The organism is Bradyrhizobium sp. USDA 3397, from assembly GCF_054060965.1.
The window spans coordinates 950,493-1,008,163 of sequence record NZ_JBSSDS010000001.1; the positions used below are offsets into that span (position 1 = coordinate 950,493).

At 63.6% G+C, this 57,671-nt stretch carries 36 protein-coding genes (1 of these 36 only partly in view); 12 read left to right on the forward strand and 24 right to left on the reverse strand.

The window, feature by feature from the left end:
- Positions 1–129: 129 nt before the first annotated feature.
- The 3 genes from fsrB (at position 130) to ACVWYQ_RS04570 (ending at position 5,731) form a co-directional block, all read left to right on the forward strand.
- Positions 130–1,422, forward strand: coding sequence for a siderophore utilization protein FsrB (gene fsrB, locus ACVWYQ_RS04560; RefSeq protein ID WP_271542206.1), 1,293 nt, complete (start codon positions 130–132; stop codon positions 1,420–1,422).
- Between the two features lie 88 nt (positions 1,423–1,510).
- A complete protein-coding gene (locus ACVWYQ_RS04565) occupies positions 1,511–2,338 on the forward strand; it encodes a hypothetical protein (protein ID WP_404541115.1) in 828 nt (275 codons plus the stop codon).
- A gap of 303 nt (positions 2,339–2,641) precedes the next feature.
- Positions 2,642–5,731, forward strand: a complete 3,090-nt coding sequence (locus ACVWYQ_RS04570; RefSeq protein ID WP_404546210.1) for an ATP-binding protein — start codon at positions 2,642–2,644, stop codon at positions 5,729–5,731.
- A gap of 23 nt (positions 5,732–5,754) precedes the next feature.
- Here the strand turns inward: ACVWYQ_RS04570 and ACVWYQ_RS04575 are convergent, their stop codons facing one another.
- Positions 5,755–9,573, reverse strand: coding sequence for a hypothetical protein (locus ACVWYQ_RS04575; RefSeq protein ID WP_456725467.1), 3,819 nt, complete (start codon positions 9,571–9,573; stop codon positions 5,755–5,757).
- Positions 9,574–10,169: 596 nt separating this feature from the next.
- On the opposite strand from ACVWYQ_RS04575, the gene ACVWYQ_RS04580 reads away from it, so the two are divergent.
- The 5 genes from ACVWYQ_RS04580 (at position 10,170) to ACVWYQ_RS04600 (ending at position 19,645) form a co-directional block, all read left to right on the forward strand.
- Positions 10,170–13,361, forward strand: coding sequence for an efflux RND transporter permease subunit (locus ACVWYQ_RS04580; protein ID WP_404541111.1), 3,192 nt, complete (start codon positions 10,170–10,172; stop codon positions 13,359–13,361).
- Positions 13,358–14,614 (forward strand): efflux RND transporter periplasmic adaptor subunit, encoded by a 1,257-nt coding sequence (locus tag ACVWYQ_RS04585; RefSeq protein WP_404541109.1) that lies wholly within the window; start codon positions 13,358–13,360, stop codon positions 14,612–14,614. The genes ACVWYQ_RS04580 and ACVWYQ_RS04585 overlap by 4 nt, the downstream gene beginning before the upstream one ends.
- Before the next feature lie 408 nt (positions 14,615–15,022).
- The gene (locus tag ACVWYQ_RS04590; protein ID WP_404541107.1) at positions 15,023–16,054 is read left to right on the forward strand and encodes a TRAP transporter substrate-binding protein; all 1,032 of its coding nucleotides are present in this window, start codon (positions 15,023–15,025) and stop codon (positions 16,052–16,054) included.
- 30 nt (positions 16,055–16,084) lie between these two features.
- Positions 16,085–17,974, forward strand: a complete 1,890-nt coding sequence (locus ACVWYQ_RS04595; protein ID WP_404541105.1) for a TRAP transporter large permease — start codon at positions 16,085–16,087, stop codon at positions 17,972–17,974.
- 21 nt (positions 17,975–17,995) lie between these two features.
- A complete protein-coding gene (locus ACVWYQ_RS04600; protein ID WP_404541103.1) occupies positions 17,996–19,645 on the forward strand; it encodes an acyl-CoA synthetase in 1,650 nt (549 codons plus the stop codon).
- A 54-nt stretch (positions 19,646–19,699) separates the two neighbouring features.
- Here ACVWYQ_RS04600 and ACVWYQ_RS04605 read toward each other — a convergent pair whose 3' ends face one another.
- From ACVWYQ_RS04605 to ACVWYQ_RS04645, 9 genes are all read right to left on the reverse strand, one after another.
- Positions 19,700–20,677 (reverse strand): TRAP transporter substrate-binding protein, encoded by a 978-nt coding sequence (locus ACVWYQ_RS04605; RefSeq protein WP_404541101.1) that lies wholly within the window; start codon positions 20,675–20,677, stop codon positions 19,700–19,702.
- 39 nt (positions 20,678–20,716) lie between these two features.
- The gene (locus ACVWYQ_RS04610; RefSeq protein WP_404541100.1) at positions 20,717–22,030 is read right to left on the reverse strand and encodes a TRAP transporter large permease; all 1,314 of its coding nucleotides are present in this window, start codon (positions 22,028–22,030) and stop codon (positions 20,717–20,719) included.
- A gap of 2 nt (positions 22,031–22,032) precedes the next feature.
- Positions 22,033–22,626, reverse strand: coding sequence for a TRAP transporter small permease (locus tag ACVWYQ_RS04615; RefSeq protein WP_035999231.1), 594 nt, complete (start codon positions 22,624–22,626; stop codon positions 22,033–22,035).
- Positions 22,627–22,786: 160 nt separating this feature from the next.
- Complete coding sequence (locus tag ACVWYQ_RS04620) at positions 22,787–23,584, reverse strand: MBL fold metallo-hydrolase (protein WP_404541098.1); 798 nt, start codon at positions 23,582–23,584, stop codon at positions 22,787–22,789.
- A 13-nt stretch (positions 23,585–23,597) separates the two neighbouring features.
- Positions 23,598–24,374, reverse strand: a complete 777-nt coding sequence (locus tag ACVWYQ_RS04625) for a TatD family hydrolase (protein ID WP_404541097.1) — start codon at positions 24,372–24,374, stop codon at positions 23,598–23,600.
- A gap of 13 nt (positions 24,375–24,387) precedes the next feature.
- Complete coding sequence (metG, locus tag ACVWYQ_RS04630; RefSeq protein ID WP_404541095.1) at positions 24,388–26,331, reverse strand: methionine--tRNA ligase; 1,944 nt, start codon at positions 26,329–26,331, stop codon at positions 24,388–24,390.
- Positions 26,332–26,440: 109 nt separating this feature from the next.
- Positions 26,441–27,487 (reverse strand): DNA polymerase III subunit delta', encoded by a 1,047-nt coding sequence (locus tag ACVWYQ_RS04635; RefSeq protein ID WP_404541093.1) that lies wholly within the window; start codon positions 27,485–27,487, stop codon positions 26,441–26,443.
- Entirely contained in the window at positions 27,484–28,170 is a 687-nt protein-coding gene (gene tmk / locus ACVWYQ_RS04640) for a dTMP kinase (RefSeq protein WP_057029203.1), read from the reverse strand. The genes ACVWYQ_RS04635 and tmk overlap by 4 nt, the downstream gene beginning before the upstream one ends.
- 2 nt (positions 28,171–28,172) lie before the next feature.
- Positions 28,173–29,435 carry a D-alanyl-D-alanine carboxypeptidase family protein gene (locus tag ACVWYQ_RS04645; RefSeq protein ID WP_271542219.1) on the reverse strand — a complete coding sequence of 421 codons (1,263 nt, stop codon included), beginning with the start codon at positions 29,433–29,435 and terminating at the stop codon, positions 28,173–28,175.
- 154 nt (positions 29,436–29,589) lie between these two features.
- On the opposite strand from ACVWYQ_RS04645, the gene ACVWYQ_RS04650 reads away from it, so the two are divergent.
- The gene (locus ACVWYQ_RS04650; protein WP_404541089.1) at positions 29,590–30,543 is read left to right on the forward strand and encodes an alpha/beta fold hydrolase; all 954 of its coding nucleotides are present in this window, start codon (positions 29,590–29,592) and stop codon (positions 30,541–30,543) included.
- On the opposite strand, the gene ACVWYQ_RS04655 is transcribed toward ACVWYQ_RS04650, so the two are convergent.
- Positions 30,540–31,475, reverse strand: a complete 936-nt coding sequence (locus ACVWYQ_RS04655; RefSeq protein WP_157284448.1) for a septal ring lytic transglycosylase RlpA family protein — start codon at positions 31,473–31,475, stop codon at positions 30,540–30,542. The genes ACVWYQ_RS04650 and ACVWYQ_RS04655 overlap by 4 nt on opposite strands.
- 796 nt (positions 31,476–32,271) lie before the next feature.
- Between ACVWYQ_RS04655 and ACVWYQ_RS04660 the strand changes: the two genes are divergently transcribed.
- The gene (locus ACVWYQ_RS04660) at positions 32,272–32,400 is read left to right on the forward strand and encodes a hypothetical protein (protein WP_260347296.1); all 129 of its coding nucleotides are present in this window, start codon (positions 32,272–32,274) and stop codon (positions 32,398–32,400) included.
- 33 nt (positions 32,401–32,433) lie between these two features.
- Here the strand turns inward: ACVWYQ_RS04660 and ACVWYQ_RS04665 are convergent, their stop codons facing one another.
- From ACVWYQ_RS04665 to ACVWYQ_RS04690, 6 genes are all read right to left on the reverse strand, one after another.
- On the reverse strand, positions 32,434–32,724 hold the full coding sequence (locus ACVWYQ_RS04665) for a hypothetical protein (RefSeq protein ID WP_404541087.1): 291 nt from the start codon (positions 32,722–32,724) through the stop codon (positions 32,434–32,436).
- A gap of 106 nt (positions 32,725–32,830) precedes the next feature.
- Positions 32,831–33,151: a DUF1476 domain-containing protein gene (locus ACVWYQ_RS04670; protein WP_198399782.1), complete on the reverse strand. Its 321-nt coding sequence runs from the start codon at positions 33,149–33,151 to the stop codon at positions 32,831–32,833.
- A gap of 224 nt (positions 33,152–33,375) precedes the next feature.
- The gene (locus tag ACVWYQ_RS04675) at positions 33,376–33,567 is read right to left on the reverse strand and encodes a hypothetical protein (protein ID WP_025036310.1); all 192 of its coding nucleotides are present in this window, start codon (positions 33,565–33,567) and stop codon (positions 33,376–33,378) included.
- Positions 33,568–33,799: 232 nt separating this feature from the next.
- Positions 33,800–34,486, reverse strand: a complete 687-nt coding sequence (locus tag ACVWYQ_RS04680; RefSeq protein WP_128261649.1) for an endonuclease/exonuclease/phosphatase family protein — start codon at positions 34,484–34,486, stop codon at positions 33,800–33,802.
- Positions 34,486–36,519, reverse strand: a complete 2,034-nt coding sequence (locus tag ACVWYQ_RS04685) for a VTT domain-containing protein (RefSeq protein WP_456725468.1) — start codon at positions 36,517–36,519, stop codon at positions 34,486–34,488. Before ACVWYQ_RS04685 ends, ACVWYQ_RS04680 begins: the two co-directional genes overlap by 1 nt.
- 192 nt (positions 36,520–36,711) lie before the next feature.
- On the reverse strand, positions 36,712–37,008 hold the full coding sequence (locus tag ACVWYQ_RS04690) for a hypothetical protein (RefSeq protein ID WP_157284451.1): 297 nt from the start codon (positions 37,006–37,008) through the stop codon (positions 36,712–36,714).
- A 396-nt stretch (positions 37,009–37,404) separates the two neighbouring features.
- Between ACVWYQ_RS04690 and ACVWYQ_RS04695 the strand changes: the two genes are divergently transcribed.
- On the forward strand, positions 37,405–38,013 hold the full coding sequence (locus tag ACVWYQ_RS04695) for a sll1863 family stress response protein (protein WP_456725469.1): 609 nt from the start codon (positions 37,405–37,407) through the stop codon (positions 38,011–38,013).
- Positions 38,014–38,647: 634 nt separating this feature from the next.
- A complete protein-coding gene (locus ACVWYQ_RS04700) occupies positions 38,648–38,935 on the forward strand; it encodes a hypothetical protein (protein ID WP_271542225.1) in 288 nt (95 codons plus the stop codon).
- A 1,815-nt stretch (positions 38,936–40,750) separates the two neighbouring features.
- Here ACVWYQ_RS04700 and ACVWYQ_RS04705 read toward each other — a convergent pair.
- The 7 genes from ACVWYQ_RS04705 to ACVWYQ_RS04735 all read right to left on the reverse strand — a co-directional run.
- Positions 40,751–42,103 (reverse strand): HlyD family type I secretion periplasmic adaptor subunit, encoded by a 1,353-nt coding sequence (locus tag ACVWYQ_RS04705; protein WP_456725470.1) that lies wholly within the window; start codon positions 42,101–42,103, stop codon positions 40,751–40,753.
- 10 nt (positions 42,104–42,113) lie between these two features.
- Positions 42,114–44,573: a calcium-binding protein gene (locus tag ACVWYQ_RS04710; protein ID WP_404651725.1), complete on the reverse strand. Its 2,460-nt coding sequence runs from the start codon at positions 44,571–44,573 to the stop codon at positions 42,114–42,116.
- On the reverse strand, positions 44,570–46,339 hold the full coding sequence (locus ACVWYQ_RS04715) for a type I secretion system permease/ATPase (RefSeq protein ID WP_456725471.1): 1,770 nt from the start codon (positions 46,337–46,339) through the stop codon (positions 44,570–44,572). Before ACVWYQ_RS04715 ends, ACVWYQ_RS04710 begins: the two co-directional genes overlap by 4 nt.
- 82 nt (positions 46,340–46,421) lie before the next feature.
- Positions 46,422–54,743: a peroxidase family protein gene (locus ACVWYQ_RS04720; RefSeq protein WP_456725472.1), complete on the reverse strand. Its 8,322-nt coding sequence runs from the start codon at positions 54,741–54,743 to the stop codon at positions 46,422–46,424.
- Between the two features lie 397 nt (positions 54,744–55,140).
- Complete coding sequence (locus ACVWYQ_RS04725) at positions 55,141–55,569, reverse strand: hypothetical protein (protein ID WP_271542230.1); 429 nt, start codon at positions 55,567–55,569, stop codon at positions 55,141–55,143.
- Between the two features lie 14 nt (positions 55,570–55,583).
- On the reverse strand, positions 55,584–56,249 hold the full coding sequence (locus tag ACVWYQ_RS04730; RefSeq protein ID WP_271542231.1) for a LuxR C-terminal-related transcriptional regulator: 666 nt from the start codon (positions 56,247–56,249) through the stop codon (positions 55,584–55,586).
- Between the two features lie 863 nt (positions 56,250–57,112).
- Positions 57,113–57,671 carry the 3' portion of a hypothetical protein gene (locus ACVWYQ_RS04735; RefSeq protein WP_456725473.1) on the reverse strand. Its footprint extends 473 nt past the window's final position, so the window shows 559 of its 1,032 coding nt (coding positions 474–1,032); its start codon lies off the right edge, out of view — the gene reads right to left on this strand; its stop codon occupies positions 57,113–57,115.

The window sequence follows — 57,671 nt, forward strand, 5'->3', positions numbered from 1 at the left end:
GGACCTCTCGCACTGCAACGGTCCCTGCGTTAGGCCGAAGGCCCACCGGCTGAACGGCCGGCGGCGAGTCCAATCGAAAAGCGGTCCGGCAAATGAGGGGCCGGGTCCAGTGGGAATGAGATCTGAGCGATGAGAGCGATATTCGGCAAACTGCATCGCTGGGCGGGACTGCTGACGGCCGCCTTCCTGTTCTTCTCCGGCATCACCGGCGCGATCATCTCCTGGGATCACGAGCTCGACGACGTCCTCAACAGCCACCTGTTCGACGTCTCGACGAAGGGCCCGGCCATTCCCTCGCTCGAGCTTGCCAAGATGATCGAGCAGCGCGATCCGCGTGCGCGCGTCGTCTATCTCTTCATGACGCCTGAGGAGGGGCACTCGCTGTGGTTCTTCGTCATGCCGCGGATCGACCCCGCGACCGGCAAGCGTTACCCGCTCGACTACAATCAGGTCTTCCTCGATCCCAACACCGGTGCGGAGCTCGGCCGGCGCTATTGGGGCGCGGTGTGGCCCGTCACGCGCGAAAACTTCGTCTCGTTTCTCTACAAGCTGCACTACACGATGCACATCCCGGAATTCTGGGGCAGCGACCGCTGGGGCATGCGCGTGCTCGGCATCATTGCTATCATCTGGACCATCGATTGCTTCGTCGGCTTCTACCTGACGCTGCCCTCGCGCCGGCGCGCCAAGGCCGCGCGGGCGCCCGAAGTCGCGCGCCAGCTCGAGCGCGGCTTCTGGGCGCGCTGGGCGCCGGCCTGGACTATCAAGACCTCGGGCAGCGCCTACCGGATCAATTTCGACATCCACCGCGCCTTCAGCCTGTGGACCTGGGGCGTGCTGTTCATCATCGCCTTCACCGCGTTTTCGCTGAACCTCTATTTCGAGGTGTTCTCGCCGCTGATGAAGATGGTGTCGAACTACACCCCGACACCCTATGAGCAGCGGCCCTATCGCGATCTCGATAATCCGATCGAGCCCAAGATGACGTTCGCCGAGATTGCTGCCCGCGCGGCCGCCGACGGCAAGGCGCGAGGCTGGACCACCCCAGTGGGCGCGCTCAGCTACGGCCCGGCCCATGGCGTCTATGCCGCCGCCTTCTTCCATCCCGGCGACGATCACGGCGCCGGCGGCGTGGGCCCGGCGCAGCTCTATTACGACAGCGAGGACGGCCGCCCCATCGGCGAGCGGCTGCCCTGGGTCGGCACCGCCGCCGACATCTTCGTGCAGGCGCAGTTTCCGCTGCATTCGGGCCGCATCGTCGGACTGTTCGGGCGCATCCTGATCTCGGTGATGGGCCTCGTGGTCGCCGCGCTCTCTGTCACCGGCGTCGTGATCTGGTGGCGCAAGCGCCGCGCCCGCGTTCGCGTGCGCGAGACGGCGGCCGTGCGGCTGAACCGGGAGCAACTGACGCCGGCAGAGTAGGGCACCCGCGTTCCGCCAAGGGATGAACCTTGGCACGCGGCGTCGGCACAAAGATGGGAGATCGCTCTCCAGTCTTCCCGGAATCGCAATGAGATTGCCTGCCTTGCTCTGCCTGCTCGTCCTGGCCGCGCCCGCCGGGGCGGCCGCGCCCGAGCAGCATTATCTCGACCTGCGCGACCGCTACATCGCAAAATTCTCGAACGCCAAGGAGAGCGACGAGATCTACAAGCAGCACGATGCGGCCCTGAAGGAGCTGGCCGGCGTGCTGCGCGGCCTGGTCGGTCCGGTCGCGATCAGGGGACTCCCGGCCGAGGGCAAGTCGAACGTCGATACGCTGTTCAAGGACGACATCGGCTTCGGCCATCTCGATGGGCTGAGCTTCGCATCCGAAGGCGACAAGATGCAGGCTGTTGTGACCACGACCGGGCTGCTCAAGCACTGGCTTGGCGAGCATCGCGCCGACGGCATGCCTCAGGACAGTGGCGCCGCGTTGAAATCCGACCGCTTCTATTATTACGCCATCCAGGACGCCGCCTTCGCGATCTACGCGGAGCTGCCGATCACCAAGCCGGCAAGGGCGAGCGTCGCAGCCGCTGTGCTCGGCGTGCGCGGCAATGGCGGCCTCAAGGGCCCGCCGGACGAAATCGACGTCGTCGCGATCCAGGGCGACAAGGTCTATTTCCTCGCGGCAAGGGAGGCCGTGAAGACCGCCCCGATCGCGACCTGCGAGAAGGTCTGGAAGCAGATGATGGCCAAGCCCGTCGACAAGAAAGACCCGCGCGGCGAGATGGCCCGCGAGGACAAGGCAATGACCGCCTTCACGGCGTGCTTCGCCAAGGAAGCCCCGAGCCAGAGCTGGTATGCGGCCGCCGTCAAGAAGGCGCAGAGCCAGCTGGAGCGGCTGCCGCTTCCCTAGGAACGGCAGCTCGATATCCTCCGCCGTGATCCTCCGGCTTTGAACCACCGGCTTTGAACCACGCCTTGGCCTGCGCAGGGCGAGGCGGGGCCGCGCCGTCGGCAAACGGAAGACACGAGGTTTTTGAATAGGTTAGGCCAATGCGGTCGTCCTGATCGTCATATTCGGCGGATGCAATCCCCGCGAGCTTCCACTTGCGGGTTGGGCGAGTTACTATGGCCTTTTGCGATACTTGCTGCATCCGGTCTGGCACCCGCTGGAGACCGTTCTTGCGGTTCGTCAACGAGTTGGCTGCGATTGACGATGATTACGCAGACCCGCGACCCCAGAGGCGAACGTCATCGATTGACGGTGCTGTTCTCCGACCTTGTCGGATCAACCGCCCTGGGCCGGGATGTCGAGTCCGAGCACCTTTCCGAACTCCTCAGCCAGTTGCGGCAGATCTGGCATCGCGCGGTGGCGAAGCACGGTGGTCGTATCATCCGCACGCAGGGAGACGGTGCCCTCGCCATTTTCGGCTATCCCCAATCCGGCGAAGACGACGGCCGTCGTGCTGCGGAAGCAGCGCTCGATATTCATAAATGGGTTGGAGAGCTGCGCCACGATGGCGTATCGCCGGCGCTGATGCCGCTTCGAATGCATTCGGGTATCCATGCCGGCACCGTGCTCCTGACCCAAGGCGACATCGAGTCCGGCCGGTATGACCTGATCGGCGATGTCGTGAACACGGCAGCGCACCTGTCGCGCCACGCCGGTCCGGATCAGATCCTGGCCAGCCTCGATGCCCTTGGGCCGCATGCCAACTTCTTCGAGCTCGCCGCCCACCTCCCGGCGGCTTCGGGAATGCCGCCGGCGAGGCTGGTGTTGGGTCGAAGCACGGCGACCCGGCGCTTCGAGGCAACCTCGCGCCGCGGCCTGACGCCCTTCATCGGCCGCAACGAGATATTCGGCTTCCTGACACGCTTTCTGAGCGAAGCACCTGCGCAGGCGCAACGCTGCGCGGTGGTCGTCGGCGGACCCGGACTCGGCAAGACGCGCCTTCTGGAAGAAGTGCTGGGGCACGTCGGCACCGAGCGCATCAGGCTGCTGCGAGGCAGTTGCGAGAGTTACGTCGGTGCAGAGGTCCTGCAACCATTCCTGCAGATGCTGCGCGCTGCACTGGGAATTCGAGCGGACGCCTCCCTCGTCGAGGCAAAGGAGACGGCGCGCGCGGCTCTGGAGCCCTGGGCGGCCCAACTCGGTCCGAACGCAGAATCGATTCTCGCACTGGCGTCGGCCGGCGCCGATGCGCGCGGCGGCCGCATCACCGTCGATGGCGTCGTCGGCGATCTGCTCGGGTTCTTCACCGGACTGTCGGCACATGGCCCGCTGGTGCTGGTGATCGACGACTGGCAATGGTCTGATGACGCGAGCCGCCAATTGCTGCAGGCTTTGCTGGAATTGCCCAACGGACCTCGCGTCATCCTCGCCAGCCGGCCGCGCGAGGACGGCACCGAATGGATTTCCGGCGCGCCGCACCTGTTTCTCGAACCGTTTCAGGGGCCGGAAACCGACTTTGCCGTACGACGCTGGGTCCCGCAGGCCGACCCCTTCCTGGTAGCCCGCATCCATGCCTATGCGGGCGGGGTGCCGTTGTTCATCGAAGAGCTCTGCCATTCCATCGCCGCCAACGATCCTGCCTCGTTCGAAGCGCGCAGCAAACAGGGCTGGATCGCAACCCTGGTCGCTTCGCGCCTGGCACGCCTGCCGCCCGACGAGGCGAACGTGGTTCGCGCCGCGGCCGTCATCGGCAACACCGTGCCGCACGGGCTGCTGGTTTCGGCCTGCGGCAGCGAACCCAACCCGGCCATCGTGCGGGCATTGGCGGATGCGGACTTTCTCTTTGCCGATCCAGCGGGCGGCGTCCTTCGCTTCAAGCACGGCATCACGCGCGATGCGGTCTACGACACCATTGGCCTGCACGAGCGTCAGGCATTGCACAAGCGGATCGAAGACACCCTGCTGGCGCGGTCCGAGCAGGCTGATCGCGAGGATGCGATGGAAGCTCTGGCCTACCATTCGCAAGGCGCGGGTCATTGGGAAAGCGCAGCCCATTATGCCGAACGTGCCGGCGACAAGGCCATGGCTGCATTTGCGCTCGATCGTGCCAGCGCGCAGTACCAGGTTGCGATGCAGGCGCTGGATCGCGTGCCCAATCGCTCGCGCGAGCAATCGCTGCGCTGGTGCTTGCTGGCCAACAAGCTGGGTATGGCCAACATCTTCGACCCGCTGTCGCTGACCGACGACACCTCTGTGTTCGAACGCGCGGTTGCAATCGCGTCCTCCCTCGGCGAGACCGCCGCGATGGCCAGCGCCTATGAATGGCTCGGCTGGATGTGCTACGGGTTCGGCCGCTTCCGCGAAGCCGTGACGCACACGCGGACGGCACTGGAATTGGCGCGCAAGCTCGAAGATCGTCGCCTGATCGCTCAGATCGAAGCGACGCTCGGTCAGATTCTTGCTGCAAGCTGTCAGTACGACGAAGCCATCGCCCTGATCGACGCCGCCATTTCGACCAAGCAGCAACGCAGCCGGCGGCATGGTGCGATATCCTTCGGAGCCGCCTATGCGCTATCGTGCAAGGGCGGTGTCCTTGCGGATCGCGGCGATTTCGAGGACGCCCACGCCTGTTTCGGCGAAGCCATGGCTCTGGTCGGAGGCTCGACCCATCCGGTCGTCAATTCCGTGCGCAACTGGATCGCAGTCGCGCTGATCTGGCAGGGCCGCTGGCAGGAGGCGGAGCAGCTTGCCGTGGAAGGGGCGCGCATCGCCGAGAACACGCGCAGCCTGCTGCTTCTGGCGGATTGCCGGGCCGCCTCGGGATTTGCCCGCTGGTCGGCAACCGGCGACGCCGAGGGCCTGCTGCAGTTGCGCAACGCCGCCGAATGGATGGAGCGGCGCAACTTTCAATTCTACACGTCGGTTCAATACAGCTGGCTCGTCGAGGCGGCGACCGCCGAAGGCGATGTCGAGACGGCGCGGCGGTATGCCGCCCATGTCCTGCGGCGCGCACGCGAAAGCGAGCGACTGGGCGAAGCCGCGGCGTGCCGCGCGCTGGCGAAGCTCGCAGCTTTGCGCCAGGATCTTCGCCTCAGCGAGCGCTGGTTGCGCCGGGCCGAAACCTCCGCAGGGTGGCGCCGGTCACTGCGCGATGCGGCCCTGAATCTTTCCCTGCGGGGCGAGCTCCTCGCAGGGCAGGGCCGGGGCGAGGCGGCTCGCCAGACCATGATGGAAGCCGCGGAGAAACTGCGCGCGCTCGGCATGCACTGGCATGCGGAGCAGACGATCAGGCGCGTCGCCGGCATACCCGTCATCCACGCGAACGATCAGCTCGCTCGGCATTGTGCCGTCTGATCGCTGCGCACCTGCCCACGGCTCTAGGGTGGCGGTGGGCTCGGCGCGGGAACTCTTCCGTCCATCGTCAGGCTCATTGGAATGGGGCCGGTCCGCAAGGGCAGCTCCGTCTCCACCAGTGCGCTGAAGAAACCCAGCATCACCGCCAGTGCCGGGTCTGCTCCGGGACATGAATGCGTGGGATGCCCCGCGACCCTGCGGTTGCCGCCGAAAGCGTGGTAGATGTCCTGACGGCCTTCGGCGAGACTTTGCTGGGTGGCGGAGACCGCGCCGGCGACGATGACGTCTCCGGGCCTGACCTCGACACCTCCGATGGTCTGCGAAACGACGGCCGTCCGCCAGATCAGTTCGGGCACCGCGCGAAGTTGCATCGCGGGGATGAAGTCGTCTCTCAGCCGGTTGAGAGCGTCCATATAGTTCTTTGCCTTCGTGCCGGCATAGCGAGCGCGCAACGCCCATAGCGTTCCTTCGCGCAGCCATTCGTTCAATATTCGTCGCAGGTTGCCGTCAACGGTCGGAATGAATCCCATCATGGCGCCGGCGACCGTGCGCGCCACGAACGGAATGTCGCCGGTGCCCCGCGGCGAGTTATAGACTGCCTTCGTCACTGGCGCGTTTGTCGGCCCGAACTGCGTCAGGAAATTTTCCATGGCACGGCGTGCAGCGTCGCCATGTGCCGCGCCGATCGCCTCCACTGTCGCGTTCGGGTGCGGCTGGAAGATGTAGCGCGAAGGCGACAGGAAATGCCCGGGATAGCCGGGCGGCTCGCCCGGCGTCCAATCCCAGCGATAGCCGACGCGGCGGAAATGGCCCCCGTCTTCGCTCAACCCGAACCACGCTTCGCAGAAGGCGGCGAGCAGCGGATCCACCAATTCGTGCACGTCGACGGTCAGCTCCCAGCTCGCTTCGCCGTCGCTGGCGGCATAGTCGATCGTCTGCTTGACCATGAAGCCCAGCACCTTCTGTGTGACCGCGCGCGCCAGCTCGAATGCGGCGGGTTGGTCGAGGGCCATGATCGCGGCATTGCAGGCCTCGGATTCCTGCTCGTAGACTTGGTCTGGCTGCCCGGCGTCGCGGCCAAGATAGAGGATGCCGAACGACCGCAGCATGCGGGGAAGATAGCCCGTGATGGTCAGCTTGGTGTCGGAGTCGGCGAACACCTTGTAGACCATGTCGCGGTCGGCCACCAAGACCCCGAAGGGCGTGCGAAGCGCGCCGCCGTGGCGCTCGCGGATCGCAGCCCAGATCGAGGCGTTGACGAAATGCGAGGCTGAATCCGGATCTTCGAGCGCTGTCTTCCACGCGGCCATCGCCGCGGCTTCGCCCTGCTGGCGCTCGATCAGGCGCAGACGCGCGATCTCTTTTTCCCCCTGATCCGCGCACCACGTCACCGCCGGTTTGTACCCCTGGCTCGCCGCCCATTGCTTTAGATCGGCAAGCGCCTTCTTCGATGGCGCAAAGAAATATGCTCCCCATTCCAGACGGACGAACGGACGAGGTTCGTCGTGGAGCCGGTCCGAGCCGTCCAGTGCCACACGAATGGTTTGGCCTCCATGCTCGAAACGGAAATGCCGGAGCCGGCCAGGCTCGGCGACGCCGAGGAAGGGATCGCTGACCCCCGAGGACGCACCCGAGCTGTTGCCGCCAGAGAGCCAGCTCTGCACCACCTCGAACTGCTCGCCGAGGCTGGCATTGTAGGCCATGAAAACCAGGCCGCGCTCTGGCTGCTGGCCGGATTTGGCGGCTTGCGGGTCGACGGGCGGACCGTAGGACATGCCGCGCCTGACGATCCGTGGGGGCCGGGCGCCGGCATCCGCCTTGGTGATCGACACGCGCGGATTGGCGCGCCGTATGTGCGCGTGAAACGGACACGATTGGGCCTGCGGGTCGGCGTCGTAGTTGAAGTCGTTGTGGCCTTTGTCAGGGGGCGGAGTAGGGGTCAGGGGTTGCCCGGCCTGGGAATGGCCGGTCGGCCAGCGTCCCATCATCTTGGCCATCAGCGTCTCACGCGTCAGGGCAGGCGCGTCCGGTCCGACCATCTCGGCTGCCTGTCGCGTCGCGCGGGCGAGGACATCCTCGAGCTGCTCGACGTCCTGCCGCAGCTTGCGCAGCGCCATAAAGCTGCCGTCGCGGAGCATCGCGTGAGCACGATTGGTCGCGTTGCCGAACGGCGCCGTCTCGTCGGCGATGTTCGGATAGCCGCACAGAATTTCGCCGAGATGCACCCGATTGGAATAGTGCGTGCCGGCCTCGCACTCACGCAGCACCGGGTTCGAACTGCCGTCGGCGAACCCGAAATGGTCCTGCATGTCGCGGGATATCTTGTCGCGCTGCCGCTGCATCCATTGGATCGAAAGGGGCCTGATACCCGCATCGACCCCGACCAGGCGGTTCATTTCGGCCATCAACGCATGTCTCGCATCCGCCGTCGTCTGCGCGTCCTTGGGTAGCAACAGGCGGAGCTGGAGGACGGCATGGACCGAGCTCATGCTGATCCGCGGCGCCGGGTCGCCGTCGGGCAGGTCCGGCGCGTCGGTCCCGAGCGCCCAATTGCTGGCGGGAAGGCGCCATCGCAGGGGATGATTCCAACGCACATCGCCGAGCAGGCCGGCGCGTCTTTCCATGCCCTGCACGAACTCTTCCGGCAGAGTGCGCACCTCTTCGTCGGACAGGCCGGCCTGACGCAGTCCCTCGACCGTGAATGCGATGTTGGTGACGATCTGCCCCGGCGTCAGAACGTCGGCTTCGGAAGTCACCTGGAGGACGTCGAGAAACGCGGCCAGTGCGGCCGGGTTGGCGAACTGCAGCAGCAACAGACAGCCGTGATCTGAATTGTAGGCGGTCAGAATTCCGCCTTGCACGTTGCCGGGATCCTGCAACGGCAGGTCGGCCGGCGGGGCGAGGGGCAGGTTGCGCCGTACCGGCGCCACATCGGGCGGGGTCATCAACCAGCGCAGGGCCTCTTCATAGCGCCGGCGAGCGCGCTTGACGCCTTCCGCGTAGGTGGGGTCGTTGATCATGGTGACGAATTCGGGCAGCAGCTCGTGGCCGGCCCGATGCAGAAGCACCCCGTCATGCGTGCCCGGCGGATAGAAGTCGGCCAGACGGTAGAGTCCCGCCAGTGCGCGGATGCCGTGGCGAAACGGAGGCCGGGCGGCAGCTTCGATGCTGAGTGGTTTGCTGAAGCCGGCATTGGTCGGATCGACGCCGACCTGGCCGTCGACCTCGAATATCGAGTGTCGCGCGATGTCTTCCGGCGAGGGAATCCTGATCCGCGTGACGATCTTGTCGGCGCCGGCGCCAGAGGCGCGCCGATAGACTCGCTCCTCCATCCGCAGGAAGCGCGTGTCATCCACGGTCAGGTCGGGGGTGGCATAGAGGAAATAGGCTTCGGTCTGCTTGCTCTTGAGCCAGATACCCCAGTTTTCGTACGTGTTCTCGTATCCGAGCACATAACCATCGGTATTGCAGAAGATGAGGTCGAGCAGCCGGGCGGCCTTCTGCCATATGACGCGGACATAGGCTTCCCACGACCCGTCGAACGTCGCGGTCAGAAGCACATAGTCCACGCCGTCAACGGATTCGTCCTCGGGTTCGAGCACGGCGATGCCCACCGAGTGGATCCGCCCGACGCGGTCAACGGAATCGGTCAGCACGCGGGCGAGCTCGTATTCATACGCGTTGGCGCGTCCGCCATTCAGCGCCCGCAGCACGTATTTGACGCGGGTCTTGTACGTGGTCGCATCCAGTGACGGCACGAACCCCTTCTTGATCGGAGCCATCACCCTGAAATCGGACGTGCCGGCCATGCTGCCGGTTTTGATGGTCAAATCACGACGCATGTTTTTGGCTCCCCCGGGTCGCACGCGGCTCAAAGCGCCTTCGCGCCAGGACCGGCCGGCACCCAAAACGTGTTTCGTTATGCAACTTATTTGGGGAATAGTGCGGCTCGCGGCCGCTCGATTGTATGAACTGGCACACACTTTCCGAACTTTCCACTGCGGCATGCGGGCGGAAGATGCGCCGGAGCACGCAATCAGCCAGGACTGAGCTACCACGGCTTTGAGCTCGGGCAGGGGCGATATCGGCTTCGGCCATCTCGACGGACTGAGCTGGGCCTCGCGATATAGCTCGCATGGTCTTGAGATTCAAAACGAGGGCGCTCACCGATTTGTGGTCGAATCCCGCCGATCATTGCCGTGAATTAACACCACACCGCATTCACTTCTGATCTGCTGTTGCCATGTTTGCTCACGACTGCAATTCCGGACGCCCGAAGCCGGGAGTGTGAGCGGGGTTCATCGTTGACCCTCGAGACCAAGAACCATCCAGGAGCGCACGAGGTGGCCGCACCGGCAACACGCCGCGTGCCATGCGTCAACGCTGATCTGGACAGCCGTGGTGGCCGCAACAGGCTGCGACGCGCGAGGAGTGCTCGATGGGTATCGTTCGTTTCGCCTTGCGATTTCCCCACACCTTCTACGTGGTCGCCGCGCTGATCCTGTTCCTCGGCGCAGTCACCCTATTCGCGATGCCGACCGACATCTTTCCGGATATCGACATCCCGGTCGTGACCGTGATCTGGAGTTATACCGGCCTCAGTACGCCGGAAATGGAGCAACGCGTCACCACCTACAGCCAGTACTCGATCAGTTCGAACGTCAACGGCATCAGGAACATCGAGGCACAGACCATGGCTGGCCTGTCGGTGCAGAAGATCTACTTCCAACCCGACGTCAATCTCGACCTCGCCATTTCGCAAATCGTCTCCGCCACCAACGCCATCCGCGCGCTGATGCCGCCCGGCATCCAGGCGCCGGTCGTCGTTCAGTTCAACGCCTCGAGCGTGCCCGTGCTCCAGGTTAGTCTGAGCTCCGATACGCTCAGCGAGCAGCAGCTCTACGACTACGGCATCTATCGCATACGTCAGCAACTGGCGCCCATTCCGGGCATCACGCTGCCGACGCCATCGGGCGGAAAATACCGCCAGATCATGGTCGATCTCGATCCAGCCAAGCTGGTCGCCAAGGGGCTGACGCCCCTCGACGTCGTCAATGCGGTCAACGCCCAGAACCTGACGCTGCCGGCAGGCACCGCAAAGATGGGTGACAAGCAATATGTGGTCCGGACCAATGCGACGCCGCCATCGATCAAGGACCTGAACAACATCCCGATCAAGGTCGTCAATGGCGCCACGATTTTCGTCAGGGATGTCGGGCAGGTTCACGATGGCTGGCTGGTGCAGCAGAATGTCGTGCGCCAGAACGGTCGCCGTTCGGTGCTGCTCAGCATCATCAAGAACGGCAACGCCTCGACGCTCAGCGTGGTCAACGCGGTTCACAAGGCGCTCGCAGCCGCACGCGCCGCCGCGCCTCCGGGCATGCGTATCGACGAGCTGTTCGATCAGTCGGTGTTCGTCAAGCAATCGGTGGAAGGCGTGCTGCGCGAGGGCGCTATCGCAGCCGCGCTGACAGCGCTGATGATCCTGCTGTTCCTTGGATCATGGCGATCGACGCTCGTGGTGATGATCTCGATTCCGCTATCGATCCTCACATCGCTGATCGTGCTCCACTTCCTCGGGGAGACCTTGAACACGATGACGCTGGGAGGACTGGCGCTCGCCGTCGGTATCCTGGTCGACGATTCCACGGTCACGATCGAGAATACCCATCGCCTGCTCACGGAGGAGGGAGAGCCTCTGTCGCAGGCCACGCTGCACGGCGCGGCCGGCATCGCCATACCCACGCTCGTCTCGACCCTGGCGATCAGCTGCGTCTTCACGTCGGTCGTCTTCCTGGAAGGACCGGCCAAATATCTGTTCACGCCGCTGGGCCTTGCGGTGGTCTTCGCGATGCTGGCGTCATACGGGTTGTCGCGGACATTGACGCCGATCATCATCGGTCTCCTGCTCGAGGGCGAGCGCCACGGCGAGACCGGTGCTGAACCACGCGGTCCCTTCGCGCGCTTTCATGCGGCCTTCGAGCGACATTTCGAGGCGATGCGCCATGCCTATTCGCATATCCTGACCGGATTGATCGAGCATCGCTTCATCATTCCTGCGGGCATGGTCGCCGTTCTGGCACTGGGCCTCGTGCTGTTCCCCATGGTCGGCCGCGATTTCTTCCCGGTCATCGACGGGGGACAGATCCAGCTCCATGTGCGCGCGCCGGCCGGAAGCCGGATCGAGAATACCGAGGCGATCTTTCAGCAGGTCGAGGACAAGATCCGCGAGATCGTTCCGGAGAGGGATCGCGCGCTGATCGTCGACAATATCGGCCTGCCGGCGCGCTCCTATAATCTGGCATTCAGCGACGGTTCGACCATCGGCGTCAATGATGGTGTCATCCTCGTTTCGCTGAGGGAAGGCCACCGGCCAACGGCCGACTACGTGCGCAAGCTGCGCGAGGCCCTGCCGGCTGCGTTTCCCGAAGACACTTTTTACTTCCAGGCAGCCGACATCGTCACCCAGATCCTCAATTTCGGGCTGCCGGCCCAGATCGACGTGCGAACCGTGGGCTACGACAAGGCAAACAACCTGAAGGTCGCCACCGAGCTGCGCCGGCGTCTCGCCGCGATCCCGGGAATCGCCGACGTCCATCTCCAGCAGGAGGTCAACGCACCGGCCTTTTACGCGAATATCGACCGCACCCGCGCTGCGCAGCTGGGGCTCAATGCCGACACGATCGCAAGCAACCTCAACGTCAGCCTGAGCTCTTCGGAGCAGGTCATGCCGAATTTCTGGACCGACCCTACCTCCGGCATTCCCTATTACTTGGCCGTGCAGACGCCCGAGCGGCAGATCGCATCGCTCAACGATCTCGCCAACACGCCGGTATCGACCTCGCTGGCGTCACCGCAGACTGACACGCCCATTCCCGGCTTGCTTGGCAACGTCGCCACATTCCAGCGCGGCACGATCCCGACCAACGCCAACCAGGCCAATGTGCAGCCGGTCTACGAGGTCTATGCCAGTGTCCAGGACCGCGATCTCGGCAGCGTGGCGAGCGACATCGCCAAGGTAACGGCCGATCTTCAGAAGCAGCTCAAGCCCGGCAACACGATCCAGGCCACCGGCCAGATCCAGAGCATGAACAGTGCCTTCATCAACCTCGGCACAGGACTGCTGTTTGCCGCCGTGCTCGTCTACCTGCTCATGGTCGTGAATTACCAGAATTTCGGCGATCCCTTGGTCGTCATTCTGGCCTTGCCGGCCACGCTCTGCGGCATCCTGACCATGCTGTTCATGACCAGCACGACACTCAATGTGCCCTCGCTGATGGGAGCGATCATGGCGGTCGGCGTCGCCTCGGCGAACTCGATCCTGCTCGTGACCTTTGCCCGCGAGCAGCAGCTCGCAGGCAAGACCGCCTTTGAAGCCGCGGTCGAGGCCGGCCATACCCGAATCCGGCCGGTTCTGATGACCGCGGCCGCGATGATCGTCGGCATGATCCCGATGGCGATCGGCGCCGCCGGCGAGGAACAGAACGCCGCGCTGGCCCGCGCCGTCATCGGGGGGCTGCTGTTCGCAACGCCGACCACGCTGCTGGTCGTGCCTTACCTCTTCGCGGTTCTTCGCAAGGGCAATGACGGGAAGACACACCACGGGGTATTCGACGAGGTGCTGGAATGAACTTCAACAGACCAATCGAACCCGAGCGCCTGGCCGAACCTGGTCAGAACCAGGACGTCACACCTCGAGGGCAGACTCGTCGGGGAGGGCGCCTCGCCGGCTTTAGCCTGATCCTCATTTCCGGCGCGCTGCTGGCGGCGGGGGCCTGGCGCCAATATGCCGAGCACCGCCAGGTCCTAGCGACAGCCGAGCAGCAACGAGATTTTGTTCCGCAAGTCCGTGTGGCCACCGTCGAGCCCGCCGATCAAGTCGAGGTCGTCGAGTTGCCGGCCACGACCTCCGCATTTGCGAGTGCCAACATCTTCGCCCGCGCCAGCGGTTATATCGCCATTCGCGCCGTCGATATCGGCGACCACGTCAAGGCAGGGCAGCTGCTCGCCGAGATCAATGCCCCCGAGCTCGATCACCAGATCGCCCAGGCGGAGGCAACACTCGCCCAGCTCAATTGGTCGTACCAGCAGGCGCAAGCCAACCGGGAACTCGCCAAGGTGACCTGGGACCGCGATCGGCCGCTGGTCGACAAGGGATGGGTGACCGCGCAGCAGGGCACTATTGACGAGCAGACACTGAAGGCCCAGGAGGCGGCGGTATCCGTGGCGCAGGCGAACATCACGGCCGAGCAGGCGCAGTTGCAGGTGCTCCGCCAGCAGAAGCTGTATCAGCGCGTAGTGGCTCCGTTCGACGGCGTCATCACCCAGCGCAATGTCGACGTCGGCAGCCTGGTCCAGGCCGATGCCACCTCGGGCACGTTCATGTTCACCCTCCAGCAGGGCAGCGTCATCCGTACCCAGGTGTTCGTGCCGCAGGACGCCGCATTCAACCTCAGGCCTGGCATTGCCGCGATCGTCCACGTACCCGAGATCCCGGACCGGACCTTTCCCGGGACGGTGACCCGGATAGCGGATGCACTCCAGCCCGGCTCGCGGACGCTGCTGACGGAGGTCGATATCCCCAATCCCGATGCGGCGCTCACGTCGGGGATCTACTGCACCGTGGAACTTCGTATCCCACGCCGGACGCCAAGCTTCCAAATTTCGGCTGACGCGGTGATCTTCAATGCCAAAGGAATGCAAGTCGCCGTGGTCGCGAATGGAACCGTGCATTTCAGGACGATCCACGTGCTGCGCGATCTCGGCCGTCAGCTCGAAGTCGACAGCGGGGTCGAGCGCGGGGATCACATCATTCTCAATCCGTCGGTGGACCTTGCCGACGGAGCCAAGGTGCAAATCCGGACGACGAGCGCCGCTTCATAGCTCGCTAGGCCGGATCAATCGAAAGAAGGTGAGTAGTGGTTCGAGGCACGGCGCGGCCGGACCAGTCTGGACCCGCGTATCCGTGATTCGCATAAGGTATATTATGGAATATCTTTATGTACAATCCGATCAGTTATTTAGGCGCAATTGCTGACATCCGACCTTCGCCAAAACCTGTACCTCCGTCTGCGCGTCGGCCGTCGTCTTAGCTCTTGACGTCTACTGTGCATGGGGTTGTTTTTCAGGTTTTGAATCGGGGTCGAGGTCTGCGAAAGCCGATATTGTCGTGACCTTGTCCGGCTGCAATAAGCGAGGCATCCGCGAGATCGCAGATGACCTTAAGGCCGACCGTCCGTATAGGTTTGCATCTCAGAACAACAACAACAAACCTTCCGAGGAAGCAGACTCATGGTCCCGTCCACGCGCTTTTCCCGACGCACGCTTCTCAAGGCCTCCGCCGCGACCGCAGTCCTGGGCGGCCTCGGTGCGCCCCATGTGGCGCGCGCCCAGAGCGCCGAGTTCACTTACAAGTACGCCAATAACTTGCCCGACACACATCCGCTCAACGTCCGTGCCAAGGAGATGGCGGCGGCGATCAAGACCGAGACAGGCGGCAAGTTCGACCTGCAGATCTTCCCGAACAACCAGCTCGGCTCAGACACCGACATGCTGAGCCAGATCCGCTCCGGCGGCGTCGAGTTCTTCACGCTGTCCGGCCTGATCCTGTCGACCCTGGTGCCGGCGGCGTCCATCAACGGCATCGGCTTTGCGTTCCCGGACTATGACACGGTCTGGAAGGCCATGGACGGCGATCTCGGCGCCCATGTCCGCGGCGAGATCAAGAAGGCCGGGCTCGAGGTCATGGAGAAGATCTGGGACAACGGCTTCCGCCAGACCACGTCGTCGAGCAAGCCGATCACCGGGCCTGACGACCTCAAGGGCTTCAAGATCCGCGTGCCGGTGTCGCCGCTGTGGACCTCGATGTTCAAGGCGTTCGATGCCGCGCCGGCCTCGATCAATTTCAGCGAGGTTTATTCCGCGCTCCAGACCAGGATCGTCGAGGGTCAGGAGAACCCGCTGGCCATCATCTCGACCGGCAAGCTCTACGAGGTGCAGAAGTACTGCTCGCTGACCAACCACATGTGGGACGGCTTCTGGTTCCTGGCCAACCGCAGAGCCTGGGAAAAGCTGCCGCAGGACGTGCGCACCATCGTCGCCAAGAACATCAATGCCGCCGCCGTCAAGGAGCGTGAGGATACCGCCAAGCTGAACGCCAACCTGCAGCAGGAGCTCGCGGGCAAGGGCCTGGCCTTCAACCAGCCGGCCATCGCGCCGTTCCGCGACAAGCTGCGCTCGGCCGGCTTCTATGCCGAATGGAAGGGCAAATATGGCGATCAGGCCTGGGAGCTTCTGGAGAAGGCCGTCGGCAAGCTGTCGTAGCGCGTTGGGGCCGTCGAGGTCGGTATCAGGATGGCTCACGTCGAGATCGAGGTGACCGAAGTGGTGGGCGAGGTGACGTTGCAGTCCCCTCGCCGACCTTCGCTGCTGGCCTCCGTCGAGCGCGTGCTCGGCCTCATGGTCGAAATCCCGACGGCGCTCCTGGTGGTCGCCGAGATCGTGATCCTGTTTGCCGGCGTGGTCGCACGCTATGGCCTGCACCGGCCGCTGATCTGGTCGGACGAGCTCGCCTCGATCCTGTTCCTGTGGCTCGCCATGTTGGGCGCGGCGGTTGCGTTCCGCCGCTCCGAGCACATGCGCATGACGGCGATCGTCGCGAGCGCCAGGCCGGCTATGCGGGCCTATCTCGATCTGGTCGCGACCTCCGCGGCCCTGGCGTTCCTGATCCTGATCGTCTGGCCGGCCTGCGACTACGCCTATGAAGAAAGCTACATCACGACGCCGGCGCTGCAGATCTCCAATATGTGGCGCGCCGCCGCGCTGCCGGCCGGCATTGGCCTGATGGCGGCCTTTGCCCTGCTGCGGCTCGTGCGCGCCGCCGACCACCGAATGGTTGCGGCTGCCGTGCTCTCGGTTGCGGTCGTGATCGGCCTGTTCTGGCTGGCCGAGCCATTGCTGCGGCCGCTCGGCAATCTCAACCTCATCATCTTCTTCGTCGGCGTCGCCGGCTTCTGCGTGTTTGCCGGGGTTCCCATTGCGTTCGGCTTTGGTCTTGCGATCTACGGCTATCTCGCGCTGACCACGCGCACGCCGGTCATGGTGCTGGTCGGACGGATGGACGAGGGCATGAGCCACCTCATCCTGCTTTCCGTGCCGTTGTTCGTGTTCTTAGGGTTGCTGATCGAGATGACCGGCATGGCGCGGGCCATGGTGGCGTTCCTGGCAAGCCTGCTTGGCCATATCAGGGGCGGCCTGCATTACGTGCTGGTCGGCGCCATGTACCTCGTCTCCGGCATCTCCGGGGCCAAGGCGGCCGACATGGCGGCGGTCGCGCCCGTGCTGTTCCCGGAGATGAAAGAGCGCGGCGCCAAGCCCGGCGATCTCGTCGCGCTGCTTGCGGCCACCGGAGCCCAGACCGAGACCATCCCGCCCAGCCTCGTGCTGATCACAATCGGCTCGGTCACGGGCGTCTCGATCGCCGCCCTCTTCACCGGCGGCCTCCTGCCCGGCGTCGTGCTCGCCGTCACGCTCTGCATGCTGGTGTGGTGGCGCTACCGCCACGAGGACATGAGCCACGTCCGCCGCTCGACGGCATCCGACATCGGCAAGACCTTCGTCGTCGCCCTGCCCGCGCTCGCGCTGCCCTTCGTGATCCGCTATGCCGTGGTCGAGGGCATCGCGACCGCCACCGAAGTCTCCACCATCGGCATCGTCTATGGCGCCCTCGTCGGCCTCCTGATCTACCGCCGCTTCGACTGGCGGCGGCTGTTTCCGATGCTGGTCGAGACCGCCGCGCTGTCGGGTGCGATCCTCCTGATCATCGGCACGGCGACCGGCATGGCCTGGGGCCTGACCCAATCCGGCTTCTCGCGCTCGCTGGCTGCGGCCATGACGGGATTGCCGGGCGGCGCTGCGACCTTCATCGCCGTATCGATCCTGGCCTTCGTCGTTCTCGGCAGCGTGCTGGAGGGCATCCCGGCGATCGTGCTGTTCGGACCGCTGCTGTTTCCGATCGCCCGCGCCGTCGGCGTGCACGAGGTGCACTACGCCATGGTGATCATTCTCGCCATGGGTATCGGGCTATTCGCCCCGCCCTTCGGCGTCGGTTATTATGCCGCCTGCGCCATCGGGCGCGTCGATCCGGTCGAAGGCATCAGGCCGATCTGGGGCTATCTGCTGGCGCTGCTGGTGGGATTGATCATCGTCGCGATCTTCCCCTGGATTTCGATCGGATTTCTTTGATGCGGTTTAAGGAGGGTGTCGATGAGTGAGCGACAGAATCCGTACAATATCGGCCTCGACAAGACGCAAGCCAATTATGTCCCGCTGAGCCCGCTGAGCTTCCTCGCGCGCAGCGCCGCGGTCTATCCCGATCACGTCAGCACGGTCTATGAAGGCCGCAGCTTCACCTGGGCGCAGACCTATGAGCGCTGCAAGCGCTTTGCCTCCTGGCTTTCGAGCAAGGGCATCGGCCTCGGCGACACCGTCGCGGCGATGCTGCCCAACATTCCCGCGATGAACGAGGCGCACTTCGCGGTGCCCATGACCGGCGCCGTGCTCAACGCGCTCAACATCCGTCTCGATGCGCCTTCGATCGCGTTCCAGCTCGATCATGGCGGCGCGAAAATCATCCTGGTCGATCCAGAGTTTTCAGGCGTCATCACTGCGGCCCTGGCGCAGATGACCGGCCCCAAGCCGCTGGTGGTCGACGTCGACGATGCATCGTTCAAGGGCGGCACGCGCATCGGCGAGATCGAATACGAGGCAGCCGTCGCCGAAGGCGATCCAGGCTTCGCGCCGATCACGCCGAGCGATGAATGGGACGCGATTGCGCTGAGCTACACCTCGGGCACGACGGGCAATCCCAAGGGCGTCGTCACCCATCATCGCGGCGCCTATCTGAACGCCGTCAGCAACATCCTCGCCGGCAATCTCGGCCAGCATCCGGTCTATCTCTGGACGCTGCCGATGTTCCACTGCAACGGCTGGTGCTTTCCCTGGACCATTGCGGCGGCCGCCGGCATCAATGTCTGCCTGCGCAAGGTCGAGCCGACCAGGATCTTCGAGCTGATCAAGAGCCACGGCGTCACCCATATGTGCGGCGCGCCGATCGTCTACAACACGCTGATCAACGCGCCCGATGCACCAAAGGGCGATGCGGCCCGCCGCGTCATCGGCCTGATCGCCGGCGCCGCGCCGCCGGTCGCGGTGCTGGAAGGCGCCGAAAGCATCGGCATCAAGCTGACACATGTCTATGGCCTGACCGAGGTCTACGGCCCCGCCTCGGTCTGCGCCGAGCAGCCGGGCTGGGATGACCTGCCCGCCGCCGAGCGCGCGCGCATGAAGCGCCGGCAGGGCGTGCCCTACCCGCTCCAGGAAGCCGTCACCGTGATCAACCCGCAAACGATGCAGCAGGTGCCGCGCGACGGCGAGACCATCGGCGAGGTTATGTTCCGCGGCAACATCGTGATGAAAGGCTACCTGAAGAACGAGAACGCGACGAAGGAAGCTTTCGAAGGCGGCTGGTTTCATACCGGCGATCTCGGCGTGCTCGACGAGCACGGCTACGTCATCATCAAGGACCGCTCCAAGGACATCATCATCTCCGGCGGCGAGAACATTTCCTCGGTCGAGGTCGAGGACATCCTATACAAGCACCCGGCCGTGCTGTTCGCGGCCGTGGTGGCAAAGCCCGATGCGAAATGGGGTGAAGTGCCCTGCGCCTTCGTCGAACTGAAAGAGGGCGCCAGTGCCAGCGAGGCGGATATCATCGCCTTCTGCCGCAGCCAGATGTCCGGCTTCAAGACGCCGAAGGCGGTCGTGTTCGGGCCGATCCCGAAGACGTCCACGGGCAAGATCCAAAAGTTCCTGCTGCGCAACGAAGTCGGCTCAGTGAAGGCGATCTCGGCCTGACCAGCGGCCAAAGAAGCTTCCGCCCGCCTGCGGCGGGCGGAAGCTCTCTCATCCTCACATCTTCTTGTAGGCGTCGAGCACCGCCTGACCGTCGGCGCCGGCCTTCTTGAGCCAGTCGGCCGTGAGCTGGTCGCCGATCTTCTGGAAGCCGGCCTTCAGTGCCGGGCTCGGCGGCTCGACAGTCATGCCTTTGGCCTTCAGCTGACCGAGGTACCAATTGGCCTTCTCTTCCCAAGCCTTCCAGCCGCGCGTCTCCGCGGTGGCGGCGGCCTTCAGGATGGCTTCCTGGGTCGGCTTGTCGAGCGCCTCGAACGCAGCCTTGTTGACGAAGGTGTAGTTCTTCGGAATCCAGGCCTGCACGTCATAGAAGTATTTGAGCGACTCCCACGCCTTCGAATCGTAGCCGGTGCCGCCCGACGACATGAAAGAGTTCACCACGCCGGTCGCCAACGCCTGTGGCAGTTCCGCGGCCTGGATCGTGACCGATTGCGCGCCGACCAGTTCGCCGATCCGCGCGGTCCCGACATTGTAGGCGCGCCACTTCAGACCCTTCATGTCCTCGATCGTGGCCAGCGGCTTGTTGACGTAGACGCCCTGCGGTGCCCACGGCACCACGAACAGCAGCTTGAGACCTTGCGCGTCGAGCTTCTTGGCGATCGCAGGCTTGGAGGCCTGATACAGCTTCGCCGCCTCGGGGAAGCTGGTCGCGAGGAACGGCACGACGTCGACGCCGAAGATCGGGTCTTCGTTCTCGTGGATCGACAGCAGCACCTCACCCATCTGCGCCTGCCCGGTCACCACGGCGCGCTTGATGTCGGGCGCCTTGAACAGCGAGGCGCCCGGATGAACCGTGATCAGGAGCTTGCCCGAGGTGGCGGCTTCGACGTCCTTGGCGAACGCCACCAGGTTTTCGGAGTGCGGATTGTCCGCAGGATACGCTGCCGGCAGATTCCATTTGCTCTGAGCCAAGGCAGGTGTCGCGGCCAGCACAACGCCGGCAATCAAGGATGCGTGGAATAAACGAGACATCATCGGGCTTCTCCTCACAGTCGATCTAGAGAACGGGTACGCTCAGTCTGGGAAAGCGAGCTTCGGCAGGAACAACACGATCTGCGGATACTCCGTGATGATGAACACCGCAGCGAGCAACAGCACGAAGAACGGGAATGCCGCCCGCGCGACCGTGAACGTATCGCGGCCGCTCATGTTCTGGAGCACGAACAGGTTGAACCCGACCGGCGGCGTGATCTGTGCCATCTCGACATGGATGATCAGATAGACGCCGAACCAGACCAGGTCGAGGCCGGCCTGTCTGACCATGGGCAGCACGATCACCGCCGTCAGAACGATCATCGAGATGCCGTCGATCAGGCAACCCAGGATGATGTACATGATGCTCAGATACAGCGCCAGCATGCTCGGCGTGAGGTGCTGCCCCTGGACCCAGGTGGCGAGCGCGGCCGGAATGCCCGTATAGGCCATCGCAGCCGTGGTGTAGGCCGCGCCTGCCAGGATCAGCATGATCATGCAAGTCAGGCGCGTCGCGCTCATGATGCTCTCGAGGAAGTTCTTGCGCGTGAGCGTGCCGCTCCACCACGCCAGCAGCAACGCGCCGGAAACGCCCCAGGCCGCGCACTCCGTCGCCGTCGCAAAGCCGAGAACGAGCGACAGGAACACCGCCAGGATCAGCAGCAGACAGGGCGCGAGCTTGGCTGACTCCCGCAACTTCTGTCGAAACGGCATCGGCGGATCGCGCGGCGGGACCTTGTTGGGATTGAGCAGCGACCAGATGATGATGTAGCCGGAATAGAGCGCGATCACGAGCAATCCCGGCAGGAAGCCGCCGAGAAACACTTGAAGCACGGAGACGTTCGCCGTGACGGCATAGACCACCATCGGAATCGACGGCGGGATCAGCAGGCCGAGCGTGCCCGAGCCCGCCAGCGATCCGAGGCTCAGGCCCTTGTCGTAGCCGCGCTTGTCGAGCTCCGGCAGCGCGATCTTGCCGATCGTCGCGCAGGTCGCCGCCGACGAGCCCGATACCGCCGCGAAAATGCCGCAGCCGATCACGTTCACATGTGTCAGGCGGCCAGGCAGCCACTGCACCCAGGGCGACAGGCCGCGGAACATTTCCTCCGACAATTTGGTACGGAAGAGAATCTCTCCCATCCAGATGAACAACGGTAGCGCCGCCAGCGTCCACGATGAGCTCGCGCTCCAGGTGGTGGTCGCAAGTACGGTGCCGAGCGGCAGGCTCGTGGTGAGCGCCATCGCCACGAAGCCGACCAGTCCCAGCGAGACCGCGATCCAGACGCCGCTTCCTAGCAGCAGGATCATGACGCCGAGCAGGACGAACGACAGCTCGATCATGCCGAGATTGGCCATGGTCAGCCTCCACCGCCCTGCGAGATGCGCTCAACGAACTCTTCCGGAGTCTCGTCGGGCGAGCCCTTCTCGTAGCTCGGACGGTTGCCGCCGATGACGTTGACCATCTCGTCGATCAGCGCGATCGAGAGGATCACGAGGCCGCCGGCAAAGCCGAGCTGGGGAATCCAGAGCGGGAGCGCCACGACGCCCTGCGCCACGTCGTTGAAGCGCCAGGAATCGTAGGTCATCTGCACCGCATGACGGGTGAAGTAGAGGATGAAGGCGGCGGCAATGCCGAGCGCCACGACCTCCGCGATCTGCTTGGTCCGCCCGTGCAGACGTTCCAGCAGGAGGCCGACACGGATCATCTCTCCGCGCTTGAAGGTGTGAGCGAGACCAAGGAACGCCATCGCCGCCATGCACCAGGACGCAAAATCATCGCCGGCGGGAATGTTGAGCGCAAACTGGCGCCCGACCGACATCACCATCATGATTGCGAAGATCGCGACCAGGAAGACGCCCGCGGCATAGCCCGCGCCGAGATAAAGGAGGTCCAGAGCGCGTCGCACCGGTCCTTGAGTCGCTACATCGTCCTCTGCCAACGCAATCCCCATCCTCACACGCGGCGATTCGACCGACCGATTGCACTGGGTTGTGCCGGTTCCGTTTTGAGTATCGCCCTGCCCAGCGCCTGTCTTTCAGACGTTAGATCAACATGATGGGGCCGACGCAAGCAAGGTCTATGCCGGCTGCCGCAGAATTTCCACCGCGGGTTTAGGGCGTCTCCAGCCGCAGCCCATCATAGGCTGGCACCACGCCAGGGGGCAGCGACTGCCGGATGACCTCGTAATCGACGTCGGCGGTCATGTTGGTGATGACCGCACGCTTCGGCTTGAATCGCTCGATCCAGGACAGCGCATCGTTGATGCTGAAATGACTGACATGGCTGGTGTAGCGCAGGCCGTCGACGATCCAGAGATCGAGATCTTCCAGCGCCCCCCAGCTCTCGCGCGGGATGTCGTTGAGGTCTGGCGTATAGGCCGCATCCCCGATGCGGTAACCGAGGGCGGGAATGTTGCCGTGCTGCACCAGAAAGGCGGTCATCGTCACCGCGCCGCCCTTCCCCAGAATGGTCTGGCTTTCTCCCGCCTCGATCGAATGCCGCGTCAGGATCGGCGGATAATCGCTGCCCTCGGGCGAGATGAAGCAATAGGAGAACCGCGACAGGATGTCCTTGGCGGTCGACTGGTTGAAATAGGTCGGAATGCGCCGGCGCATGTGCATGACGACCGAGCGCAGATCATCCATGCCGTGGGTCTGGTCGGCATGCTCGTGGGTCAGGAACACCGCGTCGATGTGATCGACATTGGTCGAGAGCAATTGTTCGCGCAGGTCCGGCGAGGTGTCGATCACGATGCGTGTCGTGCCGTGCTCGGACGTCCGTTCGACCAGCAGCGAGCAGCGGCGACGGCGGTTCTTGGGATTGCTGGGATCGCAGGCGCCCCAGCCGAGCGCCGGGCGCGGCACGCCGGCGGAGGAGCCGCAGCCCAGGATCGTCAGCGTCAGCGTCATGTGGCTCCCAGTCTCAAGCTTTCACCTTCGAGAACAGGCGGAAGAAGTTTTCGCTGGTCTGACGCGAGATCTCGTCAAGGGACACGCCGCGCGTCTCGGCGAGCACTTTTGCGACCTCGACCACGTAGGCCGGCTCGTTGCGCTTGCCCCGAAATTTGCCGGGCGCAAGATAGGGCGAGTCTGTTTCAACCAGGATACGATCGGGCGGCAGTTCGGCTGCGATCGCGCGTAAGGCCTCCGATTTCTTGAAGGTCAGGATTCCCGTGAAGCCGATATAGAGCCCGAGCGACACCGCCTTCAGTGCCAGCTCGCGCCCGCCCGTGTAACAATGGAGCACGGCGCGAAACGATCCCTTTGCGGCCTCCTCTTCCAGGATGCGCGCGCAGTCCTCGTCGGCCTCGCGGGTATGGATCACCAGCGGCAGGCCGGTGGTGCGGGCGGCGGCGATGTGGGCGCGAAAGCCCCTCGCCTGCGCCACCGGCGAGCCGTTGTCGTAGAAATAATCGAGCCCGGCCTCGCCGAGCGCGACGACCTTGGGATGCTGGGTCAGCCCAATCAGCTCGTCCGGCGCGATGCCGTCCTCCTCGTCCGCATGATGCGGATGGGTGCCGACCGAGCAATAGACGTCGTCATAGCGCTCCGCGATGGCGAGCAGGTCCTGCAGCCGGCGGACCCGCGTCGAGATCGTGACCATGCGGGCGATACCGGCGGCTCGCGCCCGCGACACGATCCCGTCGAGATCTTCCGCAAAGTCCGAAAAATCCAGATGGCAATGACTGTCGACCAGCATCGTGCGAACGCCTTCAGGCCGCCGGCTCGACGTAGCGCGGGAACGCCGGCATCGGCGCCGGCAGCGTCGAACCGGGCGCGATGCGCTTCGCGCCGCCGAGCATGTCAAAATTGCGCTCGGCTTCGGGGATGCCGAGGCTGTCGAGCAGCTTGCCGGAGGCGGTCGGCATCGCGGGCTGAGCCAGGATCGCGATCTGGCGCACGACTTCGGCGGTGACGTAGAGCACCGTCTTCTGCCTGGCCGGGTCCGTCTTGGCGAGCGCCCACGGCGCTTCACCCGCAAAATAGCGGTTGGCCTCCGCGACCACGGCCCAGACGGCGTTGAGCCATTGATGAATCTGCTGCGTCGCCATGGCTTCACGCGAGGCCGCGATCATGCCGTCGGCCATCGCCAGGATCGCCTTGTCGTTGTCGCTGAACTCGCCGGGCTCGGGCAGCACGCCGCCGAGCTGTTTTGCGATCATCGACAGCGAGCGCTGCGCGAGATTGCCGAGATCGTTGGCGAGATCGGCGTTGATGCGCGCGACGATCGCCTCGTGGTTGTAATTGCCGTCCTGGCCGAACGGCACCTCGCGCAGGAAGAAGTAGCGCAACTGGTCGACGCCGTACTGGTCGGCGAGGTTGAAGGGATCTACAGTGTTGCCGACCGACTTCGACATCTTCTCGCCCCTGTTGAACAGGAAGCCATGGGCATAGACCCGCTTCGGCAGCGGGATGCCCGCCGACAAAAGGAAGGCCGGCCAATACACCGCATGGAAGCGGATGATGTCCTTGCCGATGACGTGCACGTCGGCCGGCCAATAGCGCCAATTCCTGTCGCTCTCATCGGGGAAACCGACGCCGGTGATGTAGTTGGTCAGCGCATCGACCCAGACATACATCACGTGCTCTTCGTCGCCGGGCACCTTCACGCCCCAATCGAACGTGGTGCGCGAGATCGAGAGATCGCGCAGGCCGCCCTTGACGAAGCTCACGACCTCGTTCTTGCGGGAATCCGGCCCGATGAAGTCTGGCTGATCCGCATAGAGCTTGAGCAGCTTGTCCTGATACGCCGACAAGCGGAAGAAATAGCTCTTCTCCTCCACCCATTCCACAGGCGTGCCCTGCGGCCCCAAGCGCACGCCGTCATCGTTCACGCGCGTCTCGTCCTCGGCGTAATAGGCCTCGTCACGGACCGAGTACCAGCCCGAATAGGTGTCGGCGTAGATGTCGCCATTCGCTTCCATGCGGCGCCAGATCTCCTGGCTGGAGCGGTGATGCTGCTCCTCGGTGGTGCGGATGAAGCGGTCGAACGACACGTCTAGGCGCTCGTCCATCTCCTTGAAGCGGCCGGCATTGCGCGTCGCGAGCGCAGCGGTGGACATGCCTTCGCTCGCCGCCGTCTGAATCATCTTCTGTCCGTGCTCGTCGGTGCCGGTCAAAAAGAACACATCCTTGCCGTCGAGCCGCGCAAAGCGCGCCAGCGCGTCGGTCGCGATCGCCTCATAGGCATGACCGATATGCGGGCTGCCGTTGGGATAGGCGATCGCGGTCGTGATGTAGAACACGTTGTCGCGCGGGGCGGCCACCGCAGGCGCGGCAGCTTGCGGAGAAGCGACGGGCTTCGGCGCGCGCGGGGCCTTGGACTTCGGCGCCTTTGGCTTCACAGGCGCGACGGGAGCCGGTGCGGCGGTCACGGCAGGCGCAACCGCCTTTTTCGCGGCCTTCTTCGCCGGAGCCTTGGCCGGCTTTGTGGCAGCCTGCTTCACCGCCTTCCTGGCGACGACCTGCTTCTTTGCGGCCTTCTTTGCGGCGCCCTTCTTCACGCTCTTCTTGACGGCAGCCTTCTTGGTCTTCTTGACCTTCTTGGCAGCTTTGGCCGCGCGCGCCTTGGCCTTTTTCGCCGCTTTCTTGACGGCCTTCTTCGCAGCCTTCTTGCCGCTCTTGCGTTTGACGGATTTCTTAGCTCGCGTTGCCACCACGAATTCCTTTACCGGCTTCTCGAATTTTGGAAACGGCTCGGCGTTCCGTTATTGTTTTGCGCATGATCTTTTCGGAAAACCGCTGCGCACTTTTCCGGATCATGCTTTAGCGCGTTGCGTCCGCCAGCCAGCCGAACACCGAGAAAACCAAGGGCTTTCGCTCCAGATTGTAGGTTTCGGTGTCGCGCGCGGCGCGGACGATCTTTTCCCATACCTCAGCTAGCCGCGCAAGGCGCGGCAGGTTCTGGTTGGCATTGGCCTCATCCGCATGCAGGCGCTCCGCAATCCAGCGGTCGATGCCGTCGATGAAGGCCGCAAGCGCCACGCGGTCGCTTGTGCCGAGCGAATCGCCGAGCGCGTGCAATTCGCGCGGATCGACCTGCGGCAGGCGCGCGAGCAGCGCCGCCGTGCGCTGCTGAAGCTTCAGGGCCTCGCCACCGAGCAACGTCAGCGTCCGTGCGACGCTGCCCTCGGAGGCCTCGGCCGCCTCGCGCAGCGCGGCATCGTTCGGATCGAGCTCAGCCGCCGAAGCGGCGGCGCCGATCACATCGTTCGTGGCGAGCGGCCGCAGGCGCAGCTTGCGGCAGCGCGACTGGATCGTGGCGAGCACCCGCGCGGGTGCGTGGCTCACCAGCAGGAACAGCGATTGTTGCGGCGGCTCCTCGAGAATCTTCAGAAGCGCGTTGGCCGCGTTCGGATTGAGCTCGTCGACGGTGTCGACGATGCAGACGCGCCAGCCTTCGGCCGCAGCGGTCGAGCCGAAAAAACCGATCGTCTCGCGCGTCTCGTCCACGGTGATCACGGTGCGCATCACGCCGCGCTCGTTGGCGGTGCGCTCGAGCGTCAGCAGGCCGCCATGCGAGCCGGCCGCCACCTGCCGCGCCACGGCGTCGTCGTGATCGATCGCAAGGCTTTCGGCGCGCTGCACGGCCGGCGCCAGCGGCTGCGCATGGGTGAGCACGAAGCGCGCCATGCGATAGGCCAGCGTCGCCTTGCCGATCCCCTGTGGCCCGCCGATCAGCCAGGCATGCGGAATGCGTCCGCTGCGATAGGCATCAAGCAGCGCGGCCTCCGCCTCGCGATGGCCGAACAACTGCGACGTCTCGCGCGGATGCGGTATGGCGGTTTCGCGCTCGGCCTGACGCGGGCTCATACCGACACCACTGACGCAGGCGTTGGCAGCAGGCGCTCGCGCAGCGCCGTCCAGATGCGCGCGGCGACCGTGTCCGGATCGGAATTGGCGTCGATCAGCACGCAGCGCGCGGGATCCTCCGCCGCGATCTTGCGATAGGCTTCGCGGAGGCCCTGGTGGAAGCTGAGCTTCTCGGCCTCGAACCTGTCGGGCGTGCCGCTGCCGCGGCGCGCGGCGGCACGTTGCAGGCCGATCTCGACCGGCAAATCGAGGATGATGGTGAGGTCCGGCTTGAGGTCGCCGATCGTCACCCTTTGCATCGCGTTGATCAGACCATCGGGCACCTGGCCGAGGCTGCCCTGATACGCCCGCGTCGAGTCCGCGAAGCGGTCGCACAGCACCCAGACGCCCTGGCTCAGCGCCGGCTGGATCACCGTGCGGACATGGTCATCGCGCGCGGCGGCAAACAGCAGCGTCTCGGCCTCGGGGCCGAGCAGCTTGCCCATGCCCGACAGCACCAGATGACGCATGATTTCAGCGCCCGGCGAGCCGCCCGGCTCCCGCGTCACGCGGATGCGCAGCTTTGCCGCCTTGAGGCGGTCGGCGAGCTTCTTGATCTGGGTCGACTTGCCCGTGCCCTCGCCGCCTTCAAAGGTGATGAAGCGTCCCCGTCCGGACGGTCGCTGTGCAGCGCTCTCACTCATGATCAGAGCTTCTCGGCGCCTGCGCGGAACATGCCGATCACGAGCTCGCTGGCGCCGTCGATCGCGCGGCGCATGGTCGAGCCGGTGCCGATCGCCTCCGCGGCATAGACCGGCGTCTCGACCGCGATGTTGCCGCTGCGCCAGACCCTGACCACGCCGACCCGCTGGCCGGCCTCGATCGGCGCGCGCACCGGGCCACTATAGACGATGCGCGCAATCAGCTTGTCGCTGCCGTTCTTGTGCACCATCACCTTCACAGGGGTCTTGGCGATGAGCTTGACCGACCGGCTCTCGCCGCCGAACACCTTGGCGTAGCCGACGGGCTGCTCGGCTGCGATCAGGGTGCGGGTCTCGAAATTGCGAAAACCCCATTCCAGCATCTTCTTGGCTTCCGTGGCGCGGTCCTCTGGATCGTCAAGTCCGTTGACGACGACGATCAGCCGCGTGCCGTTCTGCACGGCGGAGCCGACCATGCCGTAGCCGCCTTCCTTGGTGTAGCCGGTCTTCAGGCCGTCAGCGCCTTCCATCGAATTGAGCAGCGGATTGCGGTTTTGCTGGCGGATCTTGTTCCAGGTGAACTCCTTCTCGCCGAACAGTTTGTAGAATTCGGGGAAGTCCAGGATGATGTGCCGGGCAAGCATGCCGAGCTCGCGCACCGTCATCTTGTTGCCGGGATCGGGCAGACCGCTGGAATTGGCGAAGGTCGACCTGGTCATGCCAAGCTCGCGGGCGCGCTTGGTCATGAAGTCGGCGGCAAAGATCCGCTCATTGCCCGCCATGGCTTCGGCCAGCGCGATGCAGGCGTCGTTGCCGCTCTGGATGATCGCGCCGCGCAGGAGATCGTCGACCGAGACCTTGCTGTTGATGGCGGCGAACATGGTCGAGCCGCCCGAGGGGGCCCCGCCTCTGCGCCAGGCATTCTCGCTGATCCGATACTCGTCATTCAGCTTGATGTCGCCCTTCTTGATGGCATTGAAGACGACCTCGGCGGTCATCAGCTTCATCATGCTCGAAGGCGCGCGCAGCTCGTCGGCGTTCTTCTCGAACAGCACGCTGCCCGAGGAGGCTTCGATCAGGATCGCGGTCGGGGCATCGCCGTCGAAGCCGGCATCTTCCGCTTTCTTGCCGCCCTGGACGCTCTGGTTGGCCGCATGGAGCGCCCCGCCCCATCCGATAGCCGCCGCCAAAACAGTCGCGATCAGCCCGCGCGCCAGCGTTCCGGCGGTGAGCCGGTTGCGACGAAGCAAAGGAAGACGAAGTGTCATGGCGAAGCCCTGAGAGAGGCGTTCTAACAGCTGGAACAGATGCGAACAACACGCGGTTGGACGCTTGTCGCCGAGATTGCACGATTCTCGCCGCGCCCCTATCGTGACGCCTCATATTTTTCGACCAAACCCCTGAAACAAGGCGGAAAAGCGAATGCCCTCAACCCGCATGATCAAGGCCAACGGGATCGAGCTGTTCGTCCGCGAAGCCGGCCAGGGACCGCTGGTCGTACTGTGCCATGGCTGGCCGGAGCTGTCCTATTCCTGGCGCCACCAGATCCTGCCGCTCGCCGAAGCCGGGTTTCACGTCGTCGCCCCCGACATGCGCGGCTATGGCCAGAGCGCGGCGCCGCTCGACGCGAACGCCTACTCGATCTTCGACACGGTCGGCGACGTGGTCGGCCTGGTCCAGGCCCTCGGCGAGACCAAGGCGATGGTGGTCGGCCATGATTGGGGTGCACCGGTCGCCTGGCACGCGGCGCTGTTCCGGCCGGACATCTTCACGGCGGTCGCGGGCCTGAGCGTGCCGCCGCCGTTCCGGGGCCGCGGCAAGCCGCTCGACCTGCTGCGCCAGGGCGGCGTCACCAACTTCTACTGGCAGTATTTCCAGACGCCCGGCGTCGCCGAGGCCGAGCTCGAGCGTGACGTCGCACGCACCATGCGCATCGTCCTCGGCGGGCGGGGCCTCGCCGATCCCACCGCGGCCATGTTCGTGCAGGAGGGCAAGGGCTTTCTCGGCCACGCCGGCGCTGACGAGCCGCTGCCTGGCTGGCTCAGCGAGGCAGACCTGGCCTATTTCACCGAGGCCTTCCGCAAGTCCGGCTTCCGCGGCGGGCTGAACTGGTATCGCAACATCGACCGCAATTGGGAGCTGACCGCGCCCTGGCAGGACGCGCAGATTCACCAGCCTTCCCTCTTCATCGCAGGCTCGAAGGACGCCGTCATCACCGGCCTGATCGGGGCCAAGCGGGTCAACGAGCTCGAGCGCGTGCTGCCCAATCTGAAGCGCAAGCTGATCATCGAGGGCGCCGGCCATTGGGTGCAGCAGGAGCGGCCCGACGAGGTGAATGCAGCGCTGCTGGCGTTCCTGAAGGAGAGCGCGGGCTAGTACAGGCCGCGGCCGCTGAGGATGCTGCGGGCTTCGGCCGCGCCGTCCGAGGCATAACCGACGGAGGGAGCAGTCTCGCTCGCGTAGCGGCCGTCCTCGCCATAGGACACCGCGCGGGTGTTCTGGAGCGCCCGGCCCCGGCTGCGGCTCGAAGCCGACATTTCCGAGGTAGCATTGAGCGAAGCCATATCGGCCGAGGTACTGCCGAGATTGTACGGCCGCCCCTCCGGCATCGGGACCTCGCCGCGAATGGCACCGCGGGTCGAGGACGGCAGCTCCGGCACAAACGGCTTGGCCGAGGCGACCCGGACCATCGAGGGCGACGGCGCCGGGACGCCGGTCCGCAGGGTCGCCAGAAGCTGACGGTCGTCGGAGCCTTCGAGCGGCGCCCGGCCGACATATTCGACCCGGACCTTGGCAACGCCGTTCCCTTTGAATTCAAGGAGTTCGGCGGCCTTGTTCGAGACATCGATGAGGCGGTTGCCGTGATAGGGCCCGCGGTCATTGACGCGGACGATCAGCGACTTGCCGTTCGAGACGTTGGTCACCCGCGCATAAGACGGCATCGGCAGGGTCGGATGCGCGGCGGTCAGCGAGGTCATATCGAACACCTCGCCATTGGCGGTCAGGCGGCCGTGGAAACTGTCGCCGTACCAGGAGGCCATGCCCTCAGCTCGGTAGTTGACGTCCTCCTCCGGCACGTAAGTCCGGCCCGCCACGACATAGGGCTTGCCGACGCGGTAGGTGCCGCCGCCCTTCGGGACCGGATCGCCAAAGGCCACCACCCGCGGGCTCGAGGACACGCCGTATTTCGGATCGACCCGGCTGGCGAACTTGTTCGAGGAGGCGCAATTGGCGAGCGCAAGGCAGGTCGCGACCGCCGCAACACCGCGCGCGGCTCGCAAAACCGAATCTGACCGACGGATCCCCATGCGCCCCAAATACCACTTCGCCGGAGGCGTACCCAACCCGCTTTGGCTACGGGGAGCGCTGTCCGGTCAGTCATCTCATCCGAGGCGGCCCACCACCGTCTCGGAAGCGGTAACGATAACGCAACCCGAACGCGGCGGAAATGGGGAGCCCACGGCGATCACGCCGGGATGGTAAACGAGACGTTCGCATTTTTCCGTTGTTCTACGGGGCGATGGCCCCCGCACTGTGCCAGTGCCGGACAGTCTGTTGCGCCAAATCCTCACTCCACCCCCATTGTCGCGGCGCTCACCGAAATTCTTTTGACTGTGCAAGGCCGCCCGCGTTCTCTCGGATGCGAGGGCAGGATTTGGAATTTAACGATGATCGAGACGGTTTCGGCACTGATGGGTCTGGTAAGCGCGGGGATCTTTCTGGCCCATGCGTTCGAGGGTTACCGCACGAGGGCCTGAAGGCACTCGCGCGGACGGCAAGCATCACCTCTTTCACAGCGGCGCGTTCGGACGGTCTTGGTCGATCCACTCGCGCATCGAACACGAGAGCGGCAGGTGTCCCATGCGTAATCATGACCTCGTATCCGATGGCTTCCTGGCCTTGACCGCCGGCGGCTTGGTGCTGCTCTGCTCGAGTCTCGTCGCGTTGGCGTTTGCCTGAACCGCACGTCCTCCTGTCCAACACGGGTTCTCTCCATTGCGGCGCAGCAGGCCCGGCTGTCCCCGCTCCCATTCAGTTGATTGAATTATTGCGTTCGGCGCCTCGACCAATTGCAAGAGGCCATCACCAACGAGGGTGACGCAAATGCTTGCCGAGAAGTTCTTCCTGGTCTTGGAATCCCTGATCCGCGGCAACCGCACCTATCCGGATGGAAGCCCCCGGGTCATCAGCACCTCCCCGCATGTGCCGGTCAGGCTGCCGTCAGCGAAATAGCCGGCGGGTCCGCCAGCCGCCGAAACCCGCCGCTCAGCGCAGGCCCAACAGCGAGCGGCGGTAGAAGCCGCCGCGGGCCTCGTTCTGGCAGACGAAGCTGCCGTCGAAGCCCTGGCCGTAGCGCTTTTGACCCTTGCGGTAATAAACGCCCTTGCCGAAGTCGAGCCAAACCACCTTGTCGCGCGGGCAATGACGCTGGGCCTGCGCCTCGTAGCGAAACGGCGTCAGCGGCGTCGCCGAGACCTCGGCGCCACCTGCAGCGACCAGCATGGCGCCGGCGCATGCGATTGCGCCGGACCATTTGCCAAAGCTGACCCGTGACATGCCCCCACCTCCCGCTCGCCGCCGTCTCCGGCGGCTGGCACGGTAGCACGAAACGGCACAGCCCGCGGAAGGCGGCAAGCGCGCCGAATGAACGCGGCAGCGGGTGTCATTGCCGATCCGCTTCGAGCTGCGCCAGCGCCTGGTGCAGACATTCCTGAAGCCTCTGCGCGACCTGCTCGCGCGCGATCCCCTTGCCTGCGAGATCGCCCGCCACCTTGCCGACCACATCGTCCATCGTCCGGCTATCCAGATGGTCCGTCACCAGCGCAGCCGCGTAGCTTGCAGCGGCATCGCCACTGAGCCCGAGCTGGCCCGCGGCCCAAAGCCCGAGCAGCTTGTTGGACCGCGCCGTGGCCTTGAACATCAATTCCTCGTCGTGGGCGAATTTGGCTTCAAAGCCCCGCTCGCGCTTGTCGAACGTGGTCATGGTCAGCTCCATTCTGCGTCGCTGATGAGGATCGGACTTGTCGGGAGCGAACGTCTCCGTGGTTCAGGTCAGTTTTGGATCATCAGAAGCTTCCTCCCGGAAGCGAAGCTCCGTCAAGCCTGCCGATGGGAAGCAGACACCCAAGCGACATTGGCGGCCGACAATCAAACGCAGGCCGCCAGCAGATGCGATTTTTTGGAAATTGCGCGGCTAAGCGCGTTCGCTCAGCCCTTCGCCGCCGCCGCTTCGCGCGCCAGCCGCTCGGCCTTGAGCCGTTCCTTGTTGGCGTAGAACGCCTTCTGCGCCGCTTCGTGGTCGCGCATGGCCTTCTCGGCCTCCACCCGGCGAGCCGCATCGCGGGCGTGGCGCTGTTCGGGGGTCAGGGGTTTGCGTCGGAAGGAAAGGTCTTCAGTCATGGCGAGATAACGCGGCGGTGCGAGAAAAGTTCCGCATGGTCCCGTGAGGAGCCGGGTGCCGACACGAGACTTACGAAAATAACCCCATGCACAGTAGCCAAGTCTTTCTGACTCAAAGCCTTTTCCAGAGAGCACGAGGCGGCTGCGCAGTCGGGCAAAAAAGTCGCCTTCCCCACCTTCGGAAACTCCTCAATCCCTGCCTGCCCCCCAAGATAGCAGGCCTGCGAGCAGATCAGCTGCCCGCGGCGATCTCGATGTCTGCAATCACGGGCAGATGGTCGGAATAGGCCGTCGCCGCTTCGTCGGTCCAAGCTCTCCCGATCCGACTGTCACCGGTTGCATAGATCCGGTCGAGCCGCATCAAGGGCAAGCGTGATGGGAAGGTTCGCAATCGCGTACGGTTGGGACAGACCTGCGCGAGCACGCGCCGCACAGATCGGACCCAGAACCAGTCATTGAAATCACCGAGGACCACGGTTCTCGCCGGTTTCACCAGGCTCACCAGGGACTGCGCCTGGGCATGGCGCTCATGGATACTCAAACCGAGATGCGTGGCCACGACGCGGACGTCACCGGCAGGCGTCAGCAAGTCGGTGGCGATCGCCCGGCGTGGCTCCCGCTCTCGATAGGAAACGTCCACGATTTCAGGCACGCTGCAGAACGGAAAGCGGCTCAGCAGCATCTGGCCATAGTCACCATCCTCGGTGACGATCGACTTGGCGTGCACGCGGTGATCTCCGATCACGCTTGCCAACTTCCCAAATGGGTCGTCCGATCGCGACCGCGAGTCGACCTCCTGCAGTGCGACGACATCAGGGGCCCATTTGCGCAGGATGGAGCAGACGCCTTCCAGGTCGAATTTCGGATTGAGATTGAACGTGCCGTGCACATTCCAGGTCATGAAACGCACGGCCGCCATCAGCGCCTCCCGGCGAGCCATGTCGTCACGAATTGCGCGCCGGCGCAGACCCCGAGCCAGCCGAGGAACGCCAGTACCAGCAGCAACATGTTGCTCCAGGACGCATTTCTGGCGAGCTCTGCAATCTGCGAGCCGAGAACCGCCATGGCCAGGATTCCGGGCGTGCTGCCCAGCAGAGTTCCCACCATGAAGTCACGAAGAGGCAGCGTGCTCGCACCTGCCACGACGTTCACCACCGAGAACGGTGCTATGGGAAGCATCCGGATGACGACAACCGCCAGGATGCCCTTCCCGACCACGCGTTCCTGGATGCGCGCGGCACGTCGACCCAGCAGACGCTGAAGCCGTTCCCGGCCGAGGAAGCGGCCGATCGCAAACAGGATCAGAGCGCTGAGCAGGACGCCCGCCATTGCGGTCGCGAACCCCAGCCACGGCCCGAGTGCGGCGGCCGTTGCCGCAATGAGGACGAGAACCGGAAAGACGACGAGCCCGCCAAGGACGAAGGCTGCGATCGCCAATGGCGGCCCCCAGATGGACTGCGAATAGGCAGACAGAAGCGCCGAAAGATGACCTGCATCGGCGAGATCGCTCAAGGACGTGTACGACCAGGCCAGCGCCAGCCCGAAAAGCGCCACGGCAATCGCAACGATCCCGATGATGGTTTTCGTCGTCCACATGCGAGATGCCGCGCGCTCCAGATGAAGGGGCAGCTCAGGGTCCGCCACAGGCTGAACCAAGCTGGCCAGCGTGCTGGTTAGAACCGAAGACTCGACTTTCCGCAACGTCTTGGCGCCACGAGATGTGGAGACGTCGTCCAGCAGTGCGAACAGCCGATGCTCATTTTCGCCAATGGCCTGTTCGTCGAGACCGCAGAAATGCGCGATCAGGCGACGGCGGACCGAGGCGATGAAATCCCGATGCTCCTCGGATTCAGCTTCGAAAATGAGGTCGCATTCGCTGTCGGCGCCCATGGACCGATTATTCAGATTGGCCGAGCCGATCCGCAGGACCCGGTCATCGACCACCATGAGCTTGCTGTGCACCATCACGGCAGCTTCCTTATTTCCGCTGCGGGAGACCGGATGGACGAAGCGGATGCGATCGGCCACTCCGGCCGAGCTGAAGCAGTCGATGAAAGCGCCGCGGCCGTTCTGCATGGCCTGGGATTCCAGCCACGAGGAATGCAGTTTCGGAGCGACGACCAGAACCCGAAGCGACGGCACGCGACACATCTGCTCCGCCAATTCGTGCGCCATCCTGGTCGCGCTGGTGAACTGATTTTCGATGTACACGAAGCTCGTTGCCGAGCGGATCGCCGCAATGAAGGAGCGTTCGACCTCCCTGATGGTCGAGCCTGCCGGACAGACCACCTCGGTCCTGGCGATCCCGACCGGCAAATGCTCGGCATCGACAGGCACGTTCGCCGGCCAGCATCCGTTGTTCGGCGCGCGCCGCTCATCGGACTGTTGGCCTGCAGCACGCCAGCGTTGCTCGACGAGGGCGAACAGCTGCTCCGCGGCATCCCCGTCGACCAGGCACTGAACATCGTGAAACGGCGGATAGGGCTTGCGCTGAGGATCGCAGCGCAAGGCGTTGTCGGCGCGGTGGTCGCTCGTGTCCCAGCGCCTGATCGTCAGATCAAGGCCGCCGACGAACGCCAGTGAACCGTCGACACAGACGATCTTCTGGTGTTGCGCCGAACCGAACGGAAGCGTGGCGTCCAGATGAAACCGGACACGGCCATCGGTATCGGCAGTGAATTTCGCCGCGGAATTCCACTCCCTCTCGGAAGCGTAAAACGAGACGAAGTCCCAGACGAGAATGTTGATGCGCAAGGCGGGCCGGCGCTGCACTAGGGCGCGCAGGAACGGACCAAGCTCCTCAGGCAGGCCATCATCGGCACGTCCGGAATCTCCGACCAGCCGCGTCCTGCTATGGATATCCCAGCCGACGATATAGACGAGATCCTGAGCCTCCAGCAGGGCCTCCCGCAGGGCTGCGAAATAGGCCGCGGCATCGTTCAGAACCGCCACGCGCCGCGCCCTGCACCGCCGCCAGACGGTGTCGCCGGGAGTGAGTGTCGATGCGCTCTGAAGCAGGTGGACCTCGCAATTCGCGTTTGCGTCTAAACGCGCTGGAGGCTCAAGGGGTTCCACGCGGACAACGGCTGCGGTTCGATGCGAATGCCGAATGTCCGGCGTCCTCTGTGCCCGTCGCACAAGTCGTCATTTGGTGCGGACAAACTTCGCGCCGGCGCTCCTCAACACATCGACAATTTTCTCAGGGGCATCGCCGTGAAAATCGACGGACACCTCTATCACACCTTCCAGCTTCTGGCGCCCCTCCGGCGCGGGCGCAGTCTTGACGTCAGGCCCTGCCGGGCGTGTTCCCACCGTGTTCGCATCGCCGGCGGGTTGGACGAACACGTCGCCCCGCGGCACGCCGCATTCCTGCACGACATGCTCAACCGCAAGCTCGGCGCCGCGGCGCGTGTCGAATTCTCCAATGATGGTGCTTTCCAAGGCTGCTCTCCATGTGGTCGAGAGTGCGAACAACAGGCGAGCTGGAGCCAAGTTCCTGAAATTACCGGCACCGTCTCGAAGCTAAATGACCGTTTGAAGCCGCCGTCTCAGAACCGAACTACTCCGAGCAGGAAGAGCAGCACCACCGTGACCAGGCCGGAGATCAGCAGCGAGCCGAGACATCCCAGCCGGTTCGAGAAAAAGAAGAACATGCGTTGCCCGCTGTGAAGCTTGCTGTCGGGCTAATCTCTCACATTCGATAGCGTTCCTGACGCAAGTCCGTGCGTCCCTTGGCTCGAGCGCGCTGCGCTTTCGTCCACGGTGTCATTGAGACAGGTCAACACAGGCAAGCCGAAGCTCTGGAATTCTGATCGCGACAACGCAACGGAGGCGGCCATGCCACAGCAGAGCAGCATGCATTTCCTTCTCAAGCGGGCCAAGGAGCGGATCGACGAGATGGACGCCGCGTTGGCGTCGTTCGAGGTCAAGGCCGGCCAGGCCAAGGCTGAGTCCAAGGTCAAGACCGATCAGCTCCTCGCCGATCTGACCCAGCGCCGCGACGAGTTTCAGGCACTGCTCAAGGCCAAGGCGCAGGCGGGTGAAGCGGCCTGGGCCGACGCCAAGGCCGATCTGGAGCGGCAATGGAATGGATTCGAAGCCCAAGTGAAGACCTATTTCGAAGACGCTGGCAAGCAGCTCGAGCAACAGCAGGTCACGTTCAAGGGCATTGCGGCAGCACAGGCCAAGGCCTGGCGCGAAGCCGCAGACAAGTTCCGCGAGGCCGCGGGCAAGGTTGCCACAGCCCGCGCCGCGGACGTCGAAGCCGCGCTCCAGCAGTTGAAGTCCGACGCCTCCGAGGCGGAAGCACGTCTGCAGAAGTTGAAGCAGGCGGGCAGCGATTCCTGGTCTGTGATGAGCGCCGCACTCGCCGAGTCCCGCAAGGCCTTCGATCAAGCCAATCAGGCCGCGTGGAACGCGCTGAAGGGTAGTGATACCAAGAGCTGAATTGAGAGAGGCGGCCCCGCATCGGCCGGGGGGCATGATGATGCAGGGCCGCCGGACGGCTCCTGCCCCGTGAAACCGAGACCGTCGCCGGTGCAACAAGCCACCTGCCGAGAGGACGTTCCCGCCCTCTTCTCAATGTCTTCAGCTGTGACCCAATTCCCACACACAGCCTGCGTCGTCGAACGGGTCGCGGGCGCCGCTCTGGTGCGACGGCCGCGACCTGCGCCGCGGTGGTCGGCACGATTGGCGCGGCACTGCAAGAGCCGGCATGGACGCTAGAGTCGGCGTGAGCGTCGGGACGCCCGCCGATCGGGGCGATCCCATTAATTGGAGGGCTTTTGCTCCCGGTTGAGCAGCCCCAAGCGTCGTTCGAGCTCTTCCTTCTTGGCCACGAGTCTCGCGGCGAGAATGTCATTGACGACCGTGTGGAGTCGCCACAGCTCCTCGAGAGACATGCTCTCAAACGGCTTCCGTTCCATGAATCCCCCGACTCACGAATCGCACATAGCTTGAGGATAGGAGGGGCAGATGGCAACTCGGGGATTGGTTGCGCGGAAGTTACCTACACCTACGCGCCTATCTGCTTCATCGGGAGCTGCACGACCGACCTTGTCCGCGAACGGCGCAGCTGAGCTTGCGCAAGGCCGATGGCGGGAGTTCTCGAGCGCCGCGATCGTCGCACGGTCACGTGGTTAATTTTGCCCACGGCTTCGAGGAGCGCTTCGGCGTGCTTCTTGCCAAGGAGATCTCCAACCCAAGGAGGCGTACATCAATGGCACAACGAGGCCGTATTCTTACAAGCCGAAGTTCCGATCTGAAACAGATCGCCCGCGAGTTGGTGAGACTGCTCGACGCCCTCGAGGAGCTTGACGCCCTGAGAGAGAAGGTGCGGCTTGCCGAGGCCGCACGGGTGCTACATTAGCGCGCTCGCCGATTACGGAGTCCGCGGCCTGCCGGATCAATACACTGGCGGAAGGGGTGTCTTGTCAACTCTATTGATTGTGCACGCTTTTCTGCGCAGGTGCGAATAAATACTACGGTGTTTTCAACGGTTGAGTCGGCACTACCGAAACCGTAGTTTTTGTCCCAGAGGTGGGCCCCTTCCCTGGCCAAAACGGGTGACGTGCAATTTTGCTGTCTCTCTACGGCAAAGTGCGTGAAAGAGCGGATTGCTGAGCCCTTCGATCCGCCCTCTCCTTCTATTTGAGACCGTGAGACAATCGCCAGTCGTGAACCGACCGGCTAGCGTCCACCGTTAGATTCTCAAGCACGACGGGCCCTCTCACACGTGCCTATGCAGTCCCCAGAACGCAATAAGGAGAAGGGCCACGGCTCCAATTCCCAGTAGCATGAGAATAGCTTCCAGCATGACGAATCAAGCTCCGCCCGTGCCCAGGCTACACTCCGGTGGGGAATTGTCATCAAAGGCTGAGCCGCGCGCGCAGATCGAAGGTTCTGCAAGTTGGCACGCGCGTTCAAATCGCGTGCCGGGCGGCTCCCTTTCGCGATCCCGACATAGCGTGCTCGAAGATGAGCGCACCGAGCATCGCATTAGCCACTCGTCGTGAGCTTTAACGTCCAGAAGACCGGTGCAGAGTGAGAGACCTTGCGAGACGGAAACTGAAGGCCGAGATGGATCGCGCTGAGCGAAAATTTAGATAGGAGATTGCTTTATGACTATCGTCGCAGAGTGGAATTCGGCGAACCGACGCCGATGATCAGCGGGCCTGAGTTGGTCTTCGGGCGCTTTGCGGGCGCGCGTCGCGAGCTCATGAAGCCGTCGAAACTGCTGGCAGCAATATCTCATCCGTTGTCAGTGGATATTCGAAGTCAGGATATCGGGGTAAGCCGCGGCCCATCTTCGTAGCTACTCACCGTAGCTATTTGTGCGACGTTCCCGTTGATCTAAAGAAATCGATGTCTTTTCAGTATCCTGTCGTTGTTGGTGTGGAGGAGCGGATGTCGTCCGACTGCTGATATCGCGGTAGCACTGCTCATCTCCTTGGCGCCGGACAAGCCGACTGCAAGTCGATGTCGCCGATAGCGAAAGCCGCTCTACGATGCGCGTCGGAGGAGACGGCTAAGCAGCTCCAGTCGTCGTTCCAACCGGTCCTTCTTCGCCAGAAGCCTAGCGGCGAGGATATTGTTGACGAGCCTGTGGAGTTGCCACAGCTCTTCAAGCGGCATGCTCTTGAATGGCTTCTGTTCCATGAATCCCCCTGACTCACAGGGCCATAGCTTGGAGTGAACAGACGGGCCCGGTAATCGGACGCCGGTTGAGCGCGAAGGCTTTCTACACCTCGTCCGATTCCTCTCCACCGAGCCAAACTCGCCTGAACAGGAAGGGCGCGCTTAGGCTCAAAGATGATGAGCTTTCGTTAGACTGCTTCGGTTGCAACCGAACTGTTTCAATCAGGGATGGGAAGCGGCCCAGCCCCGAGGCAACGCCCGTATTCGGAGCTTAGGCGCAAGTCGGATGAAAGATCCACCGGCTCGTTCGCACCCCGTGCTCAGATGGCGCATAGCTACAGAACAGGATGCGACGCGACTTCCATGACGGCCATGATGCAGTGAGCTGCTTTCCGCGCGGTGACACCCGCCTATGGATCCGAATACCCCCAGAACTCAAGCCCTGCTCCGCCATATCGCCCTGAGACAGCCTCGCCATCCCTCGGATCGTGCAAGAAGAGACCACCAAACCCGATGATCTTCGGCTCGCTCTTGTCAATATCGGCTGTCAGCGTTCGCGGAAGGCACGATTCATCTGATCAGTGAATGGTTTCGCCAGATACGAGGCGGCGGTTCTCTCCAGGGTCGAAACAAATACCTCGGCTGGCATGCCGGGCACCAGCTTCATGCCATTTAGTTGAACTACCGCATCCTCGGTCGGAAGCAGGTGAACGTGCGCGATGTAGTGCTCTTGGCCGTTGGAGGGATCGCGGGCCGAGGCCGGCGACACCATCGCGACCCTGCCCTTGAGTTCCGGCGTGGTGGTGCGGTTGAAGGCGGAGAGGCGGATGCGCGCCGGCTGTCCAACTCTGACTTGGTCGATATCCGCAGGCGAGATCCGGATCTCGAACTTGAGGTCGGCGTCCTCTGGCACCACAGTGGCGATCTTGGCCGCCGGCGTGATGACGCCGCCGACGGTGTAAGCGAACAATTCATTGATATACCCCGACGCCGGAGAGCGTATCTCGGTGCGGGACAGGCGGTCCTCGACAGCGAGCTTGCGTTCCTGGAGTTCGGCGATGCGTGCCTCCACCGTGCGAAGATCCTTCTGGGCCTCGGTCGAAGCGTTCTGGTCCACGGCGATGATTTGCACACGGATTTCGCTGGTCCGCACCCTGGCGCGGGCGATGCTCGCCTGGATCTCGCCCTGCTCACCCATGATGCGCGCATAGTCACGCTGGGAAGTGTAGACACGCTGATACTCGACGATCTTGCGGTCGAACAATGACTGCAGCTTCTCGCGTTCGGCGCCGACAAGCCTGCCTTCCTCCTCCTTGGCGGCAAGGCGGGCTTCCATGCCTCTAATTTCTTCGCCTGTCTGGGCGATGCTGAGCTCGAGCTGCTCCTTCTGGCTGTCGCGCGCAGTCTTGTTACCGGTGAATAGCCTCGTCTCGCCGTGGATCACCGCCCCGGCAGTCGATGGAAACAGCGTGTGCATGTCCGAGGGGAATTCGATCGACGGCAAGTTGTCGCGCTCGGCCACCAAACGGGCGCGGCGTCCGAGCGCCTCGACCATCTGCGCACGCACGATCAGATGCTCGGCCTTGATCTGGACGTCGTCCAAGGTCGCCAGCACCTGACCTTCCCGCACCTGGTCGCCCTGGCGCACCGCCAAAGACTTGACGATGCCGCCATCGCGATGCTGCACCTCCTTGAGGTTCTGGTCGACCTTCACGGTACCGGCCGCGACCACAGCGCCTTCCAGCATCGCCCAGGCCGCCCAGCCGCCGCACCCGGCCACCAGCAACGCAGTCAGCACAAGACCAGCCAGAATGCGCGGCCACAGTCGCAGCGGCCGTTGGCGGACCGCGTCCCGCCGCGGGACCGGCTGCACGAATTCGGATGCATCGACGTGCTTCATGGTTTCGCTCTCAGAAGTGGAGTGGAGTGAATTGTAGATTGTGGTGGCCCGCGACCTCGATGGTCATGACGTCCTCGTCATCGCTGCGCGCGACGTCGATCGCGGTGTATTTGCTATCGGCGAGTTCCTCAAAACGGAAGCGCACGGACCGGTTTTGCTGGCTGCCATCCTTTTCGTCGAGGTAGATTTGCTCGAACAAGTCGGCGACCTTTTCCTCGGCATCGTCGCCGTCCTTGATGGTGATCTGATAGGTAGCCGCCACGATTTTGTCGCCGACGGTGAAGTCGGTGATCTTCTTCACGGTGTTCAGTTCCGAAACTCCGTCGTCGTCGCACTGGAACGTGAAGCAGTCGTCACCTGCGCCGCCGGTCAAAACCACCGGTCCATTTCCGGCGTAAATCATGTCGTTGCCCGAGCCTGCGATGATCTCCTCGAAGCCGTTGATCAGATCCTTGCCGATTTCGACCCCTTGCGCGGTGCCATTGCGCAGGTCAATGGTGACGGTAATCGTGGTCTCCGAATAGTCTAGGACGTCGTTGCCCGAATTGCCCTCGTATTGGTCGTCGACGCCGTCGGCGGACGCCAGCACGACGTCGTCGCCGCAACCGCCCTCGACCTTGTCCGAGCCCGCGCCGTCGGCGATGGTGTCGTTGCCGGCGCCGCCTACCAGCACGTCGTCCCCGGCGCCGCCGGTCAACCCATCATCGCTCGCACCGCCGATGACGATCTCGAGTTCGACAATGTGGTCCGCGCCGATACCCGCGCCGGAGGCCCGCTGCGCGGCGAGATTGACGGTTACGGCGGAGGTAGCCGAAGCATAGCTCAACGTATCCGTCCCGGCTCCGCCCTTCAGCGTGTCGTTGCCCGCGCCGCCGGTCACGACGTCGTCGCCACCGCCACCGTCGATCGAAGCCGCGGTCGCCCCGGCCGTCAGTTCGTCGTTCGCCCCGCCGCCGATGACGGCCTCGATGTCCGAAATCACATCGTTGCCGATGTCGGCGCCAAAGGCCCGGCCCGCGGCGAGATTCACGGTCATGGGTGAGCTCGCTGCTGAATAGTCCAGCATGTCGTTGCCCGTCCCGCCGCTGAAGTTGTCGTCCGCGGCGTCTGCCGACGCCAGCAGATGGTCGTCGCCATCACCGCCGTGAACTTGGTCAGGGCCCGCCCCGTCGGACAGGATGTCGTTACCTGCACCGCCCGCTATTCGGTCCGCGCCGCCGCCGCCATCGAGGGTGTCATTGCCGGCGCCGCCGTCGAGAGTGTCGTTCCCGGCTCCGGACAACAGGATGTCGCGGCCTGCGCCGCCATCGAGATGGTCGTTGCCGGCCTCACCGATCAAAGTGTCGTCGCCGTCCTCGCCGAACAAGCGGTCGTTGCCGGCGCCACCGAACACCACGTCGTCACCAGCGCCCGCAAATACGATATCGTTGCCGTCGCCGGCATAGACCACATCGTGGCCAGCGCCCGCCAAAATATGGTCGTCGCCGGCGCCGCCCGAGATGCGGTCGTCGCCACCTCTGGCGTCGATGTTGTCGGCGCCGCCGAGCGCCACAATGGTTTCGGCGCATTGGGTGCCGAGTAGGTTTTCGTCCGCATCGGTTCCTGTGATCGGCAGCGCCTCGACGACGTTGAAGTAGGCCGTCTGCATTACGACGTGGGTGCCGTCGCTGATCGCATAAGTCAGCTTGACCTCACCGAGCATGCCTTGGTCGCGGTCGAATTCCCAGCCGTCCTCGGCCGGGGTGAGCGTGCCGGAGGACGAATAGATGCCGACCACGGTTAGGGTGTCGCCGTCCGGGTCGATGGTGCCGGCCAAGAGCGCCGCTAGCGATATCGCCAGCCCGTTGCAAGCCACAGCGTCAGGAAGGTGCACGGCGCCCGAGACGCGCGGAGCGCGGTTGCGGTGATCGGGTGACGGAGGCTCGCGCTCAGCGCGCGGATTTGGGCGCCTGTCGTCGCCCCCTCCGCCACCCCCACCGCCACCGCCAGCTCCTCCTACAGAAGGGTTCTCCTGGCGCGGCAGCGGTCGGTTGTCATTGGCGATCTTCGGGCTTTCACCCGACCCTCTTTCCAGCATGGGTCTATCAGTGCGAGCCCGAGCACTGAAATCGGTTGCTCCGGACGAGCCGGGTTGCTCGTCGGTAGGGGCCGAGATCCTGACCTTGTCGCTTCGCCCGGACGCTTCGGCGGGCGCGGGCTCCTCTCCAGGTCCCGGCTCCTCGGCGGTCGCCAGCGCTTCCTCCCTCAAGGTCCCCTCCTCGGCGCCCGAGCCGCGGGGCTGGCCGCGGGCCTCGCCGGCGTCCAGCGTCGCGGGCAGGAAGCTCTTGAGATAGGCCGAGAACGAGCCAACGATCAGCAGGAAGATCAGCGGCACGAAGCGGCGGCCGCGATCCTCCTTCTCCTGATAGTCCTCATGACCAGGCACGGCCGCCTTGATACTCTGCCGGGTGGCCTGGACGTTGATTGTCATGCAGGTCTCCGGATCTTCGGCTCGGGCATTTTGGGATCAGGAAGCATGTCGGCCGGCGCCGTCGGCGCAGGCTGCAGGGCCGGGGTCATGATGTCCTGCTTCTTGCCGAAGGCGATCATGCGGCCGGCCTGGACGATGGCGACGAGATCGACCGCCACCAGCGCGCTCGGCCGGTGCGCGATCACAATCGCAATGCCGCCGCGGGCACGGATGCCCTCGATGGCCGCGGTCAGCGCCGCTTCGCCCTCGCCGTCGAGGTTCGAGTTCGGCTCGTCCATCACTACCACGAAGGGGGCGCCATAGAGCGCTCGCGCCAGCGCGATGCGTTGGCGTTGCCCGGCAGAGAGCGCGCTGCCCTGCGGCCCCAACCTCGTCCGGTAACCTTCCGGCATCTTGACGATCATTTCGTGAACGCCTGCGGACTTGGCGGCCTCGATCACTTTACGGTAGTCGGGATCGGGTTGGAGACGACAGATGTTCTCCTCTATGGTGGCGTCCATCAGGGCGACCTCCTGGGGGAGGTAGCCGATGTGTCTGCCGAGGTCTTCCTCGCGCCACTGGGTGAGGTCGGCGCCGTCGAGCCGGACGCTGCCGCGCACCGTTGGCCAGATGCCAGTCAGCGCCCTCACCAGCGTAGTCTTGCCGCCGGCGCTGGGGCCGATGATGCCGAGGGCCTGTCCAGCCTCGAGTTCGAAGCCGACCTCGCTCAGCACCACCTGACCGGATCCCGGGACGGCGATGGTGATCTTTTCGACGGAGAGGCGTGCAACCGGGTCGGGCAGCTGCATCGGCTCGTCGGCAGCGGCGAGTGCGATTACAGTGTCGCGCAGGCGATGATAAGCCATACGCGCAGCGATGAAGGCTTTCCAATTGCCAATTGCCAGATCGACGGGCGCCAGCGCGCGGGCAGAAGCGACCGAGACGGCGATGATGGCGCCGGCCGAAAGCTCCCCCTTGATGGCGAGGTAGGCGCCGAGCCCGAGCAGAGCCGACTGCAGTATCATGCGGAGCACGCGCGAGATCGCAGCGAAGGTACCGGTGATGTCGTTGGCCCGGGTCTGCAAGTCGAGATGCTCGGCATTTGCCTCGTTGAAGCGGCCGACGGCGCGGCCGGCGAAGCCCATCGCCTTGAGGACTTCGGCGTTGCGGGCGTTGCAGTCCGCGATGCCGTTGCGTTCCATCGCCGCCTTGCGGGCGGCCAGGATGAGGCGCCGAGTCATGACCTCGCTGACGACGGTCAGCACGACGAGAACCAGAGCGCCGGCGAAAGTGAGTGCGCCGAGCAGCGGATGGAGGAAGTAGATGAAGGCGAGGTAAATTGGCATCCACGGTAGGTCGAACAGCGCCGAAGGGCCCTGGCTGCCGAGAAAACCGCGTACGGTGTCGACGTCGCGCCCGCGCTCCAGCGCTTCGGAAGTAGAGAACCCGAAGCGCGGCATGTCGATGGCAACGCGGTGCGCCAGGGGCGCGATGTTGCGGTCGATCCGGGCACCGACCCGCACCAGCACCTGGGAGCGGACGACGTCGAATCCGCCCTGACACAGATAGAGCCCAATCGCGAGCGCCGACAGCACCAGCAGGGTCGGAATGCTGCCGCTGGTCAGAGCGCGATCGTAGATTTGCATCATGTAGACGGAGCCGGTGAGCGCCAGCACGTTGATCATGCCGGAGATTACGAAGAGGAACAGGACAATGCCGCGGAAACCGCGCGTCAGTTCGGCCAGGCGCCGCCGCTTGGCGGGGGTAAGCTCTTTTGACTTCGGCATTTGACAGGAGCCATGTGGTACGAGGGAGCTGACACGGGCAGGAACGGGATGCAGCGCGCCTCCCGTTCCGACGACTCGTGGGCTAGAGCGTGACGTTGGAGCCGAGGTTCTGGTGGCCCGCGATCTCGATCTTGAAGTCAGCGGCGGCGTTGCCGTCGACATTGCCCTGGACGACGGTAAATTCCTGGCCGTCGCGCGTCTCGAAGGTCACGGCGAGCTGCCCCGCCGCGGTGAAGGCGGCGTCCGAAACCAGCGTAAAGCTCTGGTTGCCGTCTGCGGCGTAGTTCGCATCGATGCCGCTGAGGTCGATCCGGTCGCCCGGCTCGAAGTCGACGATGGTGTCGCCCTTCGCCGCTTCCACCGAGTTGAAGCGGAAGGTGTCGTCCCCGAGTCCTCCTTTCATCACGTTGACGCCGGTGCCGGCGACGATGACGTCGTTGCCGGAGCCCGTCGTGACGTTCTCGATGCCCCATAGCGTGTCATTGCCGGTCTGTGAGCTCGAGGCGCTACCGTTCATCAGAGGTCCGGAGCTTAGATTGACGGTGACGGCTACACTCGCCGCCGACATGTCCAGCGTATCGTTGCCGGAACCGCCGGTGCCTTCGTCGCCGAAATAGGCGTCGTTGCCGTCTCCGATCTCGGCCACGATCAGGTCGTTGCCAGCACCGCCGAACACCGTATCGTCGCCCTTGCCGGCATTGATCAGGTCGTTGCCCTCCTCGCCGAAGATGCGGTCCGCTCCGTCATCACCGTAGACGATGTCTGCATCCGACCCGGCCAACACGTGGTCGTCGCCCGCGCCGGCGGAGATCACGTCGCGGCCGCTGCCTGCGTTGACAAAGTCGGCACCCTCGCCTGCCACGATCGCATCTGCCCCGGCACCTCCGATGGCGATGTCATCTCCGGCGAAGGCGACGATGTTGTCGTCGGCCGCGGTGCCGACGAGCGTGTCGGTCTGCGCGGTCCCGGTCCGGACTACACCGGTTGCCGTGGTCTCCTCGTCGTCGCCATCATCGTGCGGCGTTTCGTTCTCGTCTTCGTCTTCGTCCGGTTCGTCTGTCCGGAACTGGGAGGGCACGACGCCGGTGAAGGTGACCGAATGGGTCCCGTTCGAGATGGTTCGGGTGCCATTCTGGTTCTCGACCAAGTGGTAGGTCGTGAGATCCGCTCCTTCCGGAAGCTCGATCACATCTTCGGCCTGCAGGGCGCCTATGATGGTATCGTTGCCGCCGTTGGACTTGAACACGATGCGATGGGCCGAAGTCAGGGCCGAGATGTCGATCGTGTCGTCACCTTCCTCACCATCGATGGTGATGGTGTTGAGGCGCAGGCTGGTGCCGGAGAAGTCGCCGATCACCTGGATCGTGTCGCCGCCTGCGCTGCCGCTGCCGACGGGTTCCGAGTTGTTGATTCGGATCTCCTCGATCTCGCGCAACTCGGCGATGACCGAATTGGCAAAATCGGTATTCGCGCCGCGCGTGACGACAATCTCCGTGGCCCCATTGAGGTTGGCCCCGATGTTGCCGGGCAGCGCATCCCAGGCGGCACGGGTGTAGATGCGGTAGGTCTCCGCGACGGCGGCGTTGCCGGTGATCACGAAGGTATCGCCCAGAGCTCCCTCGGCTCCGCCGTTGACGATATCGCGACCGTCGGAGTTGGTCAGCGACGTCGCGGTCGCGGTGTTGGCGTTCCAGTTGAAAGTGTCGTCGCCATCATCGCCATTCAGCGTGTCGTTGCCGGTGCCGCCATTCACGATGTCGCTTCCACCACCGGCATTGACCGAATCGTTGCCAGCAAGGGCATTGATCGTATCGGCATTGACGGTCCCGTTCAGCGGGACGTTGTTGCCTGCCGTTCCGTTGATCGTCGAGGCCGGCGTCGTCGCCAGGGTGAAATCGTTGATGTCGATGGAGGCGTTGCCGATGCCATTGATCGTGATCGTGCCTTGGATCGGCGAGGCCGCACCGCCCTCCCTGATCGTGAGCACGGTGTTGCCACCGGACGCGCTCTCGAAGACACGGGTGGCAAAATTGGCCGCCGTGACTCCAAGACCCGAGAGATCGATCTTGTCCTGGGTGGCCGCGGTGCCCCCGTCTGCATCGAAGCTGCTGATGGTATCGTTGCCGAAGTCGCTCGCGTTGTAGACGATCGTGTTGAAGCCGGTGCCGACATCGATGAGGTCGTTGCCTTCGCCACCTATGATCACGTCGTTGTTGTCGCCGCCGGACAGGGTATCGTTGCCGGTACCGCCGTCGAGCAGATCGTTGCCGCCGTTGCCCGTCAGGACGTCGAGACCGCCGCCACCGAACAATTGATTGGTGGCGTTGTTTCCGACGATCGTGTTGTCGAGAGCGTTGCCGGTTCCGTTGATCGTATTGCCTCCGACCAGGTTCATATTCTCGACGTTGGTGCCAAGAGTGTAGCTGATGGACGAGTCGACCCGATCGATTCCGCCCGAACCCGCGGCGATCTCATTGACCACGTCGCCGGCATCATCAACGACGTAGATATCGTTGTCGGCGCCGCCCGCCATGGCGTCGCCCCCGGCACCGCCATTGAGCGTGTCGGTGCCGATGCCGCCGTTCAGCGTATCGCCATCGTCGCCGCCGTTCAGCGTATCGTTGCCGTCGCCGCCGAGCAGGCTGTCGGCGCCGAGCCCGCCGGTCAGCGTGTCGTTGCCCAGAAGTCCGCTCAGGGTGTCGGCGAGGTCGCCGCCGGTGATGACGTTGTTGAGATCGTTGCCGGTACCGACGAACGGATCGGCATCAATGCCCGTGTATGCCAGGTTCTCCACGTTGGCGACCGCTTCGATCGACAACACGGCCATTTCGGTCTCGATCGTGTCGGTGCCCTGGTTCAAGGCTTCGACCACGACGTCTGCGATATCGTCGACGACGTAGGTGTCGTTGCCGTTCAGGCCGATCATCACGTCCGCATCGAGCCCGCCGTCGAGAAGGTCGCCATCACCGGCTCCCGAACCGCCGACCAGAAGGTCTTCGCCAGCTCCGCCTTGCAGCTCGTTGTCGCCGGTGCCGCCGAAGATCAGGTCGTTTCCGCTGCCGCCGATGATCTCGTCGTTGGTAAGGTTCTCGCCGGCGACGAAGTTGTTAGCCGTAGATGCCGCGAGGTTGATCGTGCGGCTGAAACCGGTCGGATCGGCACGGTTGACGATGTAGTCCTCGAAACCGAGCAGATAGCCATTGTAGGTGGCGCCGGTGAAGTTGATGCTCTCGATGCCCCGCTGCGGATTGCCACCGTCGAAGTGATTGATGGCGGTCACCGTCTGTCCGTTCACGGCGACGACAAGGTCGCCATTGGCCGTGCCGGTATCATTGTCTGCGGCATTCAGCGTCGTGAGCGCAACCGGGAGGTCCTCTGTGCTGCCCGTCTGGATCACGAGCCGATCGGCCGAACCGCCGTTGTCGAGTTCGGTGATCGTGTCGTTCCCGTCGCCCAGGCGGACGTTGTAGGTGTCGTTGCCGAGGCCGCCGTTGAGCGCATCGTTACCGAGACCGCCGTCGAGTGCATCATTGCCGTCGCCGCCGTTGAGCGTGTCGGTTCCGTCGCCGCCAATCAGGATGTCGTTGCCACCAAGACCATTGAGCACGTCGTTTCCGCCGAGCCCCACGACCAGGTCGTTGCCGTCGTTGCCCACGGGGGCGCCCGGGTTGGTGCCATTGAGAGCCGGATCGTTGCCCGGCGTTCCCATGATGATGTTAAATGACTCGCCGCCCGCGAACTCGACCCGCTCGATGCCGCGCAGCTTGTCGGATCCGTCGCCATCCGCGACGGTGTGTGTCACCTGTATGGTGCCGTCGGCATTGCCGGCGAAGATGTATTCGCTGGCAGCGCCCGAGAACACCGCGGTATCGGTGTCGACGACCGCGTCGCTCGTAGCCAGGATCTCGCGCACGATCACGAGCTGACCCGGATTGTACGTGCCGGCAAACATGGCGGCAGCGAGCGTCGTCATGCTGCTGTGCGAGTCGACTTCAGGGCCGGTTCCGTCCGAGTTTTGACGGACGCTGATCCGGACGTTCAGCCACTTGTCGCCATCGATGATGTCATCGCCCGCGCGGCCCGTGATCCTGTCGCTGCCGTCGCCACCGAGGATTATGTCACCCGCGGAGTAGGACGTAACGCCGGTCCCCAGGACTGCATCGAGGCCGTTGATCAGCGCAAGGCTCTCGGCCGTGACTGTGCTGCCGGTGTAGCCTTCCGAACCGCCGAGAGATGACGGCAGACGATCGGCGGCCAGGGTATCGGCGCCGGTGAGGATATCGTTGAACCTCGAGCCCGACACGCCTTCGACCGACTCGTAGGCGTCGAGCGTGCCGTTCACGGGCGGGTTGGGGAACTCATCAAACACGATACCGCGCGTCAGGTCCGCGTCGACGCCGAAGGTGTTGTCCTTGTACGTCACCCAGTCCCAACCCGACATACCGGCCAGCTTTCCACGGCCGGGACTGCCAACCATGACGTCGTCGCCGCCCTCGGCGATGAACTCGTCGAAACCGCCATCACCGAGGAACACATCGTGTCCGACGACGCCATCGCGCGCAAAGAGCTCGTCGAAATTGTCGCCCGGCGCGCCATCGAAAGTGCCGGTCTCGATCCAGTCGTTGCCCTCATTGCCCAGAAGGCGTTCGGCGTTCTTGTTTCCGTATATGAAGTCATCGCCTTCACCGCCGAACACCTCGCCGCCGGCGTCGTTGCCCAAGAAGACAAAGTCCTTGCCGGCACCGCCGAGGACGAGATCTAGCCCCGGTCCCGAGTTGATGACGTCGTTGCCGGCGCCGCCCTTGATGTTGTCGTCGCCGCCGAGATCCTTGATGATGTCGTCGCCGTCGCCGCCATTGTGGACGTCGTTGCCGGCGCCACCCTCAAGGAAGTCGTTGCCGGCATCGCCATGGAGCGTGTCGTCACCTTCGCTTGCGATAAGGATATCGTTTCCGGCAGTGCCGCCGAGCACGACGTGCTGATCGCCCGTGTATCGTAGGTAGTTGGTATCCGCACCCGGCGTGGCCGGATTGTTGCGGATGACCAACGGAGTGAGGATTCCGCCGCCAACCGGATCGTTGCCGAGATTGTCGGCGCTCTCATCGACTCCAACGGTCAGCGGATCATCCGCCAGGATGCCATCCGCACCGGCCGTCTCACCTAGTCCCGGATTGTATTGCTTGGTTCGGTCGATCTCGAGAATCAGGCCGGGGACCGAGAACACGTCCGATGGCAGATGGGTGGCGTCCGTGTTGCGCATGATCATGGCGGCGAAGGAGTTCGCCTCCATCTCCCCGAACAGATGCAGGCCGTCGAGCCGCTGCAAGTAGTAGAAGCGGTCGCCGTTCTGAAGCTGCTCCAGCGACACCTCGAAAACGAAGTTGAAGGTTGAACCCAGCATGCCGCCGAACGGCAAGATCTTTTCGGCGAGGCCGCCGATCCAAAGATCGACATTCTCCAGGCCCCCCAGGGCGTTGTCGACCCCGTAGGCACCGATGCCGTTGAGGAAGTCCTCGGCATCCGCGGGAACCAACAGGCCGCCGACCGATTGCCCGGTGATGATGGTCAGCGCCGCGTCACGCTTGCCCTCGATGGTCGTCTGGCCGGTGATCAGCGCGTGGTTTCCGTACGCCGCGATGAAGTTGATGATCGACGCCTCGTGCTTGAGGTTGGCAGCGAACTCAACCCAGCTCTCGTAGGGCTTGAGCTCGGCCGCGCTGTTGGTCACCTCGTAGAACTCGCGCCGCGCGGCGTTGAGCGACGGCACGCCGGTATCGCGGCCACGCGCCAGATTGATGGTGGCGAGATCGAGCGGCAGGCCGAGCAGGTTGTTGCGCAACGCACTGGTCACGAACTCGTCGATCTCGTTGCCGACCTGGCGGGTCATACCCCGGATGATCGCGCCGGCCGCGACTTCGTCGGTGACGCCGTGCGCGGTACCGCCCACTTCGTCGAACTCGAATGGATTAAGGAAGCCCTCGATAAGGCCGATATGGCCGGCGTTGAACGACGGATCGAACCGGTCAATCGTCTCGGTCAGCATCGAGTGACCGAAGCGGTAGACGACGTGAGCGAACTCGGCGACAATCGACGGATTGATCGTGACGTCGTAGCCGTCGGGAACAACAAACGGGTTGATCTGGGGCTGAACCTTGCGTGCGAATTCCTCGAACACGAGATGCTGGTACTGCATTTCGGTGCCGAACTTGGCGGCTTGGAACAGTCGTTCCCCGTTCCATTCCAAGTCGCTGACGCCGTCACCGATCACGGCACCTGGCACCAGCCATTCCTGGATGAACGCGTTATCGCCGGTGGCCAGAATGACCGCCTTGGTGTGCTCCACCAAGCGGTTGTGCTCGGCGTGGAAGACATGATGGACCGCGGTCAGGCCGATGTTCTCGTTCACACGGCCGTCGCCCGCGATGAAATGCGCGTCGAGCAGCTCGTTGTCATATGCGCCGGGATCTGCCGGTTGATTTCCTGGATTGCCGAGCCCGATCTCGATGTCGCCATCCGCCAGGCCGGTCGGAACTGCATCGTGAGCGATGTCAGCGAGGAAAGCGTGGCCAATGCGGATGGCACCGGCAATGCCGACAGGAGCATCCGGCGTCCCGGAAATCGTCACATCGTCGGCGGTATTCGGGATGCCATCTGGGCCGATGCCGATGATGACCTGCGGTGTGCCATTCGCTCCGGGGATGAAGTTGCCGTACTGGTCGGTTCTCAGCAGGGGCACATTGCCGACGTCGGAGTCGGTCAGGATGATCCCCAGCATATCGCGAGCCTGAGCCTTTAGCTCGCCCCAGGTCGCCATGCCGCCGTTGGCGCCTTCGATCAGCCTGCCGGTAGCAACCGGCTCTCCATCCGCGTTCAGCACGTATTGCCGCAGGAACACCTGATGCGAAGAATGGGAGGTGTAGGTCTGGTTCTGATCGACAAACGATGTCGTCGTGTTGATGGGTCTAACATCGTCTGCCGTACCCATGATGCCATCGGCTCCGGGCGTAACGGTCGCGCGAGTCAGCACCATGAAGTTGGTGTGGCTGCCCGGTACATACAGCGGATCGTCGGGCTGCAGGGGAATGTAGACAGTACCGCTGCCACCCTTCCCCACCAGGTCGAGGCCGTGGTCGAAGAATTGGCCGAACAGAGTGAACCACGAGTTGAAGGATGCTGACAGGCCGCCGTCCGGCGCGATGTTGGGCAGGCTGATGTTCTCGCCGTCGAATTCGATGCCGAATTCAGCCAGGGTTGTTGCCAGTCCTGCGATAGCCGCCGCTGCCGCCGCGTCTGCCGCATCGCTGGCGGCTTCGGCTGTCGCCTCGTTTGCCACTGCCGTCGCCAGCGCGTCGTTGGCGGCTGTCAGAGCGGCAAGAGCTTCCGCGACAGCATCGGGATCAACCAACGCAGTCAGATCGGCCGTGAGACTCTCGGCAGGCGCAACATTCTCATCCGCCAACGTCGCCGCAGCAGCGATCGTTGCAAAATGCGGTGCTGCAGACTGACCTTCGACCAACGCTCCCCGGATCGCCACCAACTGCGAGTGCAACGTCAGCGCGTTCGTCTGGACGGCCTGCGCGTCGGCGAATTCGGCATGGCCCACAGATAGCCCAGTCACAACGGCGGCGGCAGCGTTGGAGGCGGCGAGCGCCGCTGTGACTGCGGCCTCGACCGCGGCGATGTCCGCAGCGCTGATGTTGCCACCGACGAACAGTGCAATCGCGGCCGCTTCTGTCGCAGCATCGGCGGCCGCGGCCGCATCGTCGGACGTGGCGGCCAGCGCTGCGACAGCCGCGCCGTTATTCGCAAGGGCAGCGTCATAGGCGGCCTGCGCCGCAACCTGAGTTGCCGTTGCCGCCGCGACGGCTGCCTCGGCGGCAAGCTCGGCAGCCTGTGCAGCGGTAGCGGCAGCGGTTGTCGTGATGATCAGCTCGGCTGCGTTCTGGACAATCACCAGGTCCGCAAACGGATCTGCCGAACCGGCGCGCTCAAGCGCCGTCACGATCGCCGCTGGATTGTTCAGCGTCTGGTCGACGATAAGGTTGGAGATCGTACGGATGCTGCCGTCGACGACAAAGGAGTTCGGATCGTTGGAGGGCGCGTAGGTCGACTGAGTCGGGATCGGGGGCATTCCTCCCGGGCCGTCGAAGTCCAACGGCGTGCCGCTCGCCGGCCGGAAGTCCGTCCCTAGCCCTTCGGGGAATTGGATGTCAGCAGCACCCCACCGCTCCTGCCCCGGCAGCAGATTGTTGTAGGTGCCATCAACCGTACGAAGACCCAAAGAGAGGTTGTAAGCCGGCACAAGCCCACCAACGCCAAACAGCGGCTGACCGCTCGCGTGCGCCTCAGAAATCTTGATCTGCTCCAGGATGAATTCCAGATCGCTCTTGATGTAGGAAACCATGACGCGCTCCCGATGTTGGGCACAGACGCCGCCTAAAGGAGTGAGGTGTCCTGAAGGTGCAGCCGTGAACTCTTGAGCAACTTTGAGGCTTGGAAGCCGTGTGCGGAATGGAGGAAGGTCCGACCGCATTTCAGACAAAGGTCGGAGTGAACTTCAGACCTTGGTCCGAAAAGGGGGCTGGCGCCGCCTCATGTCTTGAAGACGTTTGAAAGCTTTCAACGGCACAGGCCGTTTCTGTGCCAAGCCCAGGCGGAGGAATTGGTCTCGATGTCGCTGAGGTGCGCGGATCTGCCGCGGATCTGCAAGACTGTCCCGGGCAAACGCAAGGACGAGCATTCCTGCAAAATCGGGATGTCCTGTTGCTGGAAGAAAGATCGAGCGCTTTCGATGCGCATGGCTACCTTGTAGAACAAGGTCCTGAAGCCGGATGTTCGAACGTGGTCACCGCCGTGGCCCCCTCGCGACCTGGCAAGCTCTCAGCTGTTACCAAATGCAGAGTCGCCGGCTCATTACTGGAGCCCATCGGCTTTGAATTGGTGTGGCTCAACGAGCCTGCTGCCAAACTCTTGGCCATGCTCGACGCAAACAGCGCACTGACCGATTTTCTTGACGCTTCTTCGTTCTGTCCCGTGAACAGCATCCATGCATGAACCAACATGGCTTGTGCAAGAACCTGGTCCGAGACGCCCTTGTTTCGCGCTTGAGTTTTGGCGAGCTGGATGAACTCACGTGCCCAGAACAAATGCTCTCTCGTTGAGCCATTTCGTTTGGTTGTTTCGTTTTCTTGCTTGATCATTGGGATCATTCCGAAGTTGATCGGCAGCATCGATGTGGAGTTTCTCAATTGAGCGTGTGCGCGCCGAAATTGGAATCTTGCATCTTCTGAGCGGCGACAACGACCTCCAAGCGATTGCGAGCATTCATCTTTTGCATGAGGATCGTCATATAATGTTTCACCGTTTTATCGCTCAGCTTAAGGCGCGCTGCGATTTCCTTGTTCGTATTGCCACGGACCAGAAGCTTGACGATTTGCTCTTCACGGATGGTAAGGTTGATGATGGCTGCAGCCTTCCGCCGAAGCGTTTCATCCCGCAACCCCGCAATGACTTGGCTGGCAAAGCTCCGGGTGATGTAGTTTTCACCCCGTGCAACGGCTTGGATGGCTTCGATCAGCTCGCAGGACTGACCTGCCTTCAAGACGAATCCAACAGCGCCTGCGTCAAGCGCTCGAATCGCACTTGCAACCCCGACCACTCCTGTGAAGGCCACAACTTTTACGGTAGGCACGCTGCTGACTACGTTGGTGATTGCCTCGAAAGCATTGCCTGGCATACCGACTTCAACAATCAAAATGTCAGGTCTGCAGTCAGTCGCGAGTTGGAGAATATCGGGGACGGCCGATCCGGTTCCCAGCAGCTCCAAGTCGGCGTTGCGGCCAATGACGCTGACAAGCGCTTCTTGTGTAATCGGATGATGATCAACGATGGCCACCGAAATGCGACGCATCAACCCCCTCCATTTAAAAGCGAGATAAATATTAAAACAAGCGCAGAGATAAATGATTTTAAATAGAATGTAAACGGTCCGGTACCGGCAGTGGGCATGGAGGAAGAGATAATGAAGATGGGATTCGCCCTATCTCGCAAGTGCGTAAAAACTGCGAAGACTTGGCCCGGTTGATGACGTGAACACTACGGCGGAAGGATCTTTGCAATTGTGTCGGTCCCCTGGCGCGATGCCGAGACTGCATCGGGTAAACGGGGCCTCTGATTGCTCTCAGCTAGGCGGACTTTCTCTCTCAGCCTCTCTAGGTTCTCCATTGCTTTAAGCAATCTCACCAGATCGGAGACCATATGTGCCAAAGTGGGCTTGCGCGGCTTTGGAACTCGAGATTTCTGCTTCATCGCGAAACGGCTCCCTGCCAGACCGACGGAGATGTGGCTTGATCCGCAAGGACCGTGCCAACGCAAGCCGACCGATTCACGCAGAGAGGGGCTGTAGGCGGCGCGAGGTTATCGGGTGGGTGAACTCAGCGCACGGCACGTCGTGCAAACAGAAGAGGATACTTGCCATGCTACCCATGAAGCCCATGATCGTCGTGGCGGCATTGAGAGTGCCAAAGCAAAATGCGCCGATTCGTAGCTCCTCACCGTAGCTCCCCGGAACACTTCAAGCTCGCTTTCGAAAGACTGGCGAATAACCAATGGCTGGGCTGTAGTAGTTTGGAGGAGTGGATATCCCCAGGATGAGACGAGCAACGACTTCGCGCGAGCTAGCAGGAGTTGCAGCCGCGAGCCTCCGTCTTGTGAGACGTCCTCCACCTTGATCCCGGCGCTCGTGTCGGCGTAATTGCTCTCGCGAGAACCCCGTCAGTCGCTTGAACCAGTCCATTCCGCCCTCGCCCGCAAGACGTCATTCGCGAGCTCGAAGGCGCCGGGATCGCCCTTTGCGATGGTCCTCACTCCTGCCTTTTTGAGCTCCAGCCGTTTGTTCTTGATCCGGCCTTTCTTCTCATCCTCGCCGAAATCGTAGATCAGCAGATAAACGTGGGGATGAATCGACAGCTCGAGCTTCCCCTCGGCCACCTGTCTGACGAGATCATCGACCCGCCTGCCCCGGCTTTGTCCGCTGATCTCCACCAGATTCCTGCAGACTCTGACGTAGCCCTCAATCAGGGTTTCTTGGGTTTCCTTCGCCTGAAGGAACTGCTCATACTTCCTGACTTGGGCGATCACGGCTATCAAACGCTCCGGCGAAGGAAGGCTTTTGGTTCCCTTGGGAAGCTTTTCCAGGCCCCACAATTCGGGATTGTCCGCGCATTTCGCTTCGCAGAAGACCAGCTCCACCTCGTCCGGCTTTACCCGCACCAGTACGGCGATATCCATCCGCGGCGCAGACAGATCGCCGTCCTCTCCAGCCTTGGTGAAG

Coding starts and splice junctions, on each gene's coding strand:
- ACVWYQ_RS04620 (WP_404541098.1), bottom strand. CDS start 23,584: ATGACGCTGACGCTGACGATCCTGGGCTGCGGCTCCTCCGCCGGCGTG.
- ACVWYQ_RS04725 (WP_271542230.1), bottom strand. CDS start 55,569: ATGCTGCCGATCAACTTCGGAATGATCCCAATGATCAAGCAAGAAAAC.
- ACVWYQ_RS04660 (WP_260347296.1), top strand. CDS start 32,272: ATGCTTGCCGAGAAGTTCTTCCTGGTCTTGGAATCCCTGATCCGCGGC.
- ACVWYQ_RS04705 (WP_456725470.1), bottom strand. CDS start 42,103: ATGAAGCACGTCGATGCATCCGAATTCGTGCAGCCGGTCCCGCGGCGG.
- ACVWYQ_RS04580 (WP_404541111.1), top strand. CDS start 10,170: ATGGGTATCGTTCGTTTCGCCTTGCGATTTCCCCACACCTTCTACGTG.
- ACVWYQ_RS04595 (WP_404541105.1), top strand. CDS start 16,085: ATGGCTCACGTCGAGATCGAGGTGACCGAAGTGGTGGGCGAGGTGACG.
- fsrB (WP_271542206.1), top strand. CDS start 130: ATGAGAGCGATATTCGGCAAACTGCATCGCTGGGCGGGACTGCTGACG.
- tmk (WP_057029203.1), bottom strand. CDS start 28,170: ATGAGTGAGAGCGCTGCACAGCGACCGTCCGGACGGGGACGCTTCATC.
- ACVWYQ_RS04710 (WP_404651725.1), bottom strand. CDS start 44,573: ATGACAATCAACGTCCAGGCCACCCGGCAGAGTATCAAGGCGGCCGTG.
- ACVWYQ_RS04645 (WP_271542219.1), bottom strand. CDS start 29,435: ATGACACTTCGTCTTCCTTTGCTTCGTCGCAACCGGCTCACCGCCGGA.
- ACVWYQ_RS04665 (WP_404541087.1), bottom strand. CDS start 32,724: ATGTCACGGGTCAGCTTTGGCAAATGGTCCGGCGCAATCGCATGCGCC.
- ACVWYQ_RS04675 (WP_025036310.1), bottom strand. CDS start 33,567: ATGACTGAAGACCTTTCCTTCCGACGCAAACCCCTGACCCCCGAACAG.
- ACVWYQ_RS04575 (WP_456725467.1), bottom strand. CDS start 9,573: ATGCGTCGTGATTTGACCATCAAAACCGGCAGCATGGCCGGCACGTCC.
- ACVWYQ_RS04600 (WP_404541103.1), top strand. CDS start 17,996: ATGAGTGAGCGACAGAATCCGTACAATATCGGCCTCGACAAGACGCAA.
- ACVWYQ_RS04585 (WP_404541109.1), top strand. CDS start 13,358: ATGAACTTCAACAGACCAATCGAACCCGAGCGCCTGGCCGAACCTGGT.
- ACVWYQ_RS04635 (WP_404541093.1), bottom strand. CDS start 27,487: ATGAGCCCGCGTCAGGCCGAGCGCGAAACCGCCATACCGCATCCGCGC.
- ACVWYQ_RS04720 (WP_456725472.1), bottom strand. CDS start 54,743: ATGGTTTCCTACATCAAGAGCGATCTGGAATTCATCCTGGAGCAGATC.
- ACVWYQ_RS04565 (WP_404541115.1), top strand. CDS start 1,511: ATGAGATTGCCTGCCTTGCTCTGCCTGCTCGTCCTGGCCGCGCCCGCC.
- ACVWYQ_RS04670 (WP_198399782.1), bottom strand. CDS start 33,151: ATGACCACGTTCGACAAGCGCGAGCGGGGCTTTGAAGCCAAATTCGCC.
- ACVWYQ_RS04570 (WP_404546210.1), top strand. CDS start 2,642: ATGATTACGCAGACCCGCGACCCCAGAGGCGAACGTCATCGATTGACG.
- ACVWYQ_RS04615 (WP_035999231.1), bottom strand. CDS start 22,626: ATGGGGATTGCGTTGGCAGAGGACGATGTAGCGACTCAAGGACCGGTG.
- ACVWYQ_RS04715 (WP_456725471.1), bottom strand. CDS start 46,339: ATGCCGAAGTCAAAAGAGCTTACCCCCGCCAAGCGGCGGCGCCTGGCC.
- ACVWYQ_RS04625 (WP_404541097.1), bottom strand. CDS start 24,374: ATGCTGGTCGACAGTCATTGCCATCTGGATTTTTCGGACTTTGCGGAA.
- ACVWYQ_RS04655 (WP_157284448.1), bottom strand. CDS start 31,475: ATGGGGATCCGTCGGTCAGATTCGGTTTTGCGAGCCGCGCGCGGTGTT.
- ACVWYQ_RS04590 (WP_404541107.1), top strand. CDS start 15,023: ATGGTCCCGTCCACGCGCTTTTCCCGACGCACGCTTCTCAAGGCCTCC.
- ACVWYQ_RS04680 (WP_128261649.1), bottom strand. CDS start 34,486: ATGGCGGCCGTGCGTTTCATGACCTGGAATGTGCACGGCACGTTCAAT.
- ACVWYQ_RS04650 (WP_404541089.1), top strand. CDS start 29,590: ATGCCCTCAACCCGCATGATCAAGGCCAACGGGATCGAGCTGTTCGTC.
- ACVWYQ_RS04610 (WP_404541100.1), bottom strand. CDS start 22,030: ATGGCCAATCTCGGCATGATCGAGCTGTCGTTCGTCCTGCTCGGCGTC.
- ACVWYQ_RS04605 (WP_404541101.1), bottom strand. CDS start 20,677: ATGATGTCTCGTTTATTCCACGCATCCTTGATTGCCGGCGTTGTGCTG.
- ACVWYQ_RS04730 (WP_271542231.1), bottom strand. CDS start 56,249: ATGCGTCGCATTTCGGTGGCCATCGTTGATCATCATCCGATTACACAA.
- ACVWYQ_RS04695 (WP_456725469.1), top strand. CDS start 37,405: ATGCCACAGCAGAGCAGCATGCATTTCCTTCTCAAGCGGGCCAAGGAG.